The organism is Fusicatenibacter saccharivorans, from assembly GCF_015557635.1.
GTDB lineage: Bacteria > Bacillota > Clostridia > Lachnospirales > Lachnospiraceae > Fusicatenibacter > Fusicatenibacter saccharivorans.
Map to the genome: position 1 here is coordinate 203,119 of NZ_JADNOP010000003.1, position 57,671 is coordinate 260,789.

The following is a 57,671-nucleotide window of genomic DNA, read 5'->3' on the forward strand; positions in this document are numbered from 1 at the left end:
AGACAAGAAATGCAGGAGTGGCGGAATTGGCAGACGCGCAGGCTTCAGGTGCCTGTGGTCGCAAGATCGTGTGGGTTCAAGTCCCATCTCCTGCATTATTTTTCGCTTTGCGTATCAAGAATTGGTCCGGTGGACCAATTCGGATTACCCTACCTGGAATGATGCAGAAACTTCCCGGCAGGGTCTTTTTATTTCTGTGCGGAGAAGATGTGCAGACGGGGAAAGAAAAACAGACGAATCTCAGATAGTGTAAAATTGTTTAAAATTATCGCTATTATCCATATTTTTCATAAAATCAAAAAAATTAAAAATTTTTCAAAAAAAGTGTTGACTTTTCTTTAGAAAGCTGTTATTATCTATCTTGTCAAGCGGACAACCGCTAAGACAACTAAGAAATGCAGGAGTGGCGGAATTGGCAGACGCGCAGGCTTCAGGTGCCTGTGGTCGCAAGATCGTGTGGGTTCAAGTCCCATCTCCTGCATTATTTTTTTGCTTTGCGTATCAAGAATTGGTCCGGTGGACCAATTCGGATTGCCCTGATGGGAAGTGTGAAAACTTTCCGTCAGGGTATTTTTATTTTTCCAGAAAAGAAAATAATTCCGACAGGACATTTTATGCCCAATACACACTTCAAAAGTATTCCAGAAAAGAAATTTCCGTAATTCGACAAAAATAGTTGAAATGTTTCCCTGGTTGTGATAGAATCTGAAAGATTAAAGTATGAGATGCATATTTCATACAAACTCAAAACCGAACGAAAAAGAAAGGAAAACGGTGGAATGATGAAAGCTTTTCTAATCTTAGAAGACGGGCATGTCTTTACCGGAACCAGCATTGGTTCACAAAAAGAAGTGATCAGTGAAATCGTATTTAATACATCCATGACTGGATATCTCGAAGTGCTGACTGACCCATCCTATGCGGGACAGGCAGTATGTATGACGTATCCTCTTATTGGAAACTATGGAATTTGTTATGATGATCAGGAGTCCTTAAGACCCTGGCCGGATGGCTATATTGTAAGAGAATTATCCCGTCTCCCCAGCAACTTCCGTTGCCAGGACACCATTCAGAATTTCCTGAAAAAGTTCGATATTCCCGGAATCGCCGGAATCGATACTCGTGCTCTCACCAAAATTCTTCGTGAAAAAGGTACCATGAACGGTATGATCACGACCAACGAAAATTATCACCTCGATGAAATTATTCCAAAATTAAAAGCGTATAATACCGGAAAAGTTGTAGAAAAGGTAACCTGCTCTGAAAAATCAGTTTTAAAAGGAGAAGGCTTTAAAGTTGCACTTCTGGATCTTGGCGCAAAGAACAACATCGCACGTTCCTTAAATGAGCGCGGATGCGAAGTGACCATTTATCCGGCGCTTACTACAGCAGAAGAGATCCTCGCCGCAAATCCGGACGGAATCATGCTGTCCAACGGCCCTGGAGATCCGAAAGAATGCGTATCCATTATCAAAGAGATTAAAAAACTGTACGATTCCAATGTACCGATCTTTGCAATCTGTCTTGGACATCAGCTGATGGCACTGGCTACCGGCGCAGATACCCACAAGATGAAATACGGCCACCGCGGCGGAAACCACCCGGTCAAGGACCTGGCAACCGGAAGAGTTTACATTTCTTCCCAGAACCACGGCTACGTCGTAGATACCGATACCCTGGATCCGAATGTGGCAGTTCCGGCCTTTGTGAACGTCAACGACGGCACCAACGAGGGACTCAAATACGTCGGCAAAAACATCTTTACCGTACAGTTCCATCCGGAGGCATGCCCTGGCCCGCAGGATTCCGGATACCTGTTTGATCGATTCCTTGAGATGATGGGAGGTAACAAATAATGCCAAAGAATCCGAATATTAAAAAAGTTCTGGTTATCGGTTCCGGTCCGATCGTCATCGGACAGGCAGCAGAGTTCGACTACGCAGGAACACAGGCGTGCCGTTCCCTGAAAGAAGAGGGAATGGAAGTTGTTCTTCTGAACTCCAACCCGGCAACCATCATGACCGATAAAGACATCGCAGACCGCGTTTACATCGAGCCGCTGACCGTAGAAGTGGTAGAGCAGCTCATCCAGAAGGAAAAACCGGACAGCGTTCTTCCGACTCTGGGAGGCCAGGCAGGACTGAACCTTGCGATGGAACTCGAAGAAAAAGGCTTCTTAAAAGAAAACAACGTACGCCTGATCGGTACCACAGCACAGACCATCAAAAAAGCAGAGGACCGTCAGGAATTCAAAGATACCATGGAAAAAATCGGCGAGCCGGTAGCGGCATCCCTGGTTGTCCATGATGTACAGGCTGGTATCGATTTCACCAACAAGATCGGTTATCCGGTTGTACTGCGTCCGGCTTACACCCTCGGCGGAAGCGGCGGCGGTATCGCTTACAACGAAGAAGAGCTGATCGAGATCCTCTCGAACGGACTCCGTCTTTCCCGTGTCGGCGAAGTACTCGTTGAAAGATGTATCGCCGGATGGAAAGAGATCGAGTACGAGGTAATGCGGGACAGCGTAGGAAACTGCATCACCGTCTGCAACATGGAGAACATCGACCCGGTCGGCGTTCACACCGGAGACAGTATTGTCGTAGCACCGTCCCAGACCCTGGGAGATAAAGAGTATCAGATGCTGCGTACTTCCGCACTCAACATCATCACCGAGCTCGGCATCACCGGCGGATGCAACGTACAGTATGCGTTGAATCCGGACAGCTTCGAGTACTGTGTTATCGAGGTAAATCCGCGTGTCAGCCGTTCTTCCGCACTGGCTTCCAAAGCGACCGGTTATCCGATTGCAAAGGTTGCTGCAAAGATCGCACTTGGCTACACTCTGGATGAGATCCCGAACGCCATTACCGGAAAAACCTACGCAAGCTTCGAGCCGATGCTGGATTACTGTGTTGTAAAAATCCCGCGTCTGCCGTTCGATAAGTTTATCAGTGCAAAACGTACCCTGACCACACAGATGAAGGCAACCGGTGAGGTTATGAGTATCTGCAACAACTTCGAGGGCGCGCTGATGAAAGCCATCCGTTCCCTGGAACAGCACGTAGATTCCCTGATGTCCTATGACTTCAGCCACCTGTCCAAAGACGAGCTGATCGAAGAGCTTCACATCGTAGACGATATGAGAATCTGGAGAATCGCAGAGGCGATCCGTCAGGGCATCTCCTACGACGAGATCCACGAGATCACCAAAATCGATGTATGGTTCATCGATAAGCTGGCTATCCTCGTTGAGATGGAGCAGGCATTACAGGCCAAAGAGCTGGATGAGGATCTGCTGCGCGAAGCAAAACGCCTTGAGTTCCCGGATTACCTGGTGGCAAAACTGGCAGGAAAGACCGAAGAAGAAGTAAAAGCGTTAAGAAAACAGTATGATATCACCGCAGCTTACAAGATGGTAGATACCTGTGCCGCTGAGTTCGCAGCAACCACACCGTATTACTATTCCGTATACGGCGGCGAAAACGAAGCTGTCGAGACAAACGACAGAAAGAAAGTCCTCGTCCTTGGTTCCGGCCCGATCCGTATCGGACAGGGTATCGAGTTTGACTTCTGCTCCGTACATTGTACCTGGGCATTCAAGAAAGAGGGCTATGAGACCATCATCATCAACAACAACCCGGAGACCGTCAGCACCGACTTCGATATCGCAGATAAACTGTATTTCGAGCCGCTGACACCGGAAGATGTAGAAAATATCGTCAACATCGAGCATCCGGACGGAGCCGTTGTACAGTTCGGCGGCCAGACCGCGATCAAGCTGACCGAAGCACTCCTGAAAATGGGTGTGCCGATCCTTGGAACATCTGCAGAGAACGTAGATGCCGCAGAGGACCGTGAGCTGTTCGATGAGATCCTGGAGCAGTGTGAAATCCCGCGTCCGAAGGGACACACCGTATTCACCGCAGAAGAGGCGAAAAAAGCAGCCAATGAGCTCGGCTATCCGGTACTCGTCCGCCCGTCCTACGTCCTTGGAGGACAGGGTATGCAGATCGCCATCAGCGATGAGGACGTCGATGAATTTATCGGCATCATCAACCGGATCGCACAGGAGCATCCGATCCTGGTTGATAAATATCTGCAGGGCAAGGAGATCGAGGTTGATGCAGTCTGCGACGGCACCGATATCCTGATTCCTGGTATCATGGAGCACATCGAGCGCGCCGGCGTTCACTCCGGAGACAGTATCTCCGTTTATCCGGCACAGAGCATCAGCCAGCATGCAAAAGACACCATCGTAGAGTATACGAAACGTCTGGCAAGATCCCTGCATGTCATCGGTATGATCAACATCCAGTTCATCGTATGCGGTGAGGATGTTTACGTCATCGAGGTCAACCCGCGTTCTTCTCGTACCGTGCCGTACATCAGCAAGGTAACCGGAATCCCGATCGTGCCGCTGGCAACGAAAGTCATCCTCGGCCACACGATCCGCGAGCTTGGCTACGAGCCGGGTCTGCAGAGAGAGGCAGATTACATTGCCATCAAGATGCCGGTATTCTCCTTCGAGAAGATCCGCGGCGCAGATATCGCCCTTGGACCGGAGATGAAATCCACCGGTGAGTGCCTTGGTATTGCAAAGACCTTCAACGAGGCTCTTTACAAAGCATTCCTCGGCGCCGGAATCAACCTGCCGAAATACAAAAACATGATCATCACCGTAAAGGATGAGGATAAAGAGGATATCGTTCCGATCGCACAGAGATTCCAGGCTCTCGGCTACAAGATCTATGCGACGAGAAATACCGCGAAAGCCCTGAACGAGAACGGCGTCAATGCGATCCGCACCAACAAGATCGAGCAGCCGTCCCCGAACCTGATGGACCTGATCCTCGGCCACAAGATCGACCTCGTCATCGATACTCCGTCCCAGGGTGTTGAGCACTCCAAAGACGGATTCGTCATCCGCCGGAACGCGATCGAGACAGGTGTCAACGTACTGACCTCTCTGGATACCGCAACCGCACTCGTAACCAGTCTGGAAAATACAGATGTGAAGAAGCTGACCCTGATCGATATCGCAACGATCGACAAGAGATAAGCATGATAGAAGCATAAAGCAAAGAAAAGCTCTCTGCTGCAGAAACAAAGCGGCAGAGAGCTTTTTTGGCCGAATGTGGGTTTGAATGGATTTTACAAAAAAGAAAACGTGACGCGCTTGTGTTTTTAGCATAAGTATGATAGATTTTTAATAGAATGCCAGAAAAGGGCATCCAATTCAAAAAGAGAAAGGTACATATCGTATGAACATCATTGAGTGGTTAAAGGTTATCCTGCTGGGTATCGTAGAGGGCATTACCGAGTGGCTTCCGATCAGCAGCACCGGCCACATGATTCTGGTAGATGAGTTTATTAAGCTGAATGTGACAGCTGATTTCAAGAATGTTTTTGAAGTTGTTATCCAGCTCGGTGCAATCCTTGCGGTTGTCGTCATCTATTTCTGGGATCTCTGGCCGTTTCATGGCAAAAGCAAAGCGAAAAGCAAGAGCTATTTTGCCAATCCAAGCGACAACAAGGTCTTTGCAGGTATGCAGAACTTTGTAGACAATTACTGTTATCTGGACAAAATTATCATGTGGTTCAAGATCGTCGTATCGTGTCTGCCGGCAGCCGTGATCGGACTGGCATTCAACGACTGGATCGAGGCCCATCTGATGAATTACGTGATCGTAGCACTGATGCTGATCATCTATGGTGTCCTCTTCATCATCATTGAGAATTACAACAAGACGAGAACACTGTCTGCAACAAAAATCAAAGAGATTACCTGGAAAAATGCGCTGTATATCGGTGTTTTCCAGCTCCTTTCCATCGTACCGGGAACTTCCCGTTCGGGAGCAACCATCATCGGCGGTATCCTGCTGGGATGCTCGAGAGAGCTGGCATCGGAGTACACGTTTTTCCTTGCCGTTCCGGTTATGTTCGGCGCGAGCCTTTTAAAACTGGTAAAACACGGCTTTGCCTTTACCGGTGTTGAGGTGGCGATCATGATCGTCGGCATGCTGGTGGCATTTGCGGTATCGATTTTTGCCATCAAATTCCTGATGCAGTACATCAAGAAGCACGATTTCAAAGCCTTCGGCTGGTACCGTATCGTACTCGGTGTGATTGTGCTGCTGTATTTCGTAATCAAAACCGTAATTCTGAAATCATAAAATCGAACAATTCCGAAAATTTACCAGGAAAAATAGAAGAAGAAGTATCGTAAAATGAAAAAAATTGTGCGATACTTCTTTTTTTACGCAAAAATTACAAAAAACCCTGTAAAAAGTAACCAAAAGCTGATATAATAGGACACAAGAGGGACGCAGAACCAGAAATTAAAAAAAATACCGAAAATTTGCCATATTTTTATTGACTAAAGATATTCTTATGGTAAAATAAATGTGTGCGCCCCGAGGATATCTTTATTTTCGGTGCAATCAGTATAGGGTGAACGTATCATCCAGGGCAATCTGGAAATACTTTACTATAACCTATCAAAATTACAAGTAGGAGGAAAAGTAACAATGGCAAAATGGGTTTACATGTTCACTGAAGGTAATGCAGACATGCGTAACCTTCTCGGTGGAAAAGGCGCAAACCTGGCTGAGATGACAAACCTGGGACTTCCTGTACCACAGGGATTCACGGTAACAACCGAGGCTTGTACACAGTACTATGAGGATGGCAGACAGATCAACGACGAGATCATGGGTCAGATCATGGAAGCAATCGATAAAATGGAAGGAATCACAGGAAAGAAATTCGGAGACGCTAAGAATCCGCTGCTCGTTTCTGTACGTTCCGGAGCAAGAGCTTCCATGCCAGGTATGATGGATACCATCCTGAACCTTGGTCTGAACGAAGAGGTTGTTGAAACTCTGTCACAGGCTTCCGGCAACCCACGTTGGGCTTGGGACTGCTACAGAAGATTCATTCAGATGTTCTCTGACGTAGTTATGGAAGTTGGTAAAAAATACTTCGAAGAGCTGATCGACAAGATGAAAGAGGAGAAAGGCGTAAAACAGGACGTAGATCTTGACGCAGATGACCTCAAAAAACTGGCTGAGCAGTTCAAAGCTGAGTACAAAGCTAAAATCGGTGAGGATTTCCCGACCGATCCTAAGGTACAGCTGATGGAGGCTGTAAAAGCCGTATTCCGTTCCTGGGACAACCCGAGAGCAAACGTTTATCGTCGTGACAACGACATCCCGTATTCCTGGGGTACCGCTGTTAACGTACAGATGATGGCATTCGGAAACATGGGAGATGACTGTGGTACAGGTGTTGCCTTCACCCGTGACCCTGCTACAGGAGAGAACGGACTGTTCGGTGAGTTCCTTACCAACGCACAGGGCGAGGACGTAGTTGCCGGTGTTCGTACACCTATGCACATTTCTGAGATGGAAGAGAAATTCCCGGAAGCTTTCAAACAGTTCAAAGAAGTTTGCAAAACTCTGGAAACACACTACAGAGATATGCAGGACATGGAGTTCACTGTAGAGCACGGTAAACTGTACATGCTGCAGACACGTAACGGTAAGAGAACAGCAAAAGCTGCTCTGAAAATCGCCTGCGACCTTGTAGATGAGGGAATGAGAACAGAGGAAGAGGCAGTTGCAATGATCGATCCTCGTAACCTTGACTCTCTGCTTCATCCGCAGTTCGATGCAAAAGCACTGAAAGAGGCTACTCCAATGGCAAAAGCACTGGGAGCATCTCCGGGAGCTGCTTGCGGTAAAATCGTCTTCACAGCTGATGACGCTGTTGCATGGGCTGAAAGAGGAGAAAAAGTTGTTCTGGTTCGTCTTGAGACATCCCCAGAAGATATCACAGGTATGAAATCTGCACAGGGTATCCTGACTGTTCGTGGTGGTATGACTTCCCACGCAGCCGTAGTTGCCCGTGGTATGGGAACCTGCTGTGTATCCGGTTGCGGTGATATCGTAATGGACGAGGCAAACAAGAAATTCACACTGGCTGGCAAAGAGTTCCACGAGGGAGACTGCATCTCTCTGGATGGTTCTACAGGATGCATCTATGACGGACTGATCCCGACCGTAGACGCTACCATCGCTGGCGAGTTCGGAAGAATCATGGGCTGGGCAGATAAATACAGAACCATGAAAGTTCGTACAAACGCTGATACTCCGGCAGACGCTAAAAAAGCTCGTGAGCTTGGCGCAGAAGGTATTGGTCTTTGCCGTACAGAGCATATGTTCTTCGAAGGCAACAGAATCGATGCATTCCGTGAGATGATCTGCGCTGAAACCGTAGAAGAGAGAGAAGCAGCACTTGCTAAGATCCTTCCGGAGCAGCAGGGAGACTTCGAGAAGCTGTATGAAGCTCTGGAAGGCAACCCGGTTACCATCCGTTTCCTGGATCCGCCGCTTCATGAGTTCGTTCCGACTGAGGAAGAGGACATCAAGAAACTGGCTGACGCACAGGGCAAATCTGTTGAGCAGATCAAAGCAATCATCGCTGGTCTGCATGAGTTCAACCCGATGATGGGTCATCGTGGATGCCGTCTTGCTGTAACTTATCCGGAAATCGCTAAGATGCAGACAAGCGCAGTAATCCGCGCAGCCATCAACGTGAAGAAAGCTCATCCGGATTGGAATGTTAAACCGGAAATCATGATCCCGCTTGTTGGCGATATCAAAGAGCTGAAATACGTTAAGAAATTCGTAGTAGAGACCGCTGACGCTGAAATCGCAGCTGCAGGCAGCGACCTTGAATACGAAGTTGGTACCATGATCGAGATCCCGAGAGCAGCTCTGACTGCAGATGAGATCGCAAAAGAGGCAGACTTCTTCTGCTTTGGAACCAACGACCTTACTCAGATGACTTACGGATTCTCCCGTGACGATGCTGGTAAATTCCTGAACGCTTACTATGACGCTAAGATCTTCGAGAACGATCCATTCGCAAAACTCGATCAGGACGGCGTTGGCAAGCTGATGAAGATGGCTATCGATCTTGGAAGACCGGTTAACTCTTCTCTGCACGTAGGTATCTGCGGTGAGCACGGTGGAGATCCGAGCTCCGTAGAGTTCTGCAACAAACTGGGTCTGGACTATGTTTCCTGCTCACCGTTCCGTGTGCCGATCGCCCGTCTGGCAGCAGCTCAGGCAGCTATCGCTCAGAAGAACGCTTAATTTAAGCAGAATCTGTCCGAATCAGGATTTTCATGCAATAGCATGATTTGTGTTCAAACGTAAGGAGACCCCGGCGGTCTGTAGAAATACAGGCGCCGGGGTCTTTTTTATCAATCGTTTAAAATCAAAGTGGGAGGGAAAACGGATGCAGAATGAAACAGCCAAAGAAAACCTGCTGCGGCAGATCCGGGAATACCGTCCGTACAATGAGCAGGAAGAGCGGGATCGGGCGATTCTGCTGAAATGGATGGAGAGCGGATGCGATATTTTGACGCGGGAAAATGAGACCGCACATCTGACTGCCTCCGCCTGGGTCGTAAGCCCGGATCGGAAGCAGGTGCTGATGGCGTATCACAATATTTACCATTCCTGGGCATGGCTCGGCGGCCACGCGGACGGAGATGCGGATCTTTGCAGCGTGGCGGTAAGAGAAGTGAAGGAGGAATCCGGGATTGAAGAGGTGAAGCTCTTATCGGATCAGCCATTCTCGCTCGAAATCCTGTCGGTGGACGGCCATGTGAAGCGCGGAAAGTACGTGACGACACATCTCCATCTGAATGTGACATATCTCATGGAAGCAGACCCGGTACAGGAAATCCGCTGCAAGCCGGATGAAAACAGCGCAGTCGGCTGGATTCCGGTGGAGCAGATCGCAGAAAAATCGACAGAGCCATGGTTTGTGGAGCGTGTGTATGGCAAGCTGTGTGAGAAAGTGAAAAGAGATTTCTGTGAAGTGTAATATGCAATCCGCGTATGAACTGCCATTTAGAATAAGCATTAGACAAATGAGCTGTTAGATGTCTAAAATAGAGACAGAAAGAAAAATGGCAGGAGGGGTTTTATGTTTACAAATCAGGATTTGAAAAAGCTGATTATTCCGCTTTTCCTAGAGCAGCTTCTGGTGGCTCTGGTCGGAATTGCGGACGTGTTTGTTATCGGATTTGTCGGAGAGGCGGCGGTTTCCGGTGTGTCACTGGTCAATGCGTTTAATATGATCTTTATCAATCTGTTCACAGCGCTGGCATCCGGCGGTGCGGTGGTCATCAGCCAGTATATCGGAAAGAAGGACAAGGAGCAGGCGGGAGCGGCAGCTTCCCAGCTTCTGACGGCATCGGTATTGCTGTCGGTTGTTATTTCTGTAGTGGTACTGGTTGCCAACGAACAGCTGATGCGTTTGATGTTCGGCAAGGTTGAGGATGATGTCATGGCGGCATGCGTGACGTATCTGCGTATCTCGGCATATTCCTATCCGGCAATGGCGATTTACAATGCGGGAGCGGCTTTGTACCGCAGTTTTGGAAAAACCAGCACGACGATGTACCTTTCGATTGCATCGAATGTGATCAACGTAGTCGGAAACTGTATCGGCGTCTTTGCTTTGCATACAGGTGTGCCTGGCGTTGCGGTTCCGTCGCTGATTGCGCGTATCTTTTCCGCAGCTGTTATCACGGTTCTCTGCTTCTCAAAGCGAAATCCGGTGCAGTATCTGAAAGAGTGGATTTTTAAAGTAGACTTGAGCTTCCAGAAAACGATCCTCAGTATCGCAGTTCCGAACGGTATCGAGAGCGGTATTTTCCAGCTCGTCAAAGTAGCACTTTCCAGTGTGGTAGCACTGTTTGGTACCTACCAGATTGCCGCAAACGGCATTGCCCAGAGTATATGGTCCATGGCGGCACTCACAAGCAGTGCACTTTCCCCAGTATTCATCACCGTCATCGGACAGTGCATGGGCGCGGGAGATACTGATCAGGCGGAGTATTATTTCCGCAAGCTGATAAAAATCACACTGATCATTGGAGTGGCATGGAATGCGCTTGTCTTTGCAGTCACACCGTTTGTCCTTTCCTTCTATGCGGTGTCCGAGGAGACGAAGCGGCTGACACTCTGGCTGGTACTGCTGCATAATATTTTCAACGGTATTGCACTCTGCTACGCCGGACCGCTTGGAAGCGGCCTTCGTGCGACAGGAGATGTAAAATTCACAATGGGAATTTCCCTCTTCACGACCATCGGCGTCCGCCTGATTTTCTCTGTGATTTTTGCAATCTGGATGAACATGGGCGTTATGGGAATCGCTCTTGCGATGTGCCTCGACTGGTCCGTGCGCGGCATCATCTTCTGGTGGAGATTCAAACAGGGCAAGTGGAAAACGTTTCAGGTTATCCGTGAGTGAAAAAACGATCCTCTTTTTCTGACGACAGAAAAGTTGTTGGGAAAAGGGGATTTTTGGGGTAAAAGGGATTATTTCGGCGCGTTGAAAATCATGCCGGGGTATGGTAAAATGGACTCCGAAAAACAGCAAAAGGAGGAAAATATAAGTAACTAAATATATTGTCAAATGTGATATAATGTGTTTAAACATACAAAAGGAGAATCATATTATGAACACATCAAATATCACAAACTACAAGCCGAAGGATTTTGCTGAATTGTTAGGGATATCTGTTAAAACGCTACAGCGTTGGGACAGAGAAGGGATTTTAAAAGCAAATCGAACTCCAACTGACAGGCGTTATTATACGTATGACCAATATCTTCAATTCAAAGGCATAAATATCGAAAATGATAAACGTCAGGCAGTTATTTATGCCAGAGTATCTACAAAAAATCAAAAAGACGATTTGCAAAACCAGGTCGCATTTTTACGACAGTTTTGTAATGCCAGGGGAATCATTGTAGACCAATGTATCGAAGAGTATGGAAGTGGTCTTAATTACAACCGCAAAAAGTGGAATAAATTATTAGATGAAGTAATGGAACAGAAAGTAAAAACGATCATCATAACCCACAAAGACAGATTTATCCGATTCGGTTATGATTGGTTTGAAAAATTCTGTATGAAATGCAACACAACGATCGTGGTGGTAAACAACGAAGAATTATCACCACAGGAAGAACTTGTACAGGATATTGTTTCCATACTTCATGTGTTCTCCTGCAGGCTGTATGGACTTCGTAAGTATAAAAAACAAATAGAGAGGGACGAGGAAATTGCTAAAGAGCTTCAGGACGGAAATTCATCCGACAGAAGAGCAGAAAGTCAGGATTCATAAAACAATAGGAACTTGTAGATTTATTTATAATTTCTATCTGGCCCATAACAAAGAACTTTATCAAAATGGCGAAAAATTCATGAGCAGCAGTAAATTCAGAGTCTGGCTGAATCATGAATACCTTCCACAACATCCAGAATATTTATGGATTAAGGAAGCATACTCAAAAGCGGTGACCCAGGCAGTAAATCATGGACAGACTGCATTTAAAAAATTCTTTAATCATGAAAGTGCTTTTCCGAAGTTCAAAAAGAAAGGCAGATCAGATGTGAAGATGTATTTCGTAAAGAATAATCCGAAAGATTGTCGCTGCGAGAGACACCGAGTTAACATTCCATCACTTGGATGGGTTCGTATCAAAGAAAAAGGATACATTCCTACGACGAAAGAAGGATATATCATAAAAAGCGGCCATGTTTCCATGAAAGCGGGCAGATATTATGTTTCGGCTCTTATAGAAATTCCTGATAATAAAACTGCTGATCTTTCTAACGAAGGAATCGGCATCGACCTGGGGTTAAAGGATTTTGCCATTGTTTCAAATGGTAAGACATATAAGAATATCAACAAATCAGCAAGATTAAAGAAATTAGAAAAACGACTCGTTCGGGAACAGAGATGTCTCTCCCGAAAGTATGAAAATCTAAAGAAAGGAGAGTCCACTCAAAGAGCGAATATACAAAAACAAAAACTTAAGGTACAAAAACTTCATCATAAAATAGACAATATCCGTACGGATTACATCAATAAGACAATCGCAGAGATCGTAAAAACCAAACCATCTTATATAACGATTGAAGACTTAAACGTATCGGGAATGATGAAGAACAAACATCTTTCAAGAGCAGTTGCTTCGCAGAAGTTTTACGAATTCAGAATAAAGCTTAAGGCGAAAAGCAGGGAAAATGGTATTGAGCTTCGGGTTGCAGACAGATGGTATCCATCATCAAAAATCTGCCATTGTTGTGGAATGATCAAGAAAGATTTAAAACTTTCAGATAGAATATTTCGATGTCATTGTGGCTATGTCGAAGACAGGGATTTCAATGCGGCACTGAATCTGAGAGGTGTAAAAACTTACAAGATTGCATAAGGACGCAAATGTAAGTATGTACCGAAGGCTATTTCGGGAATTAACGACTGTGGAGTGTACATGGATCTACGAGTAGATATGATTTCGGTCAATCAAAAGTATACACAAGGAAGCAGTAAGTAAGATTCGTGAGAACTTACATTATCTCGATGTGATAAGTATATTTAATCACATTTTGAGTGGCAGGACATGACAGAAGATGAATGATATGAAGCGTCTGCTCTCGTATGCAGGTCCCTACAAGCGGGATATGATTTTCGGAGCAGTGCTGGTATTGGTAGAAACGTGTTTTGAACTTTTTATTCCGATTCTGATTTCCAATCTGATTGACATCGGCGTTGCGAACGGCGATATCCCTTACATTTACCGCAAGGGAATCCAGATGGGAGTCTGCGCGCTCTGTGCGCTTGTGACCGGAATTTTATACGCGCACTTTGCGGCGCGGGCGACGTACGGCTGGGGAGCTGAGATCCGGAAGGCGGAGTATGAGAAAATGCAGCAGTATGCATTTTCCAACCTCGACCACTTTGCGGTATCATCCCTGATCACCCGTATGACGACGGATGTTACCGTCATCCAGAATATGGTAAGCGCCGGCTTCCGCCCGATCACGCGCGGACCGTCGCTTCTGATTATGGGAATCGGCCTTTCATTCTATATGAATCCGCGGCTGGCATTTGTATTCCTTGTATGTACCCCGCTTCTTGGCTTTATTCTCTCCCTGATTGTGCGGAGAGTTGCCCCGATGTACACAAAACTGCAGTCCATGGTGGACCGCCTGAACAACGTTGTCCAGGAGGGGCTGACCGCGATCCGTGCCGTCAAAGCTTTCGTGCGGGATGAGTACGAGGAAGACAAATTCAACGAGGTCAACACCGACCTGACCGCAGCGAGCGAGCAGACGTTCCACTACGCCGTGCTGAATCTGCCGGCATTTCAGGGCGTCATGTATACCGCGATCGTGCTGATTCTGTGGTTCGGCGGAAATATGATTCTGAAAAAACAGCTTGCCGTCGGAAACCTGACCGGATTTCTAAGCTACGTCATGCAGGTCATGAACTCGATGATGATGATTGCAAACGTCTTCCTGCTTCTGACCCGTTCCATGGCGAGCGCACACCGGATTGTCGAGGTGCTCGATGAGAAAATCGTGCTCACCTCGCCGGAAAATGGTGTAACAGAAGTGACAGAGGGCAGCGTGGAGTTTGACAACGTATCGTTTAAATACAAAGGAGAAGCAAAAGAGTACGCACTCTCCGATGTTACGCTGAAGATCAAAGCTGGTCAGACGGTAGGAATCCTCGGAGGAACAGGTTCTTCGAAAACGACGCTGGTGCAGCTCATTCCGCGTCTGTATGATACCAGCCGCGGCACCGTCCGCGTCGGCGGAAAGGATGTGCGCGCGTACGATCTTGCCGCTCTCCGCGATGCAGTCAATATCATTCTGCAGAAAAACGTGCTGTTCTCCGGAACCGTGCGTGAAAACCTGAAATGGGGCAATGTGGATGCATCCGATGAGGAGATCTGGGAAGCATGCCGCGCGGCGTGTGCGGATGAATTTTTGAACCGCATGCCGGACGGCCTCGACACCGTGCTCGAGCAGGGCGCAAGCAACCTCTCCGGAGGCCAGAAGCAGCGTCTCTGCATCGCGCGTGCGCTGATCGGAAAGGCAAAAATCCTGATCTTCGATGATTCGACAAGTGCGGTCGACACGGCAACGGAGAAAAAGATCCGCGAGGCACTGGCGGCGCGGAAGAATGTCACAAAAATTATCATTGCGCAGAGAGTAACATCCGTCATGAATACGGATCAGATCATCATTCTTGATGACGGAAAAGTACACCGGATCGGCACGCACGCTGAACTGCTGGCGGATGACCCGATTTATCAGGAAATTTACGCCTCACAGATGAAAGGAGGAGACGAAAATGGCAGCGAGAGCTTATAGCGGAAAGAAACCAAAGAACCTGAAACACACGCTGCGCGTCTTCCTGTCTTATCTGGGACGGCACAAAAAAATGCTCGCAGTCGTAGCGGTACTGGTAACAATCAGCGCGGGAGCCAACCTCCTTGGAACGTATATGATCCGCCCGGTTGTCAACGGACTGGCGGACGGAGATGTGCACACACTGCTGCGCGGCGTGCTGATTACGGCACTCATTTTCGGGTGCGGCGCACTCGCAGCATACGGCTACACGCAGACCATGGTAAAAGCAGCACAGCAGGTTGTATTTGATATCCGCCGCGATCTGTTCGAACACGTCCAGACACTGCCGCTGCAGTTCTTCGACAGCAGACGCCACGGCGATATCATGAGTCTTTTCACGAACGATATCGACACGATGGCAGATGCCCTGAACAACAGTTTTGCGATGGTTATCCAGAGCTTCATCCAGATTGTGGGAACACTGACCTTGCTGTATATCCTAAACTGGCGGCTCTCGCTGATTGTAACGGTGTGCTACGGTATCATGTTCTGGTATATCAAGTTCAGCGGAAAGCGCAGCAAGGGTTATTATACGAAGCAGCAGAACAGCCTCGGAGAACTGAACGGCTATATTGAGGAGCTGATCACCGGACAGAAAGTCGTCAAGGTGTTCCACCACGAAGAAGAGAGCTTTACGGAATTCTGCAAAAAGAATGAGGAGCTCCGGAAAGCGGGAACCGGCGCGCAGGGGTATGCGGCGACGATGGTTCCTGTCGTTGTCAGCATTTCGTATGTCAATTATGCGATTGTGGCAGTGCTCGGCGGCCTTCTCGCGCTGCACGGAAAAGCCGATATCGGAAGCCTGGCAAGCTACCTTGTCTTTGTCCGCCAGGCGGCGCTTCCGATCAACCAGTTCACCCAGCAGAGCAACTTCCTTCTCTCAGCGCTCGCCGGTGCGGAGCGTGTCTTCGACGTGATGAGCCTGGAGCCGGAAATCGACGAGGGAAAAGTGGAACTGGTCAACGTAAAAGAAGAGAACGGCGCACTTGCCGTCTGCGAAGAGACAACAGGCCGCTGGGCATGGAAGCGCCCGGATGGAACGATGACGGAATTAAAGGGCGATGTGCGTTTTGAAAACGTGGATTTCGGCTACACGGCAGACCGTCTGATCTTAAAGAACATCAGCCTGTATGCCAAACCAGGCCAGAAAATTGCTTTTGTCGGTTCCACAGGAGCCGGAAAAACGACGATCACGAACCTGATCAACCGTTTCTACGACGTCCAGGGCGGTGCGGTTGTCTACGACGGCATTGACGTAAAAGATATCGAAAAAGACGCTTTGCGCCACTCCCTTGGTATCGTTCTGCAGGATACCCATCTGTTCACGGGAACCGTAGCAGAAAATATCCGTTTTGGAAAACTCGATGCCACGCAGGAAGAAATTGAACGTGCGGCCAAAATTGCGAATGCGGATTCCTTCATCCGCCGTCTGCCGAACGGCTACGACACGATGCTGACCTCCGACGGAGCCAACCTCTCCCAGGGCCAGCGCCAGCTTCTCGCGATTGCCCGTGCCGCCGTTGCCGATCCGCCGGTGCTGATTCTTGACGAGGCAACATCCTCCGTTGACACCAGAACCGAGGCGCTGATCGAAAAAGGAATGGACCAGCTCATGGAGGGCAGAACCGTATTTGTCATCGCCCACCGCTTAAGCACCGTGCGAAACGCCAATGCGATCATGGTGCTGGAGCAGGGAAATATCGTAGAGCGCGGCGACCACGACGCACTTCTGGCACAGAAAGGAAAATATTATCAGCTCTATCATGGAATGTTTGAGCTGAGTTAAAAAGAAAGGAGTAAAGAGTATGAGAAAATATAACCGTATTTTTCTGATCGTCCTGGATTCTCTCGGAATCGGGGCGATGGCGGATTCGGAGAAGTTTGGGGATGTCGGTGTCAATACTTTCGGCCACATCTGGGAGAGTCAGGGAGGCCTTGAAATCCCGAACCTGCGCCGCCTCGGCATGGGAAATCTCTGCGGTGTGACAGAGGATGAGGCAAAGGGTTACGCCAGAAGACTGAACGAGGCGAGCAACGGAAAAGACACCATGACCGGCCACTGGGAGATGATGGGAATTTACACGACAAAGCCGTTCGTTACGTTCACCGATCACGGATTTCCGAAAGAACTGATCGACGAGCTGGAAAAACGAACCGGCAGAAAGATCATCGGCAATAAGGCGGCGAGCGGAACGGAGATCCTCGATGAGCTGGCAGAGCGCGAGATCGAAAACGGAGAACTGATCGTCTATACCTCGGCGGATTCCGTACTGCAGATCTGCGGCAACGAGGAGACGATGGGACTGGAGACGCTGTATCATTACTGCGAGATTGCCCGTGAGCTGACCATGAAAGACGAGTGGAAAGTCGGCCGTGTCATTGCAAGACCGTACGTCGGAAAGAAAAAAGGAGAGTTCGTCCGCACCGCAAACCGTCACGACTACGCTGTCAAACCGACGGGAAAAACCGTGCTCAACGCGATGCAGGAGGCAGGATATGATGTCATCAGCATCGGAAAAATCAACGATATTTTCTGCGGCGAGGGCATCACGGAGAGTCTGAAATCCAAGAGCAGCGTCCACGGCATGGAGCAGACGATTGAGACGGCAGGAAAAGATTTTACCGGACTGTGCTTTGTCAACCTCGTCGATTTCGATGCACTCTGGGGCCACAGAAGAAACCCGGAAGGCTACGGAAAAGAGATTGAAAAATTCGATGTGAACCTTGGAAAGCTGCTGGAGCAGTTAAAAGACGACGATCTGCTCCTGATCACGGCAGACCACGGCAACGACCCGACTTATACCGGAACGGACCACACCAGAGAACAGGCGCCGCTCCTTGCGTACTCACCGTCTATGAAGGAGAGCGGCCTTCAGGAGACGAAGGACACCTTTGCCGTGATCGGCGCATCCGTTGCAGAAAACTTCGGCGTGGAAATGCCGGAGGGAACGATCGGAACATCGATCCTGGAATCGTGGAAATAAGGAAGCGATGGCGTTTTCAGCTGAGGCGGTAAGAACCTTTCGAAAGTTTCACAAGCTGTCCTTCTTCGAGCAGCTTCTTTAAAACCCGCTGGAGCTGGCGGCGGCTGCAGTGGAGCTGCATGGCCATCTTTTCCACGCCGGAAAACGTCTGATCCGGACAGCGCTCTGAGAGATAAGAGAGGAAGGATTCCTCGAGCGTGGAAAAATTCGACTGGGAGCTGGAATAAAGCATCAGCTTTTCGGTGACAGAGTTTAAAAGATATCGTAAAAAGCGGTTGTCGTTCAGCAGAAGCTCTTTCGTGGAAGCGAGCGGCAGAACAATACAAAGCGCGGTGGTGCGTGCCTCGATCTGGTGCGTATCATCGCGTTTTCCGCAGAATTCCATATCGCCGATGCAGGTAAAGCCGTCGAGATAGCCGATCGGGTAGCTCGTGCCGTCGGCGCGGTTGGCGCTGATCTCGATGGAACCGTCCACGAGGAACGAGAGGTATTCCTCCGGATTCAGCGTGTCGAGCCGTTCGCCCTTTTTAAATTGATACAGAGAAAATGCGAGATCCGGGGTATCGAAAAGAGATGGGATTTCATGTTTCTGAAGATAAAAGTCCAGCAGAGCCGGATCAAAAATTCGTTTCATAGGAAAATCCTTTCACAGAAAAATTTTTTGGAAAACTTTTTCTTTATTGTGACATATGACACAAGAAAAAGCAAGAAAGTCTGCTAAGATAAACCAGAACGAAAAAGAGGAAAGGGGAGTTTTCAAAATGGAAAACGAATTATTTGAGAAAACAAAAGTGTCCAAAGCATATATGACGCTCGCACTTCCGGTCGTGCTCGGCATGATCGTGTCGCTGATCTATAATATGGTAGATACTTTTTTCATCGCGCGGACCGGAAACACGGCGCTGATTGCCGGCGTATCGCTCGGCACACCGATTTTCACGCTGATGATTGCACTCGGTGACATCTTCGGCGTCGGCGGCAGTTCCGTCATTTCGCGCCTCTTCGGTAAAAAAGAGTACGAGGACGGAAGACGGATCAGCGTATTCTGCTTTTACGCAGCGATTGCTGTCGGCATTGTGGTCAGCATCATCCTGCTTGCCGCCAAACAGCCGATCCTTGGCCTGCTTGGCTGTGATGAGACGACGTGGCAGTATGCGGGGGACTATTACCAGTGGATTGCACTCGGCGCACCGTTTATCATCCTGCAGCTGACGCCGAACAATCTTCTTCGGACCGAGGGCTTCGCAAAAGCCTCGATGATCGGAACAATGCTGGGAGCCGTCGTCAACATCATTCTTGACCCGATCTTTATTTACACGCTCGGCATGGGAGCAGCCGGAGCAGCGATTGCAACGGTGATTGGCAACATCTGCGGTGATATTTTCTATGTTATCTTTATGATAAAGAAATGCCGCTATCTCTCCGTCGATTTCCGAAAACTGAAAGTGACCGGAGCAGAGGTACTTGCCGTTCTTGCCATCGGCATTCCGGCATCCGTCACAAACTTTATGCAGAGCATCGGCGTGACGCTGACGAACCGATTTTTGCAGCCGTATGGAACGGACAAAGTTGCAGCGATGGGAATTGCTTTGAAAATTATTATGATTTCTGTTCTTGTGATGGTCGGTTTCGCTTTTGGCGGACAGCCGCTGGTCGGATACAATTATGGAGCGAAAAATAAAAAACGCCTCAGTGAGACGATCCGCTTTGCCTTCCTCCTGGAAGTGCTGACCGGTGCCGGAATGGCGGTTGTGCTCGGTGCGGCGGCTCCGCTTCTCGTGGGACTATTCTTAAAAGAGGCGGATGTCATTGCAGTGGCCCAGCAGATCCTCCGCGTTCAGCTCATTGGTATGCCGTTTGTTGGTATCGTACTCGCATCGACCTGTATTTTCCAGGCGATCGGAAACGGGGCAGGAGCAATGATTCTTTCGGCAGGACGTCAGGGCGTGATTTTTGCCATTGTAATTTTCTGCGCTTCGAAACTTGCCGGTTTTTCCAGTGTTATTGCCTCCCAGCCGGTTTCTGATTTTCTGACCGCATTGGTGGCTGTGATGATTCTGCTTCAGTGGAAAAAGAAAGAATTTGCAAAATAAGAAAGAACAGCAAAGCGGCTGCGGCACAGCGTTCCGGAACGGGAACCTGCCGCAGCCGCTTTTGGAGTGCGCAAAAAAACAGAATTCCTGCACAGGCGGCTGCCATGTCAAAAACACGTAAAAGTGATGAAAAAACGTCTCTTAATTCGGCAGTATTACGGGATTGCATTCTGAGAAAACAAGATATAAAATGGCATGAGATTCGACAAAAAGGGGAAGCAAAAACATACGACAATAGGGAGGACATCACATGGAAACAAAGAAAAGCGCAGCAAAAGATCTGACCAACGGCAGCCCGGTAAAACTGATTCTGGGGTTTGCGCTGCCGCTGCTGCTCGGCATGCTGTTTCAGCAGTTCTACAGCATGGTCGATACGATTATTGTAGGAAAATTTCTCGGCGCGAAAGCACTCGCGGCCGTTGGAAGCACAGGTTCGATCAACTTTATGATCGTGGGCTTCTGTATGGGAATCTGCAACGGATTTGCCATTCCGGTTGCGCAGATGTTCGGCGCAGGCGACCGGAAGGCTCTGTGCCGGTATGTGGGAAACGGAGCTGTCCTGGCAGGTCTTTTTTCGGTTGTGATGACGGTTCTTGTCTGCATCTGGTGCCGTGATATTCTGGTGCTGATGAAAACGCCGTCTGATATTCTGGACGGTGCATACGCTTATATCTTCGTCATTTTCCTTGGCATCCCGCTGATGGTACTCTATAACCAGACCTCGGCGATCATGCGAAGCCTCGGCGACAGCCGTTCCCCCTTGATTTTTCTTGGTATTTCTTCGGTACTGAATATTGTACTTGACCTTGTGCTGGTCCGCCCGATGGGAGTGGCAGGAACGGCGTGGGCGACGATTATTGCGCAGGGAATCTCCGGGTTCTTATGTCTCTTTTATATGAAGAAAAAATTCACAATTCTCACTTTCCAGAGAGAGGACTGGAAGCTGCACAAGCACTATGTGATCAATCTGTGCAACATGGGAATCCCGATGGGCCTGCAGTATTCGATCACCGCAATCGGAAGCGTTATTTTACAGACTGCCGTCAACGGCCTTGGTTCCACGGCGGTTGCCTCTGTCACGGCAGCCGGCAAAATTTCCATGTTCTGCTGCTGCCCGTTCGATGCGCTCGGCTCCACGATGGCGACGTACGCCGGACAGAACGTCGGAGCGAAAAAGATGGATCGCGTCAACACCGGAATCCTGGCGAGCTCAATCATCGGAAGCGTGTATTCTGTGGTTATTTTAGGTGTCATGTTCCTGTGGTCCCGCCAGATTTCGCTTCTCTTTGTAGATGCATCCGAGACGGTCATCCTCGACCAGGCGCGTCAGATGCTGCTGATCAACATGGTATTTTACATTCCGCTGACCCTTGTCAATGTCGTACGATTTACCGTGCAGGGCATGGGCTTCAGCAAATTTGCAATCCTTGCCGGCGTCTGCGAGATGATCGGCCGTTCGGTGGTAGCCTTTTTCCTTGTTCCGTATTTTGGTTACACCGCAGTCTGCTTCGCAAGCCCGGTGGCATGGATTCTCGCCGATCTGTTTCTCGTTCCGGCGTACCTGTACTGCGCAAAAACGCTTCGTTCTCTTTTTGAGAAAAATGCGCAGATGATGTAAGCCGTGCCGCAAGATGGACAAGCTGTTTCAATTCTGGTATAATGGAGCCTGGATTTTAGGAAAGCTGAAAAAGAATCCCATAGAAGAGAGGAAGATATCCTATGAAACAGTCGGTATTAGAATATAAGAAACTTCTGGAGCAGGAAGGCCTTCTGGTGGAATTTGCAGAGCCGGAAGGAAAAGAAGGAGAGGACAGACCCGTTACCCTCGTAACGTATTTTTCGGGCGGAGCGGCTCAGGGAACTCTGTTTCTCTGCAAAGGAGCTGCATTCAAAGAGGCATACTTAAAAGACGCCGTAAACCGCGGTGCTGTTGCCTATGTAAGTGAAAAAAAATACGAAGCGGGAAAAGAAATTCCGGCGCTCATCGTCAACGATGCCAGAAAAGCACAGTTTGTGCTGGGTGAGGCGTTTTACGATTATCCGGCAAAGTCGCTGCATGTCACGGCGCTGACCGGAACAAAAGGAAAGACAACGACAGCCTATTACCTGCAGTCGATGCTCGATGCCTGCCTGAAAAAACAGGGCGGAAACGGATGTGCACTGTTAAGTTCGATTGAATATTACGACGGAAAGACGAGAGAAGCATCAACGCTCACCACGCCGGAATCCCTGGAGCTGTGCCGCCATATGCGCAATGCCGTAGATGCAGGCCTTTCCCATATGGTGATGGAAGCATCCTCCCAGGCGCTCAAATACGAGAGAGTCGGAAACACGCATTTTGATACCGCCATTTTCCTGAACATCTCCGAGGACCACATCAGCCCGACGGAGCACAAGGATTTTGATGATTATTTCCAGTCGAAATTAAAGATCTTCGACCGCTGCACCTGCGCCTGCGTGAACCTGGACAGCGACCATATCGAGGAAATCCTGAAAGCTGCGGCAAAATGCGAGCGCGTCGTTACGTTTGGATCGAAAGAAAATGCTGTAATCCGCGTGAGTGATATCAAGCCGGGCAGAGGAAAATTCTATTTCCATGTGGCAGGACCGGATTTCTCGGAAGATTTTACCCTGCCGGTGCACGGAGCCTTCAATGTGGAGAATGCCGTAGCTGCCATTGCGGCTGCCTGGTCGATGGGAATCCCGGTTTCGCTGATCAAGGAAAGCCTCCTTGGCGTCACCGTTCCGGGAAGGATGGAGACGTATGAGAGCAGCGCGGGCGAGGTCACGGCGATCGTGGATTTCGCGCACAATGGCCTGAGTTTTGAAAAAATGTTTGATACCGTAGCACTCGAATACCCGGGGAGCCGCGTAAGCGTTGTGTTCGGAACCCCGGGCGGAAAAGCATTCAACCGCAGAAAAGATATGGGTGAGATTTCCGGAAAACGGGCGGACCGGATTTTCCTCGTACCGGATGATCCGGGAAACGAAGATCCGCAGGCGATCTGTGAGGAGATCGGCGGGTACATAGCAAAGGAAGGTGCATCCTTCCAGATCCGCATGGACCGCGGAGCAGCAATCCGGGAGGCGATTCTTGGCGCCGTACCGGGAGAGGTTGTTCTGATCCTTGGAAAAGGCGCGGACGTGACGATGCACGTCGGAAACAGAAATGTGCCGTACCGGTCAGATGCCGTCTATGCAAAAGAGGCGCTTGCCGAATATGGAAATGCATTTGCCGAAGCGGCAACGGCTCGTGAAACAGAAGAATAGAAGCAAAAACAGAAAAAACAGAGCAAAAAAGACACGGAACAGAAAAATCCGTGTCTTTTTTGCGTCTGGCGGCAGCAGAAATGAAAATCAGACAGGAAATTTGGCGGATACATCCTACAAAATGTAGAAAAGAAGGACAGAAACTAGCCCGTATGACGAAAAGTTGTTAAAAATATAACGAACGAAAGTTAGACGTGTGAAACTAAACACAGAAAGCAAAAACCCGGGAACCATGCGGAAAAAGACGAATTCTGCGGGATGAAGGACAAAGCTGTAAGTTTTTGGAAAGAATTCTTGTGAAAAAGAACAAAAAATGGTATAATTGTATTGAAATATATCCAGAACACCCCTTCTGGAAGCGTACGGGCTCAGTGAGAAAAAAGATTTCACGAAAATGCTCGAAAAAAACACTTGTTAAATTCTTGTCATAGTGCTATGATAAGGAAAGTGAAAAATTTATCAATCACAAAAACCAACTAGGGGTATTTTAGAAAGGAGTATTTATGAGCAGCAAGATTACCATCATTGGAGCTGGAAGCGTTGGATCTACGATCGCCTATACACTGTCGAACGAAGACATCGCGTCTGAGATTGTTCTCATCGATATTAACAAGAAAAAAGTAGAGGGAGAGGTTATGGATATCGCGCAGGGTACCTGCTTCCGCGATCCGGTCTCCATCATCGCAGGTGAGTATGAGGATGCCAAGGACTCTGATATCGTAATTATTACTTCCGGTATTGCAAGAAAGCCTGGCCAGACCCGTATTGAGCTGACCCAGACCAACGTAAACATCTTAAAATCCATCACACCGGAAATCGTAAAAGCGGCTCCGAATGCCATCTACATCATTGTAAGCAACCCGGTTGATATCATGACCTACGTGTTTACAAAGATCTCCGGACTTCCGGAAAACCAGATCCTTGGTTCTGGTACCATGCTGGATTCCGCAAGACTTCGCTGCGGACTGTCTGAACACCTCAACATTGCCCAGAAAAACATCCACGCTTACGTATTCGGTGAGCACGGCGATACTTCCTTCATTCCGTGGAGCGGCGCTTACGTTTCCGGTGTCAGCCTGGACGAGTACTACGAGACCGTAGAAAAAATGGGCAAGAACGTAACCAAGATCGACAAAGATGCTATGCTGGAGTACGTAAGAACTTCCGGCGGACAGGTTATTGCAAACAAAGGAGCTACTTTCTATGCAGTATCTGTTGCAGTATGCAAACTGGTAGCAACCATTCTTTCTTCTTCCGATTCTGTAGCAACCGTATCTTCCATGATGCACGGTGAGTACGGCATCGAGGAGGTATGCTTAAGCACACTGACCCTCGTTGGACCGAAAGGCGTACAGGGCAAGATTCCGATGCGTATGACAAAAGAGGAAGTAGAAAAACTCAAAGCAAGTGCCGACGCATTAAAAGCAGTTATCGCACAGATCGAGCACTAAGAGCGGGCAATAAGCTCAAAACATAAAATTTATGGCAGTGGCAGAAAGTGCGAAAGAGCGGTATCTCCCACTGCCTTAACGTGCGCCTGAAGAAATTTTCCGCCGGGTGTACATAAAAAGGGTACCGGAAACTTTTCCGGTGCCGGACAGAAGATACCGCAGGAAAAATGGAAACCAACAGGAGCAAGTAAGAAAGGAGCAATTCCATGACCTACAGTTATTTTCCGGGCTGTACGCTGAAGAACAAAGCAAAAGATCTGGATCACTATGCCAGAGAGTGCGCAAAAGTTCTGGGATTTGAACTGGAAGAAATTGAAAACTGGCAGTGCTGCGGAGCTGTGTATCCACAGGCATCCGATGAAATCGCCACAAAACTTTCTTCGGTTCGCGCCTTAGCAGACGCCAAAGAAAAAGGACAGGATCTGATCACAGTCTGTTCCGCCTGTCATCACGTGATCAAACGCGTAAACGATGACATGGCGAATGTAGAAGACATTCAGACAAAAGTAAACAACTACATGGCTCTTTCCGAGCCATATCTTGGCGAAACGAAAGTACTTCATTATCTGGAAGTGCTGCGTGACGTCGTTGGATTTGACAAGATCAAAGAGAAAGTGGTAAACCCATTAAAAGGAAGAAAAATCGGCGCATATTACGGCTGTATGCTGCTTCGTCCGAGCACCACAATGCAGTTTGACGATCCGGAAAATCCGACAATCATTGAAGACTTTATCAAGGCCCTTGGCGCAACACCGGTCGTATATCCGATGAGAAATGAGTGCTGCGGCGGCTACATATCCCTCAAAGAAAAGAAAATGGCATCCAACATGGTAGACCAGATCATGGCATCCGCATCCTACAAAGGAGCAGAAGAACTGATCACTGCATGTCCGCTTTGCATGTACAACCTGCGCAATAACGGAACAAAAGAAGGTCTTCCGGTTACCTACTTTACCGAGCTTCTTGCAGAAGCACTCGGCATCAAAGAGGAGGTGCAGGCATGAAAATTGCAACATCCGATGAAATCCGTGCCATCGCCGGTGTGGATACCAGAAAATGTATGAAATGCGGTAAATGTTCCGCATCCTGTCCTGCTTATAACGAAATGGACATCCGTCCGCATCAGTTTGTATCTTACGTACAGAACGGCGATGTGGAAGCACTGATGAACTCCAAGTCCATCTGGAAATGCCTCTCCTGCTTCGCATGTGTAGAGCGCTGTCCAAGAGACGTAAAACCTGCCAAACTGATCGAGGCAGTTCGTCTTTCCGTGATCCGTCAGAGAGGAGAGAATTATCTTTCTCCGGATGAAATTCCGGCTCTTCTGGATGATGAGACTCCGCAGCAGCTTCTGATGAGTGCATTCCGTAAATATAGAAAGTAAAAAACAACCCATCCACAGAAAGGTGAGAGAAAAGTGCAAAGAATAGGAGTATTTGTCTGCCACTGCGGTACAAATATTGCGGCTACGGTTGATGTCAAAAAAGTTGTTGACGTCATCAGCAAAGAGCCGGGTGTTGTTCATGCAGAGGATTATCAGTATATGTGTTCCGAAACGGGTCAGCAGAAAGTGATCGATGCCATTCAGAACGAGCATCTGACCGGCGTTGTCATCTGTTCCTGCTCTCCGCGTATGCATGAAGGAACGTTCCGCAAAGCAGCAGAAAAAGCGGGCCTGAACCCGTATCAGCTGGAGATTGCAAACATTCGTGAGCAGTGTTCCTGGATTCATAAAGACATGGAAGAGGCTACCGAGAAGGCCGTAATTCTGGCCCGTGCAGCCGTTGCTAAAGTTATGCTGGATACCCCGCTTACCCCGGGCGAGAGCCGCGTTGTAAAACGTGCGCTGGTGATCGGAGGCGGTATCGCAGGTATTCAGACTGCACTGGATATCGCAGATGCAGGCTATGAAGTAGATATCGTAGAGAAGACCCCGAGTATCGGCGGAAGAATGTCACAGCTTGACAAGACATTCCCGACCCTCGACTGTTCTTCCTGTATCCTGACTCCTCGTATGGGAGAGGTAAACGCGCATGAGAAGATCAACATCTATACCTACAGTGAGGTAGAGAGCGTTGGCGGATTCGTCGGTGATTTCAAAGTAGACATCCGTAAGAAAGCAAGATACGTAGATATGGACAAATGTACCGGATGCGGACTCTGTCAGGAGAAATGTCCTTCCAAGAAGAACCTGAGCGAGTTCAACAGAGGCCTGTCCAACCGTACTGCAATCTACACACCGTTCGCACAGGCAGTTCCGAACGTACCGGTTATTGATACTGCAAACTGTATCCACTTCAAAACCGGAAAATGCGGTATCTGCTCCAAAGTCTGTGCAGCAGGTGCAGTAAACTACGACCAGAAAGATGAAGTAATCACCAGAGAGTACGGCGCAATCGTTGTGGCAACTGGTTTCGATACCATCAGTCTGGACAAGTTTGACGAATATTATTACAACCAGAGCAAAGACGTAATTACCTCCCTTGAGATGGAACGTCTGATGAATGCTGCCGGCCCGACAGGCGGTAAAGTAGTACGTCTTTCCAACGGCGAGCATCCGAAGGATATCGTATTTATCCAGTGTGTCGGTTCTCGTGACGTGACCTGCAGAGGAAAGAGCTACTGCTCCAAGATCTGCTGTATGTACACCGCAAAACAGGCTATGCTGGTGCGTGACCATTATCCGGATGTCAATGTACATGTCTTCTACATTGATGTTCGTACCCCGGGTAAAAACTTCGATGAGTTCTATCGCCGTGCGGTAGAAGAGTTTGATGTAGACTACATCAAAGGCCAGGTAGGAAAAGTATCCGAGGCTCCGAACGGACGTCTTCTGGTACAGGGTTCCGACCTGCTTGACAACCGTCAGATCAAAATGGAAGCAGACCTTGTTGTCCTTGCAACTGCCATCGAGCCGAGCAAAGATGCAAGAAAACTGGCTACCATGCTGACCGCAAGTATGGATACCAACGATTTCTTTACTGAGGCACACGCAAAGCTGCGTCCGGTAGAGTCCCCGACCGCAGGTGTCTTCCTCTCCGGCGTATGCCAGGGACCGAAAGATATCCCGGAGACCGTTGCACAGGCAGGAGCTGCTGCTGTCAAAGTAGTCGGACTGCTGGCAAAAGACAAACTGACCACCAACCCGTGTACAGCAGAATCCAATCCGCTGTTCTGTAATGGATGTGCATCCTGTGAAAAAGTCTGCCCATACGGCGCAATTTCCTACGAAGACCGTCAGGTCAACGACCATGGAATCCGTGAAACCAGACATGTGGCAGTCGTTAACGGCGCACTTTGCCATGGATGCGGTGCATGTACCGTTGCATGTCCGTCCGGCGCTATGGACCTGAAAGGATTCTCCAATAGACAAATTCTCGCGGAGGTAGATGCAATATGCCGATAGATAACAACGAAAACAAAGAATTTAAGCCAGTCATCGTGGCATTCTGCTGCAACTGGTGCTCCTACGCAGGAGCAGACCTGGCAGGTTCCAGCCGTCTTTCCTATCCGGCAGACGTAAAGATCATCCGTGTTCCATGTTCCTGCCGTGTCAATCCGCTCTTCATCTTAAGAGCATTCCAGAAGGGCGCTGACGGAGTCATCCTCTGCGGATGCCATCCGGGAGACTGCCATTACAGCACAGGAAACTATTATGCAAGAAGACGTATGACCCTGCTGTTCTCCATGCTGGATTACATGGGCGTTGAGAACGGACGTACCCGTGTGGAATGGGTATCCGCCGCAGAAGGTGTGAAATTCTCCCAGACCATGAACGAGTTCATCGAGCAGGTGAGAAGTCTTGGTAAAAATGTCAGATTGGAGGATTTACGATGCAAGAAAAATTAGTATCACGCGCAAAAGAGCTTCTGTCTGACGGTACCGTAGTCCGCGTTCTTGGCTGGAGAAAAGGCGATACAGATTTCAGCGCAGAGCCTGCATTTTTTGAAAGTGCCGAGAGTCTTGACGAATTTACCTATGACGGATTCTGTGGTGCCAACTTAAGCAAATACATGATTAAAGCATCAAAAGAAGAAGGAAAAACACTCGTTTTCTTAAAACCGTGCGATACCTACAGCTTTAATCAGTTAATCAAAGAGCATCGTGTGGACCGCGAGAAAACCTATATCGTTGGTGTAGGATGTGACGGAAAACTCGATATCGAGAAAATCCGTGAAGCAGGCTGCAAGGGTATTACCGCTGTAACAGAGGACGGCGATACCATCAAAGTTGCAACGGTTTATGGTGACAAAGAGCTGAAAAGAGAGGATGTCATCCTCGAGAGATGTAAGGCCTGCAAGGGTGGAAAACATGTAGCATACGACGAGCTCGCAGAAGGCTGTGACGAGGAAAAACCGGCAAAAGAAGGCCGTTTCGAACTGGTTGAAAAGCTTGAGGCAATGGCTCCGGAAGAACGGTTCGCATTCTGGCAGAATGAGCTTTCCCGCTGTATCCGCTGTAATGCATGCCGCAACGTATGTCCGGCCTGCAGCTGTATCAAATGCGTATTTGACAATGATCGTTACGATACTGCACAGAAAGCAAACACTACGACATTTGAGGAGCAGATGTTCCACATCATCCGTGCATTCCACGTTGCCGGACGCTGCACGGACTGCGGCGAGTGTTCCCGCGTATGTCCGCAGCATATTCCGCTGCACCTTCTGAATCGTAAATTCATCAAAGATATCGATGAGTTCTACGGAGAGTATCAGGCAGGAGAAGACACTGACAGCCGTGCACCGCTCACCAACTTCACACAGGAAGATGTAGAGCCAAGTATCGTCAAGGAAAGGGGTTAAGGGATGTATCAGATTAGCAGAGAAAAAATGCCGGAGCTCCTTGCCGCTGTTGCAAAGGAGATGGATCTTTTCCTTCCGGTACAAAACAATGGAATTACCAATTTCGGTTTCTGGACCGAGGACGCGAAAGTGGATCTCGATACCTTAAAAACCGTAAAATCCCCAAAAGACGCCTTTTTCCCGCAGAGTGAAGTTCTTTACTCCTGCTATCAGAAGGCAAACAAGACCAGCATCGAGCCGGCAGCATTAAAAGATGCGCCGTTCGCTATTTTCGGCGTTCGTCCATGCGATGTCCGCGCTTTCGATGTTCTGGACCGCGTATTCTTAAGCGAGCCGGCTGACGTTTACTATGCAGCAAGAAGAGAGCACGGCATTGTGGTTTCTCTTGCATGTCATGAGCCGGAAGACAGCTGCTTCTGCAAGACCTTCGGTATCGATGCGGCAGAACCGCAGGCTGATGTTGCGATGTGGCAGGTAGCTGACGGTTATGCATGGGAAGCAAAAACCGAAAAGGGTGAGAAGCTGACAGAGCTTGTGAAAGAATACCTTACCGAGCAGGATCTTGCAAAAGAGGTTGAGGCTGAAAAAGAAGCCATCCGTACCCTGATCGACAAGATGCCAAACAGCAATCTCTCCCTCGAGGGATGGGGCGTAGGCAAGACAAAAGAGCGTTTCGATGATCCGAAATGGAAAGAGCTTTCCGATGCCTGCTTAGGCTGCGGAACCTGTACGTTCTCCTGTCCGACCTGCCAGTGCTATGATATCAAGGATTTCAATACAGGAAACGGTGTACAGCGTTACCGTTGCTGGGATTCCTGTATGTACTCTGACTTTACGATGATGGCAGCAGGAAACAACCGTACCACACAGATGCAGCGTTTCCGTCAGCGTTTCATGCACAAGCTGGTTTACTTCCCGGACAACAACGATGGAATGTATTCCTGCGTCGGATGCGGACGCTGCGTAGAGAAATGCCCGCAGTCGCTGAATATCGTAAAAGTCATCAAACGCATGGGAGGTACCAAGTAAATGTGCAATTGTAGTTGTGGAAGCGAAGAAAAGAAAAACGCTTTGCTGCCGCAGGTCGGTATCATCACAGATATCCGCCGCGAAACACCGGACGTAAAGACATTCCGTATCGTTCGTCCGGACGGCACCAAGCTGTTTGAACATATGCCGGGCCAGTGCGCAATGCTCTGCGTGCCGGGCGTTGGAGAGGCGCTGTTTTCCATTACATCCTCCCCGACAAACAAAGAGTACCAGGAGTTCTCCATCAAGGAGTGCGGTACTTTAACAAACTATCTTCATAATATGTCCGTAGGAGATGAAATCCTGGTTCGTGGACCGTACGGAAATCATTTCCCGGTAGAAACTGTATTAAAAGGACAGGACCTGCTGTTCATCGCCGGTGGTATCGGACTTGCTCCGCTGCGTTCCGTGATCAATTACGTACTGGACAATCGTGACAACTACGGTACCGTAGATATCGTTTACGGTTCCCGTTCCAAAGACGATCTGGTACAGTTAAAAGAGATCCAGGAAGTATGGGCGAAAGCAAAAGATGTCAACGTGCATCTGACGATTGACCGTGAGCAGGAAGGCTGGGACGGTCATGTAGGATTCGTTCCGAATTATGTGAAAGAACTGAACATGTCCGTTGACAAAACAGCTCTGATCTGCGGACCGCCGATCATGATCAAATTTGTTCTTCAGGGACTTCAGGAACTGGGCTATGAGAAAACACAGGTTTACACTACTTTGGAGCTTCGTATGAAATGCGGTATCGGAAAATGCGGCCGCTGCAACATCGGAGATAAATACGTCTGCAAGGACGGCCCTGTTTTCCGCTGCGACGAGATTGACGAATTACCGAACGAATATTAAACGGAGGTTGAAGAAAATGCAGGAAATGGTAAATATTTACGTTTACGGCAAGAAGTATTCCGTACCTGGCGATCTGACCATTATGACCGCTATGGAGTATGCCGGATATCAGTTAAAACGCGGATGCGGATGCCGTCACGGATTCTGCGGTGCATGTGCGACCATCTACAGAATCAAAGGAAAGAATGAGCTGAAAACCTGTCTGGCATGTCAGACACAGGTAGAAGACGGTATGTATATCGCAAGCCTTCCGTTCTATCCAATCGACAAGAGAACCTACGATATCGAAGAGATCAGCGCAGAGCAGAGAGTCATGATGGATCTGTATCCGGAAATCTACAGCTGCGTTGGATGTAATGCATGTACCAAAGGATGTCCTCAGGATTTGAACGTTATGCAGTATATCGCATACGCACAGAGAGGCGACTTCAAAAAATGTGCAGAAGAGTCCTTCGACTGCATCGGCTGCGGAATCTGCGCATCCCGCTGTCCGGCCGGAATCTCCCATCCGATGGTAGGAGAGCTGGCAAGACGTCTGAACGGAAAGTACATTGTTCCGAAAGCAGAGCATTTGAAAAACCGTGTAGAAGAGATTCACGAAGGTAAATTCGATGATCTGATTGAACAGGTGATGGGTAAACCAATCGATGAAATCCAGGAACTCTACAATAACCGTGAGATCGAGAAATAAGGAGGGAAATTCGAATGTACACACTGGCTAATATGCAGGAATCCATCAAAAAGGTGGAAGCTACCAGAGCCCAGAGAATGGCAAATGAGCCAAGAAGAATGACAGCGGATGAGAAAGATGCCCTTCTTGCAGCATATCATCCGGACTATAAAGAGGAAGGCTTCATCACCCTGAAAGTCGGCCCGAACAAAGGTGAGAAAGTTCCGACAGAGCTCGGCTATCTGCTGGAGTCCAACAGCCGTATTTTAGGTGTTGATATTGACCTTGACAAAGTAGATTACGACGTAGACGTACTCGTTATCGGTGCCGGCGGAGCAGGTTCTTCTGCCGCGATCGAAGCACACGAGGCAGGCGCAAACGTTATGATTACCACCAAGCTTCGTATCGGTGATGCAAACACCATGATGGCAGAGGGTGGTATCCAGGCAGCAGACAAAGAGAATGACTCCCCGGCACAGCATTATCTCGATGCATTCGGCGGCGGACACTTTGCTGCAAGACCGGAACTGCTCCGCAAGCTCGTAATGGAAGCTCCGGATGCAATCTCCTGGCTGGAAAACCTCGGCGTTATGTTCGATAAAGATGAGAACGGCCGTATGGTAACAACACACGGCGGCGGAACATCCAGAAAACGTATGCATGCGTGCCGTGACTACTCCGGCGCAGAGATTATGAGAACTCTGCGTGATGAAGTCATCAACCGTGGTATTCCGGTCGTTGAGTTCTCATCCGCAGTAGAGCTGATCAAAGACGATAAGGGACAGGTTGCCGGTGCTGTTCTCCAGAACATGGAGACCGGAGAGTATCAGGTAGCAAAAGCAAAAACAGTTATCATTGCAACCGGTGGTGCAGGACGCCTTCACTACAACAACTTCCCAACCTCCAACCACTACGGTGCAACCGCTGACGGTCTGATCCTCGGATACCGTGCAGGTGCTCCGCTTCTGTATCAGGATACCATTCAGTACCATCCGACCGGAGCTGCTTACCCGGCTCAGATCTTCGGTGCTCTGGTAACCGAGAAAGTACGTTCTCTTGGCGCAATGCTCGTAAACGTAGACGGCGAAGCTTTCATGCATCCACTGGAAACCCGTGACGTATCCGCAGCAAGCATTATTCGTGAATGCTCCGACGACCGCAACGAGGGCGTTGAGACTCCGCAGGGCAAGGCTGTATGGCTGGATACCCCGATGATCGATCTGCTTCACGGAGAAGGAACCATCGAGAAGAGAATTCCGGCTATGTTCCGTATGTTCATGCAGTATGGTATCGATATGAGAAAAGAGCCGATTCTGGTTTATCCGACCCTGCATTATCAGAACGGCGGTCTGGAAATCAATGGCGAAGGCTTCACCAATACGGTAAACAACCTGCTTGTAGCAGGCGAGGCTGTCGGAGGAATCCACGGAAGAAACCGTCTGATGGGTAACTCTCTGCTTGACGTTATTGTATTTGGCCGCGATGCAGGAAAAGCTGCCGCAGCAAAAGCAAAAGACGTAACGCTTGGCAAGATGAATCTGGATCACGTTGAGAAATACGCTGAGATCTTAAAAGAGGCAGGTATTGATACCGGTATGGTATCTCCGCAGCTTCTGCCGAATTATGCAGGTAAAAGACACCTGTAAAATGCAGTAACCGCGAAAAAGCGTGTCGGAAGGGGGCGGCGTTTAAAAGCCGCTTCCGGGACACGCTTTCCGTGCTGAAATCCAAAAGGTTTTTCGGTACGATAAATCATAGAAGTAAAGAAAGGTGGAGAACCCCATGCGTGAAATTCAGGCTAGTACCATTACGGATGTGGTAGAGAAACTTTGTATCGAAGCAAACTACCATCTTCCGGAAGACGTAAAATGTGCCATCACAGGCTGCCGTGCCTGCGAGGATGGCGAGATTGCAAAAGGTGTTCTGGACAAAATCGTAGAAAACTATGAGATCGCAGACGCACAGAACGTGCCGATCTGCCAGGATACCGGAATGGCATGTGTTTTCCTGGAAATCGGACAGGATGTGCACATCGCAGGAGGAGATCTTGCAGAGGCAGTCAACGAAGGTGTCAGAAGAGGATATGACAAAGGATACTTAAGAAAATCCGTTGTCAAAGATCCGGTCAGAAGAGGAAACACCGGCGACAATACACCGGCTATGCTCTACACCGAGATCGTTCCTGGCGAGCAGATCAAAGTTACCGTAGGCCCGAAAGGCTTCGGAAGCGAAAATATGAGTATGATCCGTATGTTCAAACCGTCCGCAGGTCTTCAGGGAATCAAGGATTTCATCCTGGAAGTTGTTGAGACAGCAGGTCCGAACCCATGCCCGCCTATGGTAGTCGGCGTTGGTATCGGCGGAACCTTCGATAAATGTGCACTGCTTGCGAAAAAAGCACTGATGCGCCCGATCGATTCCGAGAACCCGGATCCGTTCTACGCAGATCTGGAAAAAGAAATGCTGGAGAAAGTCAACAAACTCGGCATCGGACCGCAGGGCTTTGGCGGAAAGACCACAGCCATCGGCCTCAACATTGAGACAATGCCGACTCATATCGCGGGAATGCCGTGTGCAGTCAACATCAACTGCCATGTTACCCGTCATAAAACGGAGGTGATCTGATCATGGAAAAACATATTCAGCTGCCTTTAACAGAAGAACTGGCAAAAACACTGCATGCCGGAGATACTGTATATCTTTCCGGAACCATCTATACCTCCCGTGACGCAGGCCACAAGAGAATGTGTGAAGCGCTCGCAAGAGGAGAAAAAATCCCGTTTGATCCGACAGACGCTACGATTTACTACGTAGGACCGACCCCTGCAAAACCAGGCCAGGTCATCGGATCTGCAGGTCCTACCACCAGCGGCCGTATGGATGCGTATGCTCCAACCATGATGTCCGTAGGCGCAAGAGGAATGATCGGTAAAGGCGCACGTCTTCCGGAAGTGGTAGAAGCCATGAAGAAATATCATGGCGTATACTTCGGAGCCATCGGCGGAGCCGGCGCACTGCTTGCAAAATGCATCAAAAAAGCAGAGCTGATCGCATACGAAGATCTCGGCGCAGAGGCACTTCGCCGTCTGGAAGTAGAAGATATGCCACTGTTTGTTATTATCGACAGCTACGGAAACAATCTGTATGAGATGGGAAGAAAAGAATACTTAGAAGCGCATAAAGAAGACTAAATGTTACGTTTCGCCGGGTATCTGTGAATGATGATAACGACGAAATACAAGAGAGACCATAGAGCTGTCTGAAAAAATCAGACAGCTCTTAAGCTGAAAAGACATCAGGGCATTAACACTTGCAAGCGACTTTCGGCAGAAAAAGAAATGAAAGAGGAAGAAAAACATGACTGTAGAAATGATAAGCCACTTACTGGAAGCACTGATGATCCTGTGCTTTGGCCTGTCCTGGCCGCTGTCCATTTATAAATCTTGGACTTCAAGAACAGCAAAAGGAAAGAGCCTTTACTTTGAGGTGTTCATCTGGATCGGATATATTTTCGGTATTGCCAACAAATTTATCAGCTATATGAACAACCCGGACAAAGACTGGATCTTTTTCCTTGCATGGGCTTTCTATTTCCTGAACATTGCAGAGATCACCGTAGATATGGTGCTGTACTTCCGCAATGTGAAGCTGGATAAGAAAAGAGAAGCAGAGAAATAAGACAGCGGAATACAGTTAAACGAATCCCCGTCCGTGCGGCAGATTATGCTGCATGGGCGGGGATTCTTACGTTTGTCTTAAGTTGCCTTACGATTTCTAAGATGGATTGCATGGTGGGGAGATCGTTTGATATAATGGGAGTATCAGAAACGAAAGCCAAAAATCGGAAGGGAGGATTTTTATGAGACGGTATGCATGGGTAACAGCAGTGTGTCTGGCGGCACTGATGGCAAGCGGATGCGGAAATCAGACAGGGCAGGAAACCAAACAAAATTCGGTGAGCGTATCGGAGAGTGCAGCATCCGGTGAACCAGAGGCAAAATCAGATGATGTGGGATCGGATGGAGATGCGGTGAAAGAGGCCGGGGATGGTTTGGAGAACGACGAAGAAGGAAAAAACGAAAAAGGAGCTTCCGCCGTAAAACTGGAAGAGGGAGAAATCTACCGGGATGATCTGGACGGGGATGCGTCAGAGGAAGAAGTTTCTTTTTCTTTTGAGGGTGATGGGAAAAATGGTCATGACTTCGAAAACTATAAGTATATTCTGACGCTCAACTATGGAGAGCATGTGAAGCAGTTCGAGATCCTGGGCGGATATGAAGCAACCTGGATAATACGAACAAAGAGTGGTGGCCACTATTTGTATCAGGAATCGTATCACGAAGACGGACTATATTCGGTAACCGTTTTCCGGGTATCATCGGATGAAGCTGTGGACCTTGGCTGTCTGGATGGAAGAATTGGAGATAACGGTATAGAAGATGTCAATGCGTTTTCCTGGGTGGAAAGAATCAATCTGCTGGGAACGTATAAAGGGGAACGGAATGTCGGGATCGGAAGCGAGGGGCTCCCGGAGGCGAAAGAAGATGCGTGGAAAATTATCTGGGACAAAAAACCGCTCGTTCTGAAGCAGGAACTGGAAGTTATCGTTCAAAACGAAGACGGAAGCACAGAAAACAGAGTCCTTCCGGCAGGTACGGAACTGATCCCACAGGAAACCGATAAAGAAACGTATCTGGATGCAGAAACTTCGTATGGAACACAGTGCCGGATTGAAGTGGAGACAGAAGACGGATATACTTATATGATTCACGGGGTAGATGAGCATGCATATTTTGCAGATCTTCCGTATGCCGGATAAAGCCGCGAAAAGAAGGGATTGCAGGAACGGGAAAAGAACGGTATACTGTGTATAGAATCTGCTTGACTTAAAGTGCACTTTATAGTTTAGAATAAAGAAAGCTGGAGATTTGCGGTGTCAGAAAAGAGAAGGTTCTGACAAAGCAGAGGTTTCGGCTTTCTTTTTATGTTGTATTGTATGTGGGTGTGAAAAAAAGGAAAAAACGAAAACGAGGTGAATGCTTTGGAGGCAAGAGAGGTATTAGAAAAAGTAAAAAACAACGAAATTTCGATCGAGGAGGCAGAAAAATATTTCAAAAAAGAGCCATTCGAGGAGATGGGATATGCGAAGCTGGATACGCACCGTGAAATCCGGAGCGGATTTGCGGAGGTCATTTTCTGTGCACGGAAGGCGGATGAACATCTGCTGAAGATTTTTACGCGTCTGTATGAGCAGGATGGGGAGGTCTTCGGAACGAGAGCCAGTGAGCATCAGTATGAGCTGATCCGGGAAAAGTTTCCGGAAGTGGTGTATGATCCGCTGTCCCATATTTTGAAAATAGAAAAAAAAGACAAGAAGCGGATCGGCAAAATCGCCGTCTGCACGGCTGGAACCGCGGATATTTCCGTTGCCGAGGAGGCGGCGCAGACCGCAGAATACTTTGGTGCAAACGTTGAGCGTATCTACGATGTCGGTGTGAGCGGTATCCACCGCCTGCTGTCGCGTCTCGATACGATTCAGAGCGCCAACTGCGTTGTAGCCGTTGCCGGTATGGAAGGAGCGCTGGCAAGCGTGCTCGGCGGCCTGGTGGATAAGCCTGTCATCGCAGTTCCGACCTCTGTGGGCTACGGGGCCAGTATGAACGGTCTTTCGGCACTGCTTACGATGATTAATTCCTGTGCGAACGGAATTGCTGTCGTAAACATCGACAACGGTTATGGGGCCGGATATATTGCAACACAGATTAACAGAATGGGGGTGCATAAAGATGAGTAAAAGTTTATATCTGGAGTGCGGGAGCGGAATCAGCGGGGATATGACCGTTGCGGCTCTGCTCGATCTGGGAGCAGACCAGGAGGTACTGGAGAAGGCACTGGCAAGCCTTCAGCTGCCGGGATACAAAGCTGCCGTTACGAGAGTGAAAAAATCGGGGCTGGATGCCTGCGACTTCAATGTCATTCTGGATGCGGAGCATGAGAACCACGATCATGATATGGCGTATCTGCATGGGGATATGGCGGAAGTGCATGCGCATGGAGAGGAGCATGTACACCATCATGAGCATATGCACGATCATGAGTATGTACACAAGCACGAGCATACGCACGATCATGAGCATGTACATGACCAGAAACATACACACAGCCATGACCAGGAACACGCAGGAGAGCATCATCACCATCATGAGCACCGCGGCCTGCCGGAGATTCTTGCCATTATCCGCCGCGGTGATCTGACACCGGGAGCGAGAGCTCTGGCAGAGCGGATTTTCCAGATTCTTGCAGAAGCAGAAGCAAAAGCGCACGGTGTGCCGCTCGATCAGGTGCATTTTCACGAGGTAGGAGCGGTCGATTCCATTGTAGATATTGTTGCCGCCGCCGTCTGCCTGGACAACCTGGCGCCGGACGAGGTGATTGTGACGGGGCTCTGCGAGGGAAGCGGTTTTATCCGATGCCAGCATGGACTGATCCCGGTTCCGGTACCGGCCGTTTTAAATATCGTGCAGACGCACGGCCTGACGCTTATTCCAACCGGAATCAAGGGCGAGCTTGTTACACCGACCGGTGCAGCTATTGTTGCTGCTATCCGAACAAAAGAGAAACTTCCGTCCTCATTTAAATGCACGAAAACAGGTCTTGGAGCCGGAAAACGGACGTATGAGCGGCCGTCACTTTTACGGGCTATGATGCTGGAAACCGAGGAAAATGACGAAAAAGATACGATCTGGAAGCTGGAATGCAATATCGACGACTGCACCGGTGAGGCACTCGGTTACTGTATGGGAAAACTGCTGCAGGCAGGTGCAAGGGATGTTCATTATATTCCGGTCTATATGAAGAAAAACCGTCCAGCATATCAGCTGGATGTGATCTGCGAGGAAGAAAAGCGGGAAACACTGGAGAATATTATTTTCACGGAGACAACCACGATCGGAATCCGTCGCTGCCAGATGGAGCGTACCGTGATGAAACGCGAATTTGCAACGATCACGACCGAATACGGGGATGCCGCTGTCAAGATCTGCCGTCATGGAGAGATAGAAAAAGTTTACCCGGAGTACGAGAGTGCCGCACTCATTGCTGAAAAAAGCGGTATGCCGGTTGGTGAGGCCGGTGCGTGGATCGTACAGAAATATAAAGAAGGAAAGTAAAAAACATGAGATATTTGAAACCACATTTTTACGATCAGTTTACATGCACAGCAGGAGATTGTCCGGATACCTGCTGCGCCGGCTGGCAGATTGTGATCGACGAGGATTCTCTGGAGCGGTACGGAAAGGAGCAGGGCGAGTTTGGAAAACGTCTGCGCAATTCCATCGACTGGGAAGAGGAGTGTTTCTATCAGAAGAACCGCCGCTGTGCTTTTTTGAATGATGAGAATCTCTGTGACCTCTACAAGGCACTGGGCCCGGATGCGCTTTGCGATACGTGCCGTCTGTACCCGAGACATACGGAAGAATATGAGGGACTGCGGGAGCTTTCCCTGTCCCTTTCCTGCCCGGAGGCGGCGCGAATCATTCTGTCCTGCCAGGAGCCGGTGCGCTTCCTTGCGGAGGAGACCGACGAGGAGGATGATTTCGAAGAGTTCGATTTCATGATGTTCTCGCAGCTGGAAGATACCAGAGATGTTCTGTTCAAAATTCTGCAGAACCGTACGATGCCGCTGCAGGAGCGCATGAGGGCGGCGGAACAGCTTGCCGAACAGTATCAGATCTGCATGGAAGAACAGCGGGAATACGATATTGATGATCTGCTTCGGAAATATGAGAAGCATTTGGAAGAGGGAACCTTAAGCGAGTGCGCGGCGGAAAGTCTGGCCCAAAAAGGTGTGGACGCTGCGGGATTCCACGTATGGGAACGTCAGAGAAAAGAACTGGCTGTTCTCCGAAGCCTCGAGCGCCTGCGCCCGGAATGGGATGAGGTGCTTGACGGTACAGAAAAAGTGCTGTACCAGAATGGCGAATCTGCTTACCAGGCTATCTGTGAAGAATTCCACCGCACCTTTGGAGCGAAAAGCAGCCGTCGTGCCGAGTGGGAAAACATAGGCGAGCAGCTTCTGATGTTCTTCGTCTACACCTATTTCTGCGGTGCCGTCTACGATGATATGGTCTGTTCCAAAATGGAACTTGCCCTTTTCTCCGTTCGCTGGATCCAGGAAATCCTGCTTGCGCGGTGGCTGGAAAACGGAAAAACACTTTCCATGCATGACGTTGAGGAGCTTTCCTGGCGTTACGCACGCGAGGTTGAGCATTCCGACGATAACCTGAATGCGCTCGAGGACTGGCTGTTTGAGACTTACGCGCCGGAAGGATGTGTACTGGAAGAAGAACAGGAATAGAAGAGGAAGAAAAATCATGCAGGAAAAGCAAAAGAAATAGATGCTGCGTATTGCGCTTTATCTGGTTGGAATTATTGTGCTGGCACTTGGCATCACATTGAAAACAAAGACGAACCTCGGCGTGTCGCCCATCATCTCCATTCCGTACGCTGTGGCACAGATTTTTGGCTATGAAACAGGAACGGCAGTCTTTGTGGCGTATCTGATCTTTATCGTATTACGGATTGTGCTGCTGAAAGGAAAATTTCCACCGTTCCAGCTCTTACAGGTTGCGGCCAGCTACCTGACCAGCGCCTTTATTACCATCTTTGACCGGGTTCTCCCGGTACCTGAACAGATGGGAAGCCGGCTTCTTGTCCTTGCCCTTGCTATCGGAATGATCGGTGCAGGACGACCGGTGGGAATCGGAATCGGCACTGTTGTAGCCATGGTCTGCACGGGAAGAGTGATCGCGCTGTTTAACCATTTTGGAAAGAAGAAAATAGAAGAAATCACAATCGCATAGCACGCCAATACCCCTGTCGAAAAACCTTGAGTTTTCGGTGGGGGTTTGTTATAATGAAAGACAGCGAAAGAAAAATTTTTTGATTTGTCATAAGGCGTTTGTTTGCGTTATGAGAAGTGCGAAGGAGGAAGTGGCAAATGAACTTAGTTATTACGATGAGCCGCCGGTTTGGCACAGGGGCGAGTATTATTGCAAAAGAACTTTCCGAGAGACTGCATATCCCGGTATATGATAAGGACGATGTAGAGCACGGCATGCGTGAAAATGCCTTTGAATCTGAGGCGGATGCGATCTGCGAACTGGCAAAACAGCCGTGTATTATTATTGGACGGTGCGCTTCGGAGTTTCTGAAAAATAAGAGCAACGTCATTAATATTTACGTTTGCGCGGACAAAGAGGATCGCATCAATCGTATCATGAAGTTGTTTTCTCTGACAAGAGAAGCTGCTGAGGTGATGCTGGAAGAGACCGATAAGCAGCGTGCCGAGTATTATTACAAGAATACCGGAAAAACATGGGGAGATGTGAATAACTATCATATGATCCTGAATACATCGGATCTTGGCATCGAGAACTGCGCAGATATTCTGATGCGGTATTTTGAAATGAAAGATTATATCTAAACGAGATACAGAAAAAGTAAGAGATTATAAAAAATCAGGTGTTTCCCAAAAAGAGAAGCACCTGATTTTTTGATCCCATTTAGTAAGTCTGATACGTATTGCTGTAACTGCGGCCAGAGAAGTAATTCTGTTTCAGAACCAGAAACAGTTCGGCATCGGTTGCGTACTCATACGGATTCGCATAGAAGAGACCGACAAGACCGCAGGTGATGGAAGAGAGAATCTTCCATCCGATAAAGGAAAGATCCAGGATGAAGGCATTCATTTTTTCGCCATCCATCATTTCACGGCTGATCCGAAATGCGTCCTCTGTGGAAAGATCCGGGCAGTCGGCTAAAAGATACGGTACCATACGGTATTCATAAGATTTTACAATTCCAGGAATAATAAGAAGCAGCGACCAGAGGAAAGTGTAAAGCTTCATCAAAAACAGAGTCCAGACTGTTTTTCCGTAGGTGCCATTCTGGAATCCAGACAGCATATAGCCAAGTCCCGCTTTTTCCATTGAGTTTTCGATGAAAAACCTTGCGCCTCCGACTTCGAAGGGAGCCAGGATAAAAATGTCGATGAGAATAAATGCAAGTCCGATGATAAGAAGCACAATACCACCGAAAACAGAAAAAACAAATTTAACCGGACCAAGCGGGGTGAATCTTTCAGCAAAAGATGCAACATTAAGGTTATCGGAAGAAATGGTAAATCCGGATATACTGGACGTATTGTGCTGATTTCCATTATTGGAATTTCCGGAATTGGAAGTACCGCTTCCGACCAGCAGCGTCAGAATCAGGGCTGCTACCACACAGATCCAGTAATTGCGTAAAAATGCGGCTTTTCCGCGGGTTTTCAGTTGCTCTCGTGTCCACATAAAAAGACCTCCCTCTTAATGTAAGTGTAAACAGCAGACAATTCTGCCAAGTCACGATTATCTTACCATGGAGCAGGTGAAACATCAAGACAGCTTAAGGAAAGTTTAAGAAATTGGCAGAAAGATTAAAGTGGAAATGTGCATTCTTAAATAAAGATTTTACTTGTGAAGCGGGGATGAATGTGCTATAATCTCTCCGGTGCGTCAGAACGCAGCGGGGCCGGGTTTCTCCGGGGTGCGTTCTGAAAAAAAAGAAACCTGTACGTTGAATTGACAAAGAGAGCGAGGAATTTACGTGTATCTGACAAAGGACGAGTTTCTGCAGAAATTTGGAATTCTGCCGCAGGAATTTGAAGAAGCAGATATTTCCTGGGAAGAACTGCTGGAAATTGCGGATGATTATGAACGGCACCGGCCGACGCTGGAAAAGATCCGAAAAGAATTTGTGGCAGAATTTCTGCAGGACAAGGAAAAAGAGATCGGACTGCAGTCGTACCACAGCCGCCTGAAGGACACCGAACATCTGGTGGAAAAGCTGGTGCGTAAGCGTCTGGAAAATTATGCAAAATACCGGAAAATGGATGCGACAAACTATATGCGTTATGTGACAGACCTGATCGGAATCCGGGGACTTTTGCTGTATCGGGAGGACTGGGTAAACTTCCATAAATATATTACCCACTGGTTTAAAAACGATCCGGAAAAATACATCCGTGATTACGGCCGTGACTACGACAAAAATGCGTCGGGCTATATGGCAGAGCCGCCGAAAGTCCATACAAGACTTGGCGATTACGCCGACATCTATATGAACTGGATTCCGGAGGAGAACATTCTGGACCGGAAACATTACCGTGCGGTGCATTACATTGTCGTTTACCGCGGCGTCTACATTGAAATTCAGATTAAGACGCTGTTCGAGGAGGGCTGGGGAGAGATTGACCACAGCATTCTTTATCCGCGGCGCAAGGGAAACGCCATGCTGACAGAGTTTTCCGAGCTGCTGAACCGTCTGGCGGGCATGGGAGATGAGATGGGATCGTTCTACCGCCGTCTCCAGGTTGTGCCGGATGAGAAGTTCCAGAGCAAGGAAACGATCGTGCGCAAGCGTGAATTAAAACCGCAGGTCAAGGCAGCGGTGGAAAAACGCGATCTGAACGAAATTCATACGATGGATGATGCCGTCTGGAGCATACTGAAAGAATAAAACTGCTTTTTAGACATGGGAAAGGATAAAAAATGGATGGAAGAAACACGGGCCGCATGGGCTTCTCTCATGCAGCAGAGGACTCTGCGGAGAATATGATGGCGGCAGTCAAAGCCGGAAAAATCCGAAAACATCTGATGGGAAATACTTCGCCGATCCGCTATGGAACGATGGAAAAGCGCGAGATGACCGAATATACCGACTTTGTCCGGACGAAACTCTGTTATGAAATTCTGAATCTGCCCGGGGAGGAAAAATGAATACAATAGAAAAAATATATACAAACTACGACGGACTCCTGGAAGAATTTTCTGAGGAAGTGATTCAGAGCCGTTATGCCGTTTTTTATGAAGAGATCGAGGAATTTGCCAAAAGTCTCGGCATTCGCGAGAAAATCCAGATCAGTGAATCGCTGTTAAGCCATGCGGTGCTGGACTATTTCACGGATATTTCCCGCCTGAAACATTTTCACCAGGCGAAACATATCAATTCGCTGAAAGTAATCTCCTATGAGACATACTGGCTGCTGCGGAGAAAACCGATCCAGATTCTGGTGGAGGATGAGACATCGGATGCGATGGCATTTCTGAATGAAAAATTTGTCTTTTCCCGCATTGCAAAGTATCTGATGGGTGACGGAAAACGAGTGATTTTAAGCCCGGAAACGAAAAAGGGCTTCTTGAACTATCTGGATTCCCTGTTTTATTACTTGAAATACCGCAATTACGATGCGGAAATGCTCGAGATGATGCTGATGGGCTTCAAAGCGGGCGTTCTGGTGGCGGACGATTTAAAAGAGCAGGAATCCTGAGAACGGGCGAAAGCAGAATACAGTAAAATAGGATGAACACAGAAAGAACCGGACGGGGCTGCAGGCCGCTGTCGGGTTCTTTTTTTGCACAGCTCTGCATAAAGTGCAAAGAAAACGTTGTGATGTACGGGGAAGGAAAATGAGTGCAGACAATCTGGAAAAAATCCATGCATTTCTAAAAAAGGCGAATGAAATCGCCTGGGGGCCGCCGCTTCTTTTTCTGCTGCTTGGGACAGGCATTTTTCTGATGATCCAGCTTCGTGCGCTGCCGGTTCGCCGTCTGGTTTTTGCACTTCGGACAGCGTTTGGCCGCAGAGCGAGGCGCACCGGGGAACCAACAGAAGCAGGTGTTTCGCCGTTCGCATCGTTGATGACGGAACTGGCAGCAGAGATCGGGACAGGCAATATCGTGGGCGTTGCCTCGGCGATGGCACTTGGCGGTCCGGGAGCACTGGTGTGGATGATGCTGGCAGCGGTGATCGGGCTTGCACTGAAATTTTCGGAGAGCTTTCTTTCTGTGAAGTACCGGATGCAAAAGAAAGACGGGACCTACTGCGGTGGTCCGATGGTAACGCTGACGAGAGCCTTTCCAGAGGAAAAACTGGCAAAGGTGCTGGCTGTATTTTTTTCCGGGAGTGCCGTTCTGGTATCGCTCGGAATGGGAAATATGACGCAGGCGAACTCGATTGCGCTGGCGATGCAGGATACCTTTGGCGTGGAAAGAGAAAAAAGCGCACTGGTACTGACGATTCTTCTGCTGCTCGTTGTGACAGGCGGACTGCGTTCCATTGCAAAAGCGGCGGAGGTATTGGTACCGGGTATGGCACTTTTTTATCTGGGCGGGGCAGGAATTGTGATCTGTCTGCATGGTGGAGAGCTACCTCGAACGCTGTCTGAGATGGTGCAGAATGCGTTTTCTTTCCGGGCGGCATCGGGAGGCGCAGTGGGAGCCGGAATTGCCCTGCTGCCGCCGGCTCTGCGGTATGGGATTTCCCGCGGTGTGTTTTCTAATGAAGCGGGGCTGGGAGCAGGCGGAATCAGTGCCGCTGCGGCGCAGACGGACGATCCGGTGCGGCAGGGATATATCAGTATGACCGGTGTGTTTGTTGATACCATGGTAATCTGCCTTGTGACCGGTCTTGCCGTCGGAGTGACCGGTGCGGCAGAGCGGGCAGCGGAAGCGGAAAAAGCGGATGGCGCGGCGATGGTAATCCGGGCATTTGAAAGTGTGTTCGGACCGGCGGGAGGTTATCTTGTTACGATCGGGATTCTGCTGTTCGCGTTTGCAACGATGGCGGGCTGGGCCTACCAGGGGGAGCAGGCGTTTGTCTGGCTGGTGAAAAAGGAGAGTTTCGGAATGGTTTACCGTGTTTTCTTCTGCTTTGCAGCATCAGCAGGATGTGTCTGTATGGCAGAAATCGTCTGGAACTTTGCAGAGCTTGCCAATGCCTGCATGGCGGTGCCGAATCTGATTTGTGTGCTGCGGCTCTGGAAAACAGTAAAAGAAGGGGCAGTCAGGTTTGAGAGCAGCATAAAAAAGTCGGAACAGAGGAAAAACGGAGGCAGGGGAGGAACATGAGAAAACGTATTCAGGCAGATTTCACGGTGAGCTGGTTAAGAGAGCCAAAAGAATAGCCCATTTCTTCCCACTTTGTCAGCAGCTCATCGAGAATCTCCGCGTTGGTTGAGGAGGTGTTATGAAGCAGAACGATGGCGCCGGGATGAATGCGTCCGGTCAACTTTTCGAAAGCCTCATCGTGGGTTGGCTGCTGATCCTGGTACCAGTCTACATAGGCAAGACTCCAGAAAAACGTCTGGTATCCGAGGTCCTTTGCCATCTGCAGATTCTGTGTGCTGTATTTTCCCTGCGGCGGCCGGTAAAATTTCACCATTTCCTGGCCGGTGGTTTCCTGATAAAGTGTGGAGACTCGGTTCAGTTCTTCGGAGAAGGCTTCCTGCGTGGAAATTTTGGACATATCCGGGTGTGACCAGGTGTGGTTTCCGACGATATGGCCTTCTGCCGCCATGCGTTTGACAAGATCCGGCTGGTCGGAGAGAAAATTGCCGACGACAAAGAAAGCCGCGGGTGCCTGATGCTTCTGGAGTGCGTCAAGGATCGCCGGGGTGTTGCCGTTTTCATAGCCGCAGTCAAACGTCAGATAGATGATGTTTTCTTCCGGTGAAGCGGCAAACCAGGCGTTGTAGGCGGCAAGCTCTTCGGATGTGGCATTGCCGACGGGAGTCTTCCGTTTTTCCGGGAAGGAGAGCCCCCAGTTTTCGGCAGCAGAGGAGAGGACGGGCATCGAAACGGAAGAAACAGGTGTCTCCGGCGCAGCAGAGAGAAAAACTGGGGCTGCCTTTCGGAGCGCACGGCAGGTAAAGTGGGACAGAACAGAGCCAAAAAGGAAAGCGGAGCAGAAAAAAGCGGCGGCGATACCGGCTTTTTTCAGAATCCGGCGGGAAAGGGGTGAAAGAGAACGCATAAAATCCCCCTCCAGGACTTTTTGAGACAATATATGTATGGATGAAAGAAAACATGCGGCACACATCGGTTTGACTTTACCTGCAATCTATGTCACAATGGAGGTAGAGTGGATGGAAAGGGCAGAGAAAAACAAGATGACAAAATATGAGGTTTTAAAAAAGTACTTCGGTTACGACTCCTTCCGGGAGGGACAGGAAATGCTGGTGGATGCACTTCTTTCCGGGCAGGATGTGCTCGGCATCATGCCGACCGGCGCGGGAAAATCGCTGTGCTATCAGATTCCGGCGCTTCTGCTGCCGGGGATTACGCTGGTAGTATCTCCTTTGATTTCCCTGATGAAGGATCAGGTATCCACCCTGAACCAGGCGGGAGTTCACGCTGCATTTCTGAACAGCTCGTTGAGTGCAGCGCAGTACCGGAAGGCACTCGGCTTTGCCATGGAGGGCCGGTACAAGATAATTTATGTTGCTCCGGAACGCCTTCTGACACCGGAATTTTTGTACGCGGTGCAGTCGATGGAAATTTCGATGATTAGTGTTGATGAGGCACACTGTATTTCCCAGTGGGGTCAGGATTTCCGCCCAAGCTACCTGAAAATCACAGAGTTTGTCGAGCAGCTTCCCGCACGGCCGGTGATCGGTGCCTTTACGGCAACGGCAACAAAAGAGGTACGGGATGATATCGAAGCACTGCTGTCTTTGCGTGATCCGGTACGTCTGGTCACAGGCTTTGACCGGAAAAATCTGAAATTTACGGTACAGCAGCCGAAAGATAAATTCGCAGCCGTGGAATCATTCCTTGCAGAGCACGAGGCGGACTGCGGAATTATTTACTGTCTGACCAGAAAAAATGTGGAGGAGGTCTGTGAGAAACTCGAGCAGAAAGGATATTCTGTCACAAGATACCATGCGGGTCTCTCTGACCTGGAACGGAAGGAAAACCAGGAAGGTTTTATTTATGACCGGAAGCAGATCATGGTAGCGACAAACGCTTTTGGTATGGGAATCGATAAATCTAATGTGCGGTACGTCATCCATTATAATATGCCGAAAAATATGGAAAGCTATTACCAGGAGGCCGGCCGTGCGGGACGGGATGGCCTTCCGGCGGAATGCATTCTGCTGTACGCGGGACAGGACGTCATCACAAACCAGTTTTTTATCGAAAACATGGCGCAGGAGAGTGAGGATCCCGAGACGACAGCGCTGATCCGTCAGCGGGAGGAGGAACGGCTGAAGAAAATGACGTTTTACTGTTTCACCCATGAGTGCCTCAGAGATTATATCCTGCGGTATTTCGGGGAATACGGTTGCAATTACTGTGGAAACTGTTCCAATTGCCTCTCGGAATTTGAAACGGTGGATGTGACAGCGGCGGCAAAGGCAATCCTTGGCTGTGTGCGGGAATGCCGTCAGCGGTACGGCACAACGGTGATTCTCGATACGCTGCACGGTGCGAATACCGCGAAAATCCGCCAGTACCGCATGGATGAAAACACCCATTACGGGGAGCTGTCAAAAGAGCCGGTTTACCGTCTGCGCCAGATCTTAAACGAGCTGCAGGTACGGGAATATCTCTATGTAACAGCCGACACCTACAGTATTGTGCGTCTTCTGCCCAAAGCATCGGAGCTGCTGGATGAGGACGGCACGATGCTGATGAAGATGGCGAAAGAAGAAAAACGGATTCTGAAAGCCGCAAAAGAGAAGACAAAGACAAAAACCTCGGCAGCGGCAAAGGATCTTTCCAACGAGGAGGCCGCGGTATTCGAAAAACTGCGGGCACTCCGGATGGAGCTTGCAAAGGAGCATAAAGTGCCGCCGTATATTATCTTCTCGGATAAAACACTGATCCAGATGGCGATGGAGAAACCGTCCAACAAAGAGGAAATGCTGGCGGTCTCTGGTGTCGGCGAGAGCAAATTTGAAAAATACGGGGAACCGTTTCTTGCATGTCTTGCAGAAAGATAAAACAAGTCGTGTAAAAAAACGGGAAAACAACAGGAAAGGAAGAATACGCTTATGAAAAAAGAAAACGCAGTTATTTTTGGAGTGACCGGTGTTGTATTTGCCGCCGCTCTGATTGGAGGCGGAATCTATATGAAAACGGAACGGGACCGAAATCTGAATGCAGATACAGCAAGTACCGCAGCGGACAGCAATAGGGCAGAAGAAGTACAGAAAGCCGTATTTCTTGCAGAAGATTCCGGGTTATGGTACCTGGGAGATCTGGAACACGGAAACATCTATGTGACACATACACCGTCCGACACACTTTACGATGAAAATGGAAATGCCATTGATCCGTCCGAGATCAAAAAAGGAGATTTTCTTCAAGTGGAGGGCGACGGTATTATGCTGAACTCCTATCCGGGACAATATCCGGGCATCAGTCGTATTATGAGAATCAGCGGCGGCACGGAGGCGGATGCAGAAAAATTCGATGAGGAACTTTCCCAGATTCTGCCGGAAAAGGATCCATCGGAAATTCCGTTTCTGAGTCTGTGCTACACACAGCCAAATGCCCAGGTGACAGCTATGGCAACACAGGGAGGTTATACCTGGTCTTATGTTGATGAGGACGGTAATGGTCAGAACGTCGTTGCGGACAGTGCGTTCATTCTGGAATGGACGGAACTGAATGATCTGAATACAGCAAATGACAAAGGAAAAACCGATCTGGAGCTTGTCTTCTCGGATGAGCCGGATTCTGTCACAGCAGAAAGATGGCCGGCCGAAGACCGGGGGCAGAACTTTGGTAATGGTTACCCGGAGGGAGAAAGTGTTTCTGTGGAGCATGCGGAGAGCTGGAGCATTCCGGGAGCAGAGGCCGGCTACATCTACGAAGTGGACGCGGTATTCGAAAATGGAACCGTGTCATACGGATTTGAAGTGAAAAAGTAAAAAAAGACTTTCTTTTTCCGTGACATTATGCTATTTTTACTGTGAAAACAGAAAAATGCAATGTGCCATACGGCATAAGCAGCTGACTTTTCAAAAATCAGAATCCGTTTGACCGGAGGATGCGAGGAGGAATTTGTATGAAGTTAATTGTTGCTGTATTACGGAAAGAGGACGAGGCAGACACCATTGCCGAGTTGAACAAAAAAGGCTTTTTTGTGACGGAGCTTGCCACGACCGGCGGTTTCCTGAAGGAGAAGAACACAACACTGCTGATCGGAACCGATGATCATAAGCTCGACGCTGTGCTTGCGATCTTAAAACAGGAAGCAGGGCTTCGGAAAACAGTTACCTATGCGGCCACCCCGATGGAAAGCGGAAACTTCTGCCCGGGCGGAAATTACTCTGTTCCGATTGATACCCAGACAGGAGGCTGTACTGTGTTTGTGCTGAACATGGAACAGCTGGAAAAATTCTAAGACTCTAAAGATTTTTAAATTCCGGCATATGATCCCGGCAATGGAGCGGCAGATGCGTACGCTGACAGTCGGGATTGGAACGCTCTTTGATGGCAATTGCGGTGAAAAATCCTTTCCAGAGTTCTTCGTAAGGATCTGAAGTGGATTCCGTGAGGGAAAGGCGTTCTATTTCACCCGGAGAAAGACGGGTCAGATAAAAGGGCCGGTCAGCGGGATGCACGACGGCAAGCTGCCGGTTATCATCGAGAATCATCCAGTTTTCTGAGGGGAGCCGGTCAGAAAAATGGGGAGCGACCAGGGTCAGCACATTGGCTTTCGGGGAAATATGCGAGACCAGGATCGGAAAACCGGAGGAAATATTTGCAAAACGGATAAATTCCCGGAACGAATGCGCTTCATTTGTGACCTGACGGGAAACTTCAAAAGCGTGGAATACCGCCGGTTCCTGCAGCATATGCAGGGTATCCTTTCCATAGGAAAAGCCGTAGAGCAGAAAACGATAAATGATGTCGGGAGCGTCGCTTCTCTCGGACATTGCACAGAGATAGACGAGCCGCCAGGCTGTTGCGCCGATCTTCTTTTGAATGGATCGCGTGACGCTGGCGGCTTTTTCTGTGTCCGGCTCAACATGGCAGTAATCGCAGAACAGCTCCAGATTGCCGACTGGTTCCGTCATCAGCCGTACATTGCGGTAGCCGAGACGGGAATTCCAGGCTTCATAGATGCAGGTCAGGATCGACGCAAGATCCGGGCTGCAGGTGTAAACAGTCATAATAAAATCCTTTCTGAAATCAATTGATACAGACAACAGCCTTCTGCAAAAAAGCGCAGATACAGCAAAAAGGCTTTTCCGTGAGAAGAACGCCCGGGATTATATATGCCCAGGTACGGCAGCATCAAACAGAGAAAGCTGCTGATACTGTTCCGGATGGGAAACCTCCCAGTTGGAGGCGGCTTCCTCTCCCGTGAGCTGCCGGGTCAGAAACTGCTGTTCCAGCCGCATGTGATACATCATTTTTCCCTCGCAGGTGATAAAATATTTGGCGCGTTTCAGTACCACACCGATCTTTTTCAGGTGCTCAAATGAAAGATGGGAGCTTCTGCGGCTCTTTAAAATCCGCATGGCCGATTTCGGCCCGATGCCGGGAACGCGCAGAAGGTCGGCATACTCAGCCGTGTTGATCTCCACCGGAAACAGCTCCATATGGCGCAGCGCCCAGTCGCATTTCGGGTCGAGCTGTGCATGAAAGTTCGGGTGGGCTTCATCGAGCAGTTCATCCGCCTGAAAACCGTAGAAGCGGAGCAGCCAGTCTGCCTGATAAAGGCGGTGTTCCCGAAGAAGCGGCGGCTTGGTTTCACGTGAGGGCAGGGCGGAATCCTCGTTGACCGGAATGTAGGCGGAGTAAAAGACGCGCTTCAGGTCATACTGCTGGTAGAGAAGCTGTGAGGTGGAGAGAAGCTGGTAATCGTTTTCCTTTGTCGCACCGATGATCATCTGCGTGCTCTGACCGGCAGGAACGAAGGGAGCAGAGCGTTCCTTTTCCGGCAGTGACCGCGCGGAGGAGGAAGAGATCCAGCCCAGATCGGCAGCGGAGGCGGAAATCTGCTTTCGTGTATCGAAAATGGAGTGGGAGAGATAGCGGTTTCCCGAGGAACGCTCTAAAAAAGCGCTTTTCCCTGCGGTCAGCCGGTAATCTACAATACCGGACTGGATCTGGCGCATGGGTTTTAAAATCGCTTTCTGTGTCTTCTGCGGGGCCAGTTTCTGCAGCCCTTCTCCGGTCGGGAGTTCCAGATTGACGCTCATGCGGTCGGCGAGATAGCCGGTCTTTTCGATCAGCTCGGCGGGTGCGCCCGGGATAGCTTTGACGTGGATGTAGCCGTTAAAGCGGTAACGATTACGTAAAAGATGCAGAGTGCGGTACATGAGCTCCATCGTATGGGCAGGATTTTTGCAGACGGCGGAACTTAAAAAGAGTCCCTCAATATAGTTTCGGCGATAAAATTCCGTGACGAGTGTACAGACCTCCTCCGGTGTAAACGTGGCGCGCTGCCGGTCATTCCCGGCGCGGTTGACGCAGTATTTACAGTCGTAGATACAGTCGTTGCTCTGCAGAATTTTCAACAGAGAGATACAGCGTCCGTCGGAAGAAAAGCTGTGGCAGATACCGCAGGAGACCGAATTGCCGAGATGTCCCTGTTTTCCGGCACGGTTCACACCGCTGGAAGTGCACGCAACGTCGTATTTGGCCGCGTCAGCGAGAAGATTCAGCTTCTCGGAGAGAGAAAGTGTTTGTGATGATAACTGCATGGCAGAAAAATTCCTTTCTATGTCCAAATGAATACGAATAAAAGAACAACTGTTCGATAAAAGAAGTGTAACACAAATCGAACGAATGTTCAAGAGGAAAAATGAAAATAGCACAAGAAAATACTGGAAGAAAAGAAACAGAATTCGATCCGGAAAAACGTGAACAGGAAACAGCAGGGAAAATTTCTGTTAGAAAAAAGTTGTACAAAAACAGCCGCACAGATCGGAAAAACAAATCTGTGCGGCTGTAAGCCAAATTTTATGGAATTGAAACGGAAGCAGAGCCGTTTACGCCAGAAGCGCCCCAATTGCCCCGAATACGCCGGAACTTGCAAGCAGCATGATGACGCTTGCGAGGAGAACACCGCCCATGACGGCGAGAACGCTGGTCTTAAAGTCCATATCGAGGATACTTGCGGCCAGTGTGCCGGTCCATGCGCCGGTTCCCGGGAGCGGGATGCCGACGAAGAGCAGCAGGGCAAGCGGAAGTCCGCGGCCGGCTTTTGCTTTCAGTTTTTCCCCGCCTTTTTCGCCTTTTTCCAGACACCAGGTGAAGAACTTTCCGATATACTTTTTATCACATCCCCAGACAAGAACCTTTCGAGCGAACAGGAAAATAATCGGAACCGGAAGCATATTTCCGATGACGGCGATCAGATAGGCAGGAAGCGTCGGAATATGGAAGGCTACCGCGTACGGAATCGCACCACGCAGCTCGATGAGCGGAACCATGGAAATCAAAAATACAATCAGATATTTGGTAATCATATACACCTCTCGTTTTTTACAAAATGTTATCGTTTCTTAGTGCAACGCTCTTATTGTAGCGTGATGCCCGCCATTTGTCCAGTATAAAAAGAAAGAAAAGAGCGGGAGTAAAAGAAATCTTAAGAATTTCTGTATTTTTGTATAATTTTATAACCTTCAAAATTTGAATTTTAGAAAACTGTATGTTAGAATGAAGTGTACTGTTTGCAAAAGAACAGCAGAGATGCCCCCAATGACAGGGGGCGTGGACTGAAATGACAAACGAGGAGGACCCACCTATGATTGCACTGATCGACTATGATGCCGGAAATATAAAAAGCGTGGAAAAAGCCTTTCAAAGCCTTGGAAAAGAGGTCGTACTGACCAGGGATCCAGAAGTATTAAAGCGCGCAGATCGCGTCGTTCTGCCGGGTGTCGGCAGTTTTGGAGATGCGATGGAAAATCTGAACCGCTATCATCTGGTACCGGTCATTCATGAAATCGTAGAAAAAGGGACTCCGTTTCTTGGAATCTGTCTCGGACTGCAGATCCTGTTTGAACGCAGCGAGGAGAGCCCGGGCGTGGAAGGCCTTGGCCTGTTAAAAGGAGAAATCCTTCGGATTCCGGACAAAGAGGGCTTAAAGATTCCACACATGGGCTGGAATTCCATCCATCTGCAGAACGAGGGACGCTTATTCAAAGGCATCTCGCAGGAGTCTTACGTCTACTTTGTCCACTCCTATTATCTGAAAGCAGAAGAGGAGGAAATTATAAAAGCAACGACAGAGTACAGTACACACATCCATGCATCCGTGGAAAAAGGAAATCTGTTCGCCTGCCAGTTCCACCCGGAAAAGAGTTCAGATCTTGGACTTGCCATTCTGAAAAATTTTGCGGAAATTGGAGAGGAGGACTAAGCGATGTTTACAAAACGAATTATCCCATGCCTGGATGTAAAAAACGGAAGAGTCGTAAAAGGCGTTAATTTCGTCGATTTAAAAGATGCCGGAGACCCGGTGGAGATTGCAAAAGCGTATGACAAGGCAGGAGCCGATGAAGTTGTGTTCCTCGACATCACCGCTTCCTCCGATCAGAGAGGAACGGTCATCGATATGGTGCGCAAAGTAGCAGCAAACGTCTTCATCCCATTCACCGTCGGCGGCGGAATCCGTACCGTAGACGATTTCAAGATGCTGCTCCGCGAGGGAGCCGACAAAATTTCGATCAACTCCTCCGCAATCAACAATCCGCAGCTCATTGGCGATGCGGCGCAGAAATTTGGCAGCCAGTGCGTGGTCGTTGCGATCGATGCGAAGAAGAGAGCTGACGGAAGCGGCTGGAATATCTACAAAAACGGCGGCCGGATCGATGTCGGCATCGACGCCGTCGAGTGGGCGAAAAAAGCCGAGAGCCTCGGAGCCGGAGAAATTCTGCTCACCAGCATGGACTGCGACGGAACAAAGGCGGGATACGATATCGAGCTGACAAGAACGATCGCAGAGAGCGTCGGTATCCCGGTCATCGCATCCGGCGGCGCAGGAACGCTGGAGCATTTTTATGATGCCTTAACCGAAGGAAAAGCCGATGCAGCCCTCGCCGCATCCCTGTTCCACTACAAAGAACTGGAAATTCGTGAAGTCAAAGAATATCTGGCAGGCCGTAATGTGCCGGTCCGCCTGTAAAAGGAGGTAGAAAACGATATGCCGCCTCTTAGCGGAAGCTGGGCCAATGCCCTGAAAGGAGAATTCTCCAAAGATTATTATAAAAAACTGTTTCAGACGGTGGGAGCGGAGTACAAAACCCACACGATTTACCCGCCGGCTGATGATATTTTCAATGCGTTCCACTTTACCCCGCTTGAGCAGGTAAAAGTGGTCATCCTGGGCCAGGATCCGTACCATGAGCCGGGACAGGCGCACGGGCTCTGCTTTTCTGTAAAACCAGAGGTAAGTATTCCGCCGTCCCTGGTCAACATTTACAAGGAACTTGAGGACGATCTGGGATGCTATATCCCGAACAACGGATATCTCGAAAAATGGGCACGGCAGGGTGTTTTAATGCTGAATACAGTGCTGACTGTACGTGCACATCAGGCAAATTCCCACAAGGAAATCGGCTGGGAGCAGTTCACCGACGCGGCAATCAAAGTGCTCGCCGAGCAGGACCGCCCGATGGTATTTATACTCTGGGGAAGACCGGCACAGCGCAAAAAAGAGATGATCCACAATCCGAAGCATCTGGTGCTGATGTCCGCTCATCCGAGCCCGCTTTCTGCATACCGCGGATTTTTCGGCAGCCACCCGTTTTCCAGAACGAATGAATATCTGGAGGAAAACGGTCTTGCGCCGATTGACTGGCAGATCGAAAATGTAATCCGGGGAGCGAAAGAATGAGTAAAAAGAAAAATACGTTACTGAGAAATACTTCTATTTTAATGGCCGCAACGATTATCTCGCGTGTGATCGGCCTGCTGTACCGGTCACCGCTCGGCGAAACCATTGGAAATGAGGGACTTGGCTATTACAGTACAGCGAGCAATCTGTATACGATCCTGCTGCTGATCTCGTCCTACAGTATTCCGATGGCAGTATCGAAAATCGTATCCGAACGCCTGGCATTAAAAGAGTACCGGAATGCACACCGCGTTTTCCGCGGAGCCCTCCTTTATGCCGTAATCGTGGGAGGAATCGCTGCACTGGTGGCGTTTTTCGGCGGAAAATTCCTTCTGCCGTATAACCAGCAGAATGCACTCCTTGCCTTACGCGTACTGGCGCCGACCATCTTTTTCTCGGCTGTTCTCGGCGTTCTGCGCGGTTACTTCCAGGCCCACAGCACGATGATGCCGACCTCGATCTCACAGATCATCGAGCAGGTATTCAACGCCGCATTCAGTATTGGCGCCGCCTGGTTCTTCATCCAGCAGTTCGCGACAAACGATACCGAACATGCCAAATTCGGTGCCGCCGGCGGAACCCTCGGAACAGGAGCCGGTGTTCTGGCAGGCCTCTGCTTTATGCTGATCGTTTACGGCGTAAACCGGAAAACAATTCTGCGGAAAGCTGCCAAAGACACACATCACCGTGAAGAATCCTACCGTGAAATTTTCCAGGTCCTTTTCCTGATGGTAACGCCGGTCATCTTTACGACCTTTATTTACAACTGCAACGCTTACCTGGACAACTACCTGTTCTTCACCATCCTCGGATGGCACGGTGAAAACCAGAAAGCACTGAACGCTGCATACGGAGAGTTCTCCAACTACTACGTCACCCTGATCAACGTTCCGCTTGCCATGGCAAGTGCATCTGCATCCGCCATGATGCCGGAGGTGTCCTCCTGCTATGCAACCGGTGACCTTGATGAGGCAAACGACAAAATCCTCGAGACCATCCGCCTGACGATGTTCATCTCCATCCCGGCAGCCGTCGGCCTTGGCGTACTCGCATTCCCGATCACAGGAGTCCTGTTCCCGTCAAGCTCCAGCCTTTCCGGAAAACTGCTGATGATGGGCGCCGTTTCGGTCGTATTCTCGGCCCTGTCCACCATCACCAACAGCGTCCTGCAGTCCATCGGCCAGCAGAAAAAAGCCCTGCACAACGCTGCCATTTCCCTTGGAATGGATCTTGCCATCCTGGCTTTGATTCTCGCAGTATTCCCGAAGACAAATATCTATGCCGTTGTCTTCGCAGGAATCCTGTTCTCGCTGAGCATGTGCGTATTGAATAACCTTTCGATCCGCAAACACCTGAACTTCCGCAACGAGTTCAAAAACACCTACGTAAAACCATTGATCGCAGCCGCCATCATGGGAGTCGTAACCTGGGTTGTTTACTACGGCCTCTTTGCCATCACCAAACGCCCGTCCATCAGCATGCTGATCGCGATTCTGATCGCCATTGTCGTCTACCTGATCGCCTTCGTCGTCGTAACC

The 57,671-nt window shown here is 49.1% G+C and carries 51 protein-coding genes and 2 tRNA genes (1 of these 53 running past the window's edge); 47 read left to right on the top strand and 6 right to left on the bottom strand.

Features of this window, described 5'->3' with window-relative positions; genetic code table 11:
* Window positions 1–11: 11 nt before the first annotated feature.
* The 13 genes from I2G42_RS04070 (at window position 12) to I2G42_RS04130 (ending at window position 18,278) form a co-directional block, all read left to right on the top strand.
* Window positions 12–95, top strand: a tRNA-Leu gene (locus I2G42_RS04070).
* A 302-nt stretch (window positions 96–397) separates the two neighbouring features.
* Window positions 398–481, top strand: a tRNA-Leu gene (locus tag I2G42_RS04075).
* Between the two features lie 301 nt (window positions 482–782).
* Complete coding sequence (locus I2G42_RS04080; RefSeq protein ID WP_055219571.1) at window positions 783–1,856, top strand: carbamoyl phosphate synthase small subunit; 1,074 nt, start codon at window positions 783–785, stop codon at window positions 1,854–1,856.
* Window positions 1,856–5,062, top strand: a complete 3,207-nt coding sequence (gene carB, locus I2G42_RS04085) for a carbamoyl-phosphate synthase large subunit (RefSeq protein WP_022462958.1) — start codon at window positions 1,856–1,858, stop codon at window positions 5,060–5,062. Before I2G42_RS04080 ends, carB begins: the two co-directional genes overlap by 1 nt.
* A 202-nt stretch (window positions 5,063–5,264) precedes the next feature.
* On the top strand, window positions 5,265–6,176 hold the full coding sequence (locus I2G42_RS04090; protein WP_118595187.1) for an undecaprenyl-diphosphate phosphatase: 912 nt from the start codon (window positions 5,265–5,267) through the stop codon (window positions 6,174–6,176).
* Between the two features lie 354 nt (window positions 6,177–6,530).
* Entirely contained in the window at window positions 6,531–9,161 is a 2,631-nt protein-coding gene (gene ppdK / locus I2G42_RS04095) for a pyruvate, phosphate dikinase (protein ID WP_118595188.1), read from the top strand.
* A 145-nt stretch (window positions 9,162–9,306) separates the two neighbouring features.
* Window positions 9,307–9,900, top strand: coding sequence for an NUDIX hydrolase (locus tag I2G42_RS04100; RefSeq protein ID WP_022462955.1), 594 nt, complete (start codon window positions 9,307–9,309; stop codon window positions 9,898–9,900).
* A gap of 102 nt (window positions 9,901–10,002) precedes the next feature.
* Complete coding sequence (locus tag I2G42_RS04105; RefSeq protein ID WP_117814222.1) at window positions 10,003–11,334, top strand: MATE family efflux transporter; 1,332 nt, start codon at window positions 10,003–10,005, stop codon at window positions 11,332–11,334.
* 223 nt (window positions 11,335–11,557) lie between these two features.
* Window positions 11,558–12,214 carry an IS607 family transposase gene (locus I2G42_RS04110; RefSeq protein ID WP_167622812.1) on the top strand — a complete coding sequence of 219 codons (657 nt, stop codon included), beginning with the start codon at window positions 11,558–11,560 and terminating at the stop codon, window positions 12,212–12,214.
* Window positions 12,153–13,307: an RNA-guided endonuclease InsQ/TnpB family protein gene (locus I2G42_RS04115; protein WP_055227538.1), complete on the top strand. Its 1,155-nt coding sequence runs from the start codon at window positions 12,153–12,155 to the stop codon at window positions 13,305–13,307. Before I2G42_RS04110 ends, I2G42_RS04115 begins: the two co-directional genes overlap by 62 nt.
* A gap of 208 nt (window positions 13,308–13,515) precedes the next feature.
* Complete coding sequence (locus tag I2G42_RS04120) at window positions 13,516–15,255, top strand: ABC transporter ATP-binding protein (RefSeq protein WP_334299334.1); 1,740 nt, start codon at window positions 13,516–13,518, stop codon at window positions 15,253–15,255.
* Window positions 15,236–17,080 carry an ABC transporter ATP-binding protein gene (locus I2G42_RS04125; protein ID WP_117509216.1) on the top strand — a complete coding sequence of 615 codons (1,845 nt, stop codon included), beginning with the start codon at window positions 15,236–15,238 and terminating at the stop codon, window positions 17,078–17,080. Before I2G42_RS04120 ends, I2G42_RS04125 begins: the two co-directional genes overlap by 20 nt.
* A 19-nt stretch (window positions 17,081–17,099) precedes the next feature.
* Window positions 17,100–18,278 carry a phosphopentomutase gene (locus I2G42_RS04130; protein ID WP_195530759.1) on the top strand — a complete coding sequence of 393 codons (1,179 nt, stop codon included), beginning with the start codon at window positions 17,100–17,102 and terminating at the stop codon, window positions 18,276–18,278.
* A gap of 16 nt (window positions 18,279–18,294) precedes the next feature.
* Here I2G42_RS04130 and I2G42_RS04135 read toward each other — a convergent pair whose 3' ends face one another.
* The gene (locus tag I2G42_RS04135) at window positions 18,295–18,912 is read right to left on the bottom strand and encodes a hypothetical protein (RefSeq protein ID WP_117760883.1); all 618 of its coding nucleotides are present in this window, start codon (window positions 18,910–18,912) and stop codon (window positions 18,295–18,297) included.
* A gap of 127 nt (window positions 18,913–19,039) precedes the next feature.
* On the opposite strand from I2G42_RS04135, the gene I2G42_RS04140 reads away from it, so the two are divergent.
* The 23 genes from I2G42_RS04140 (at window position 19,040) to I2G42_RS04250 (ending at window position 41,932) form a co-directional block, all read left to right on the top strand.
* Complete coding sequence (locus tag I2G42_RS04140) at window positions 19,040–20,371, top strand: MATE family efflux transporter (protein ID WP_195530760.1); 1,332 nt, start codon at window positions 19,040–19,042, stop codon at window positions 20,369–20,371.
* Window positions 20,344–20,655 (top strand): hypothetical protein, encoded by a 312-nt coding sequence (locus I2G42_RS04145; RefSeq protein ID WP_147345092.1) that lies wholly within the window; start codon window positions 20,344–20,346, stop codon window positions 20,653–20,655. The genes I2G42_RS04140 and I2G42_RS04145 overlap by 28 nt, the downstream gene beginning before the upstream one ends.
* Entirely contained in the window at window positions 20,622–21,989 is a 1,368-nt protein-coding gene (locus I2G42_RS04150) for an MATE family efflux transporter (RefSeq protein ID WP_117760885.1), read from the top strand. Before I2G42_RS04145 ends, I2G42_RS04150 begins: the two co-directional genes overlap by 34 nt.
* 101 nt (window positions 21,990–22,090) lie before the next feature.
* Complete coding sequence (locus I2G42_RS04155) at window positions 22,091–23,641, top strand: Mur ligase family protein (RefSeq protein WP_119208289.1); 1,551 nt, start codon at window positions 22,091–22,093, stop codon at window positions 23,639–23,641.
* 503 nt (window positions 23,642–24,144) lie between these two features.
* Window positions 24,145–25,092, top strand: coding sequence for an L-lactate dehydrogenase (locus tag I2G42_RS04160; RefSeq protein ID WP_022461167.1), 948 nt, complete (start codon window positions 24,145–24,147; stop codon window positions 25,090–25,092).
* A gap of 206 nt (window positions 25,093–25,298) precedes the next feature.
* Entirely contained in the window at window positions 25,299–26,096 is a 798-nt protein-coding gene (locus I2G42_RS04165; protein ID WP_022461168.1) for a CoB--CoM heterodisulfide reductase iron-sulfur subunit B family protein, read from the top strand.
* A complete protein-coding gene (locus I2G42_RS04170) occupies window positions 26,093–26,476 on the top strand; it encodes a 4Fe-4S dicluster domain-containing protein (protein ID WP_055219367.1) in 384 nt (127 codons plus the stop codon). Before I2G42_RS04165 ends, I2G42_RS04170 begins: the two co-directional genes overlap by 4 nt.
* Before the next feature lie 33 nt (window positions 26,477–26,509).
* A complete protein-coding gene (locus I2G42_RS04175; RefSeq protein ID WP_055265381.1) occupies window positions 26,510–28,498 on the top strand; it encodes a CoB--CoM heterodisulfide reductase iron-sulfur subunit A family protein in 1,989 nt (662 codons plus the stop codon).
* Window positions 28,489–28,941 (top strand): hydrogenase iron-sulfur subunit, encoded by a 453-nt coding sequence (locus I2G42_RS04180; protein WP_055227524.1) that lies wholly within the window; start codon window positions 28,489–28,491, stop codon window positions 28,939–28,941. The genes I2G42_RS04175 and I2G42_RS04180 overlap by 10 nt, the downstream gene beginning before the upstream one ends.
* Window positions 28,926–29,894 carry a 4Fe-4S dicluster domain-containing protein gene (locus I2G42_RS04185; protein ID WP_022461172.1) on the top strand — a complete coding sequence of 323 codons (969 nt, stop codon included), beginning with the start codon at window positions 28,926–28,928 and terminating at the stop codon, window positions 29,892–29,894. The genes I2G42_RS04180 and I2G42_RS04185 overlap by 16 nt, the downstream gene beginning before the upstream one ends.
* A 3-nt stretch (window positions 29,895–29,897) precedes the next feature.
* Window positions 29,898–30,923, top strand: coding sequence for a 4Fe-4S dicluster domain-containing protein (locus tag I2G42_RS04190; RefSeq protein ID WP_055227522.1), 1,026 nt, complete (start codon window positions 29,898–29,900; stop codon window positions 30,921–30,923).
* Window positions 30,924–31,778: an FAD/NAD(P)-binding protein gene (locus I2G42_RS04195; RefSeq protein ID WP_022461174.1), complete on the top strand. Its 855-nt coding sequence runs from the start codon at window positions 30,924–30,926 to the stop codon at window positions 31,776–31,778. It abuts the gene before it with no gap.
* Between the two features lie 16 nt (window positions 31,779–31,794).
* The gene (locus I2G42_RS04200; protein WP_055219362.1) at window positions 31,795–32,469 is read left to right on the top strand and encodes a 4Fe-4S dicluster domain-containing protein; all 675 of its coding nucleotides are present in this window, start codon (window positions 31,795–31,797) and stop codon (window positions 32,467–32,469) included.
* 14 nt (window positions 32,470–32,483) lie between these two features.
* Entirely contained in the window at window positions 32,484–34,094 is a 1,611-nt protein-coding gene (locus tag I2G42_RS04205; RefSeq protein WP_022461176.1) for an FAD-dependent oxidoreductase, read from the top strand.
* A 136-nt stretch (window positions 34,095–34,230) separates the two neighbouring features.
* Window positions 34,231–35,073 carry a fumarate hydratase gene (locus I2G42_RS04210; RefSeq protein ID WP_022461177.1) on the top strand — a complete coding sequence of 281 codons (843 nt, stop codon included), beginning with the start codon at window positions 34,231–34,233 and terminating at the stop codon, window positions 35,071–35,073.
* A gap of 2 nt (window positions 35,074–35,075) precedes the next feature.
* Window positions 35,076–35,639, top strand: coding sequence for a Fe-S-containing hydro-lyase (locus tag I2G42_RS04215; protein WP_055227520.1), 564 nt, complete (start codon window positions 35,076–35,078; stop codon window positions 35,637–35,639).
* Window positions 35,640–35,805: 166 nt separating this feature from the next.
* Entirely contained in the window at window positions 35,806–36,126 is a 321-nt protein-coding gene (locus I2G42_RS04220; RefSeq protein WP_022461179.1) for a hypothetical protein, read from the top strand.
* A 181-nt stretch (window positions 36,127–36,307) separates the two neighbouring features.
* Window positions 36,308–37,267, top strand: coding sequence for a hypothetical protein (locus I2G42_RS04225; RefSeq protein WP_055227518.1), 960 nt, complete (start codon window positions 36,308–36,310; stop codon window positions 37,265–37,267).
* Between the two features lie 222 nt (window positions 37,268–37,489).
* Window positions 37,490–38,242, top strand: coding sequence for a nickel pincer cofactor biosynthesis protein LarB (gene larB / locus I2G42_RS04230; RefSeq protein WP_195530761.1), 753 nt, complete (start codon window positions 37,490–37,492; stop codon window positions 38,240–38,242).
* On the top strand, window positions 38,235–39,617 hold the full coding sequence (gene larC, locus I2G42_RS04235; protein WP_055227516.1) for a nickel pincer cofactor biosynthesis protein LarC: 1,383 nt from the start codon (window positions 38,235–38,237) through the stop codon (window positions 39,615–39,617). The genes larB and larC overlap by 8 nt, the downstream gene beginning before the upstream one ends.
* Window positions 39,618–39,622: 5 nt before the next feature.
* Complete coding sequence (fliB, locus tag I2G42_RS04240) at window positions 39,623–40,804, top strand: flagellin lysine-N-methylase (protein ID WP_055227514.1); 1,182 nt, start codon at window positions 39,623–39,625, stop codon at window positions 40,802–40,804.
* Between the two features lie 40 nt (window positions 40,805–40,844).
* Window positions 40,845–41,309, top strand: a complete 465-nt coding sequence (locus I2G42_RS04245) for a DUF6198 family protein (RefSeq protein WP_055227512.1) — start codon at window positions 40,845–40,847, stop codon at window positions 41,307–41,309.
* Between the two features lie 137 nt (window positions 41,310–41,446).
* Entirely contained in the window at window positions 41,447–41,932 is a 486-nt protein-coding gene (locus I2G42_RS04250; protein WP_055227510.1) for a cytidylate kinase-like family protein, read from the top strand.
* Between the two features lie 79 nt (window positions 41,933–42,011).
* Here the strand turns inward: I2G42_RS04250 and I2G42_RS04255 are convergent, their stop codons facing one another.
* The gene (locus I2G42_RS04255; protein ID WP_055227508.1) at window positions 42,012–42,800 is read right to left on the bottom strand and encodes a DUF975 family protein; all 789 of its coding nucleotides are present in this window, start codon (window positions 42,798–42,800) and stop codon (window positions 42,012–42,014) included.
* A gap of 295 nt (window positions 42,801–43,095) precedes the next feature.
* Between I2G42_RS04255 and I2G42_RS04260 the strand changes: the two genes are divergently transcribed.
* The 4 genes from I2G42_RS04260 (at window position 43,096) to I2G42_RS04275 (ending at window position 46,397) form a co-directional block, all read left to right on the top strand.
* Complete coding sequence (locus tag I2G42_RS04260; RefSeq protein WP_070103201.1) at window positions 43,096–44,007, top strand: RelA/SpoT domain-containing protein; 912 nt, start codon at window positions 43,096–43,098, stop codon at window positions 44,005–44,007.
* A gap of 32 nt (window positions 44,008–44,039) precedes the next feature.
* Window positions 44,040–44,267: a hypothetical protein gene (locus tag I2G42_RS04265; RefSeq protein ID WP_055227506.1), complete on the top strand. Its 228-nt coding sequence runs from the start codon at window positions 44,040–44,042 to the stop codon at window positions 44,265–44,267.
* Entirely contained in the window at window positions 44,264–44,818 is a 555-nt protein-coding gene (locus I2G42_RS04270; protein ID WP_022461914.1) for a hypothetical protein, read from the top strand. Before I2G42_RS04265 ends, I2G42_RS04270 begins: the two co-directional genes overlap by 4 nt.
* Window positions 44,819–44,957: 139 nt before the next feature.
* Window positions 44,958–46,397 (top strand): alanine/glycine:cation symporter family protein, encoded by a 1,440-nt coding sequence (locus I2G42_RS04275; RefSeq protein ID WP_055227504.1) that lies wholly within the window; start codon window positions 44,958–44,960, stop codon window positions 46,395–46,397.
* Between the two features lie 10 nt (window positions 46,398–46,407).
* Here the strand turns inward: I2G42_RS04275 and I2G42_RS04280 are convergent, their stop codons facing one another.
* Entirely contained in the window at window positions 46,408–47,301 is an 894-nt protein-coding gene (locus I2G42_RS04280; protein ID WP_082424907.1) for a polysaccharide deacetylase family protein, read from the bottom strand.
* A gap of 136 nt (window positions 47,302–47,437) precedes the next feature.
* Here I2G42_RS04280 and recQ point away from each other — a divergent pair, with 136 nt between their 5' ends.
* The 3 genes from recQ (at window position 47,438) to I2G42_RS04295 (ending at window position 50,682) form a co-directional block, all read left to right on the top strand.
* Entirely contained in the window at window positions 47,438–49,273 is a 1,836-nt protein-coding gene (gene recQ, locus I2G42_RS04285) for a DNA helicase RecQ (RefSeq protein ID WP_055227674.1), read from the top strand.
* 51 nt (window positions 49,274–49,324) lie between these two features.
* Complete coding sequence (locus I2G42_RS04290) at window positions 49,325–50,206, top strand: hypothetical protein (protein WP_195530762.1); 882 nt, start codon at window positions 49,325–49,327, stop codon at window positions 50,204–50,206.
* 137 nt (window positions 50,207–50,343) lie between these two features.
* Window positions 50,344–50,682, top strand: a complete 339-nt coding sequence (locus I2G42_RS04295) for a cyclic-di-AMP receptor (RefSeq protein ID WP_055227503.1) — start codon at window positions 50,344–50,346, stop codon at window positions 50,680–50,682.
* A gap of 4 nt (window positions 50,683–50,686) precedes the next feature.
* On the opposite strand, the gene I2G42_RS04300 is transcribed toward I2G42_RS04295, so the two are convergent.
* The 3 genes from I2G42_RS04300 to I2G42_RS04310 all read right to left on the bottom strand — a co-directional run bounded on the left by I2G42_RS04300 (window position 50,687) and on the right by I2G42_RS04310 (window position 53,761).
* Window positions 50,687–51,454, bottom strand: a complete 768-nt coding sequence (locus tag I2G42_RS04300; RefSeq protein WP_055227501.1) for a TIGR03915 family putative DNA repair protein — start codon at window positions 51,452–51,454, stop codon at window positions 50,687–50,689.
* Between the two features lie 99 nt (window positions 51,455–51,553).
* On the bottom strand, window positions 51,554–52,993 hold the full coding sequence (locus I2G42_RS04305; protein WP_055227499.1) for a putative DNA modification/repair radical SAM protein: 1,440 nt from the start codon (window positions 52,991–52,993) through the stop codon (window positions 51,554–51,556).
* A gap of 288 nt (window positions 52,994–53,281) precedes the next feature.
* A complete protein-coding gene (locus tag I2G42_RS04310) occupies window positions 53,282–53,761 on the bottom strand; it encodes a COG2426 family protein (protein ID WP_022461923.1) in 480 nt (159 codons plus the stop codon).
* 278 nt (window positions 53,762–54,039) lie between these two features.
* Between I2G42_RS04310 and hisH the strand changes: the two genes are divergently transcribed.
* The 4 genes in view from hisH to I2G42_RS04330 are tightly spaced (at most 18 nt apart) and all read left to right on the top strand, a layout consistent with a single transcriptional unit that may run on beyond the window.
* Window positions 54,040–54,657, top strand: a complete 618-nt coding sequence (gene hisH, locus I2G42_RS04315) for an imidazole glycerol phosphate synthase subunit HisH (RefSeq protein WP_055219343.1) — start codon at window positions 54,040–54,042, stop codon at window positions 54,655–54,657.
* Between the two features lie 3 nt (window positions 54,658–54,660).
* Entirely contained in the window at window positions 54,661–55,422 is a 762-nt protein-coding gene (hisF, locus tag I2G42_RS04320; protein WP_055227469.1) for an imidazole glycerol phosphate synthase subunit HisF, read from the top strand.
* 18 nt (window positions 55,423–55,440) lie between these two features.
* Entirely contained in the window at window positions 55,441–56,133 is a 693-nt protein-coding gene (locus I2G42_RS04325; RefSeq protein WP_022461926.1) for a uracil-DNA glycosylase, read from the top strand.
* Window positions 56,130–57,671, top strand: partial view of a putative polysaccharide biosynthesis protein gene (locus I2G42_RS04330; protein WP_195530763.1) — the 5' portion only. Its footprint extends 84 nt past the window's final position; 1,542 of the gene's 1,626 nt are visible here — the first part of the coding sequence; the start codon lies at window positions 56,130–56,132; the stop codon falls past the right edge of the window. Before I2G42_RS04325 ends, I2G42_RS04330 begins: the two co-directional genes overlap by 4 nt.

Excerpts from the sequence above, each read along its gene's own strand:
- I2G42_RS04080 (WP_055219571.1), top strand. The coding sequence starts at position 783 with ATGAAAGCTTTTCTAATCTTAGAAGACGGGCATGTCTTTACCGGAACC.
- carB (WP_022462958.1), top strand. The coding sequence starts at position 1,856 with ATGCCAAAGAATCCGAATATTAAAAAAGTTCTGGTTATCGGTTCCGGT.
- I2G42_RS04090 (WP_118595187.1), top strand. The coding sequence starts at position 5,265 with ATGAACATCATTGAGTGGTTAAAGGTTATCCTGCTGGGTATCGTAGAG.
- ppdK (WP_118595188.1), top strand. The coding sequence starts at position 6,531 with ATGGCAAAATGGGTTTACATGTTCACTGAAGGTAATGCAGACATGCGT.
- I2G42_RS04100 (WP_022462955.1), top strand. The coding sequence starts at position 9,307 with ATGCAGAATGAAACAGCCAAAGAAAACCTGCTGCGGCAGATCCGGGAA.
- I2G42_RS04105 (WP_117814222.1), top strand. The coding sequence starts at position 10,003 with ATGTTTACAAATCAGGATTTGAAAAAGCTGATTATTCCGCTTTTCCTA.
- I2G42_RS04120 (WP_334299334.1), top strand. The coding sequence starts at position 13,516 with ATGAAGCGTCTGCTCTCGTATGCAGGTCCCTACAAGCGGGATATGATT.
- I2G42_RS04125 (WP_117509216.1), top strand. The coding sequence starts at position 15,236 with ATGGCAGCGAGAGCTTATAGCGGAAAGAAACCAAAGAACCTGAAACAC.
- I2G42_RS04130 (WP_195530759.1), top strand. The coding sequence starts at position 17,100 with ATGAGAAAATATAACCGTATTTTTCTGATCGTCCTGGATTCTCTCGGA.
- I2G42_RS04135 (WP_117760883.1), bottom strand. The coding sequence starts at position 18,912 with ATGAAACGAATTTTTGATCCGGCTCTGCTGGACTTTTATCTTCAGAAA.
- I2G42_RS04140 (WP_195530760.1), top strand. The coding sequence starts at position 19,040 with ATGGAAAACGAATTATTTGAGAAAACAAAAGTGTCCAAAGCATATATG.
- I2G42_RS04150 (WP_117760885.1), top strand. The coding sequence starts at position 20,622 with ATGGAAACAAAGAAAAGCGCAGCAAAAGATCTGACCAACGGCAGCCCG.
- I2G42_RS04155 (WP_119208289.1), top strand. The coding sequence starts at position 22,091 with ATGAAACAGTCGGTATTAGAATATAAGAAACTTCTGGAGCAGGAAGGC.
- I2G42_RS04160 (WP_022461167.1), top strand. The coding sequence starts at position 24,145 with ATGAGCAGCAAGATTACCATCATTGGAGCTGGAAGCGTTGGATCTACG.
- I2G42_RS04165 (WP_022461168.1), top strand. The coding sequence starts at position 25,299 with ATGACCTACAGTTATTTTCCGGGCTGTACGCTGAAGAACAAAGCAAAA.
- I2G42_RS04170 (WP_055219367.1), top strand. The coding sequence starts at position 26,093 with ATGAAAATTGCAACATCCGATGAAATCCGTGCCATCGCCGGTGTGGAT.
- I2G42_RS04180 (WP_055227524.1), top strand. The coding sequence starts at position 28,489 with ATGCCGATAGATAACAACGAAAACAAAGAATTTAAGCCAGTCATCGTG.
- I2G42_RS04185 (WP_022461172.1), top strand. The coding sequence starts at position 28,926 with ATGCAAGAAAAATTAGTATCACGCGCAAAAGAGCTTCTGTCTGACGGT.
- I2G42_RS04190 (WP_055227522.1), top strand. The coding sequence starts at position 29,898 with ATGTATCAGATTAGCAGAGAAAAAATGCCGGAGCTCCTTGCCGCTGTT.
- I2G42_RS04195 (WP_022461174.1), top strand. The coding sequence starts at position 30,924 with ATGTGCAATTGTAGTTGTGGAAGCGAAGAAAAGAAAAACGCTTTGCTG.
- I2G42_RS04200 (WP_055219362.1), top strand. The coding sequence starts at position 31,795 with ATGCAGGAAATGGTAAATATTTACGTTTACGGCAAGAAGTATTCCGTA.
- I2G42_RS04205 (WP_022461176.1), top strand. The coding sequence starts at position 32,484 with ATGTACACACTGGCTAATATGCAGGAATCCATCAAAAAGGTGGAAGCT.
- I2G42_RS04210 (WP_022461177.1), top strand. The coding sequence starts at position 34,231 with ATGCGTGAAATTCAGGCTAGTACCATTACGGATGTGGTAGAGAAACTT.
- I2G42_RS04215 (WP_055227520.1), top strand. The coding sequence starts at position 35,076 with ATGGAAAAACATATTCAGCTGCCTTTAACAGAAGAACTGGCAAAAACA.
- I2G42_RS04220 (WP_022461179.1), top strand. The coding sequence starts at position 35,806 with ATGACTGTAGAAATGATAAGCCACTTACTGGAAGCACTGATGATCCTG.
- I2G42_RS04225 (WP_055227518.1), top strand. The coding sequence starts at position 36,308 with ATGAGACGGTATGCATGGGTAACAGCAGTGTGTCTGGCGGCACTGATG.
- larC (WP_055227516.1), top strand. The coding sequence starts at position 38,235 with ATGAGTAAAAGTTTATATCTGGAGTGCGGGAGCGGAATCAGCGGGGAT.
- fliB (WP_055227514.1), top strand. The coding sequence starts at position 39,623 with ATGAGATATTTGAAACCACATTTTTACGATCAGTTTACATGCACAGCA.
- I2G42_RS04245 (WP_055227512.1), top strand. The coding sequence starts at position 40,845 with ATGCTGCGTATTGCGCTTTATCTGGTTGGAATTATTGTGCTGGCACTT.
- I2G42_RS04250 (WP_055227510.1), top strand. The coding sequence starts at position 41,447 with ATGAACTTAGTTATTACGATGAGCCGCCGGTTTGGCACAGGGGCGAGT.
- I2G42_RS04255 (WP_055227508.1), bottom strand. The coding sequence starts at position 42,800 with ATGTGGACACGAGAGCAACTGAAAACCCGCGGAAAAGCCGCATTTTTA.
- I2G42_RS04265 (WP_055227506.1), top strand. The coding sequence starts at position 44,040 with ATGGATGGAAGAAACACGGGCCGCATGGGCTTCTCTCATGCAGCAGAG.
- I2G42_RS04270 (WP_022461914.1), top strand. The coding sequence starts at position 44,264 with ATGAATACAATAGAAAAAATATATACAAACTACGACGGACTCCTGGAA.
- I2G42_RS04275 (WP_055227504.1), top strand. The coding sequence starts at position 44,958 with ATGAGTGCAGACAATCTGGAAAAAATCCATGCATTTCTAAAAAAGGCG.
- I2G42_RS04280 (WP_082424907.1), bottom strand. The coding sequence starts at position 47,301 with ATGCGTTCTCTTTCACCCCTTTCCCGCCGGATTCTGAAAAAAGCCGGT.
- recQ (WP_055227674.1), top strand. The coding sequence starts at position 47,438 with ATGACAAAATATGAGGTTTTAAAAAAGTACTTCGGTTACGACTCCTTC.
- I2G42_RS04290 (WP_195530762.1), top strand. The coding sequence starts at position 49,325 with ATGAAAAAAGAAAACGCAGTTATTTTTGGAGTGACCGGTGTTGTATTT.
- I2G42_RS04295 (WP_055227503.1), top strand. The coding sequence starts at position 50,344 with ATGAAGTTAATTGTTGCTGTATTACGGAAAGAGGACGAGGCAGACACC.
- I2G42_RS04300 (WP_055227501.1), bottom strand. The coding sequence starts at position 51,454 with ATGACTGTTTACACCTGCAGCCCGGATCTTGCGTCGATCCTGACCTGC.
- I2G42_RS04305 (WP_055227499.1), bottom strand. The coding sequence starts at position 52,993 with ATGCAGTTATCATCACAAACACTTTCTCTCTCCGAGAAGCTGAATCTT.
- I2G42_RS04310 (WP_022461923.1), bottom strand. The coding sequence starts at position 53,761 with ATGATTACCAAATATCTGATTGTATTTTTGATTTCCATGGTTCCGCTC.
- hisH (WP_055219343.1), top strand. The coding sequence starts at position 54,040 with ATGATTGCACTGATCGACTATGATGCCGGAAATATAAAAAGCGTGGAA.
- hisF (WP_055227469.1), top strand. The coding sequence starts at position 54,661 with ATGTTTACAAAACGAATTATCCCATGCCTGGATGTAAAAAACGGAAGA.
- I2G42_RS04325 (WP_022461926.1), top strand. The coding sequence starts at position 55,441 with ATGCCGCCTCTTAGCGGAAGCTGGGCCAATGCCCTGAAAGGAGAATTC.